The sequence below is a fragment of the Nonomuraea typhae genome, assembly GCF_009760925.1.
GTDB classification, from domain to species: domain Bacteria; phylum Actinomycetota; class Actinomycetes; order Streptosporangiales; family Streptosporangiaceae; genus Nonomuraea; species Nonomuraea typhae.
Genome location: NZ_VRLV01000003.1, coordinates 574,562 through 629,550, shown reverse-complemented (window position 1 = coordinate 629,550; position 54,989 = coordinate 574,562). Strand labels below are relative to the sequence as shown.

The following is a 54,989-nucleotide window of genomic DNA, read 5'->3' as shown; positions in this document are numbered from 1 at the left end:
GGTGCGTTCGTCCGGCGGCACCCAGTACCTCGCCTTCCGGCACCTGCTGCAGGACTACACCCTGGCCATGCCGCGCGGCGCCGCCGTCATCTACCCCAAGGACGCCTCGATGATCGTCGGCATGGCCGACGTCTTCCCCGGCGCCCGGGTCATCGAGGCCGGGGTGGGCTCCGGCGCGCTGACCTGCTTCCTGCTGCGCGCGGTCGGCCCCGAGGGGCACGTGACCTCCTACGAGCGCCGCCAGGAGTTCGCCGACGTGGCCCGCAAGAACGTGGAGAAGTTCTACGGCGGCGCCATGGACAGCTGGCGCCTGGTCGTGGGCGACCTCAACGAGTCGATCGACGAGATCGACGTCGACCGGGTCATCCTCGACATGCTGGCCCCCTGGGAGTGCGTGGACGCCGCCGCCAAGGCGCTCACCCCGGGTGGGGTCATCTGCTGTTACGTCGCGACGACGACCCAGATGTCCAAGACGGTGGAGACGATTCGGGATCACGGGAGTTTCACCGAGCCCCATGCGTGGGAGACCCTCCTTCGCGACTGGCATGTCGAGGGCCTGGCCGTACGACCTGATCATCGGATGATCGGCCACACGGGTTTCCTCGTCACCGCCCGCCGCATGGCCGACGGCGTCACCCCGCCGCCGCGCCGCAGACGACCGAAGGGGACGACCGAAGAACTATGACAATTTGGCCACGAGGGTGCGTTGGTGCGTGACACGGGAACAAGCAGCCGTGTTCATATGCTGGCAGGATTAAACGCACCATTGGGGATTATTCACCGAATACTGAATGTCACTCTACGAACACTGCCCGGCCAGGTTACGGAGGGGCCCGAGATAGGTAAGGTCCTTAGTAGTCGCCCTCGACTGGGAAGGAGGTGACGGGGCGTGGCAGCTCGCGATGATGCTGAGGCTCGAGCCGCGCAGCGCGAACGGGAGGTCGCTGATCTCACAACACAGGTCTCCTTCCTCCAAGAGGAGATCACCGCGCTGAGGCGGAAGCTGGCCGAGTCACCCCGTCAGGCCAGGGTCCTCGAAGAGCGTCTCCATGAGGCACAGGCGAATCTGGCGGCCGTGACCGGCCAGAACGAGCGCCTGGTGGCAACCCTCAAGGAGGCCAGGGACCAGATCGTCGCCCTCAAGGAAGAGGTGGACCGGCTGGCGCAACCGCCATCCGGCTTCGGCACCTTCCTGGAGGCCAGAGAAGACGGCACGATCGAGGTGTTCACCGGCGGACGCAAGCTCCGGGTGAACGTCAGCCCCGCCGTCGACGTGGACTCGCTGCGGCGTGGCCAGGAGGTCATGCTCAACGAGGCGCTCAACGTGGTCGAAGCACTCGGCTACGAAGAGGTCGGCGAGATCGTGATGCTCAAGGAACTACTCGACAACGGCAAGCGCGCCCTGGTCATCTCGCACGCCGACGAGGAACGCGTCGTGCGCCTGGCCGAGTCGCTGGTCGGCCAGCCCATCAGGGCCGGCGACTCGCTGCTGCTCGAGCCGCGCTCCGGCTACGTCTACGAGCGCATTCCCAAGTCCGAAGTCGAAGAGCTGGTGCTGGAGGAGGTGCCCGACATCTCCTACCACGAGATCGGCGGCCTCTCCCGGCAGATCGAGCAGATCAGGGACGCCATCGAGCTGCCCTACCTGCACGCCGACCTCTTCCGCGAGCACAAACTCCGCCCCCCGAAGGGCGTGCTGCTGTACGGCCCGCCCGGCTGCGGCAAGACGCTCATCGCCAAAGCGGTCGCCAACTCGCTGGCCAAGCAGGTCGCCGAGAAGACCGGCCAGGAGGGCAAGAGCTTCTTCCTCAACATCAAGGGCCCCGAGCTGCTCAACAAGTACGTCGGCGAGACCGAGCGGCACATCCGCCTGGTCTTCCAGCGGGCCCGTGAGAAGGCCTCCGAGGGCACCCCGGTGATCGTGTTCTTCGACGAGATGGACTCGATCTTCCGCACCCGCGGCTCGGGCGTCTCCTCCGACGTCGAGAACACCATCGTGCCCCAGCTGCTGTCGGAGATCGACGGCGTCGAGGGCCTGGAGAACGTCATCGTCATCGGCGCCTCCAACCGCGAGGACATGATCGACCCGGCGATCCTGCGGCCCGGCCGCCTGGACGTCAAGATCAAGATCGAGCGGCCGGACGCCGAGGCGGCGAAGGACATCTTCTCCAAGTACCTCGTCACCGACCTGCCCCTGCACGGCGAGGACCTCTCCGAGCACGGCGACTCGCGCGAGTCCACCATCGCGGGCATGATCCAGAGCGTCGTGGAGCGCATGTACACCGAGAGCGAGGAGAACCGCTTCCTCGAGGTGACCTACGCCAACGGCGACAAGGAGGTCCTGTACTTCAAGGACTTCAACTCCGGCGCGATGATCCAGAACATCGTCGACCGGGGCAAGAAGATGGCCATCAAGCAGTTCCTCGAGACCGGCCAGAAGGGCCTGCGCGTGCAGCACCTGCTGACCGCGTGCGTGGATGAGTTCTCCGAGAACGAGGACCTGCCCAACACCACCAACCCGGACGACTGGGCCCGCATCTCCGGAAAGAAGGGCGAGCGGATCGTGTACATCCGCACCCTGGTCTCCGGCAAGCAGGGCTCCGAGGCCGGCCGGTCCATCGACACCGTCGCCAACACCGGACAGTACCTGTAGATCCGTCCTCAAGGACCGCGCGGGCATCCGCCCCGCGCGGTCCTTGTCCGTCCCCGGGTCCTGCCCGGGTTCTGTCCGGGGTTCTGTCCGGGGTTCTGTCCGGGTTCGTACGGCGCGGCCCAGGTCACGCCACCCGCCGCACGGGGCTGGGGACACTCCAGGGAGACGGCCGTCCACCGGGGCGTGGCGGGCCGCCGACACGAGCGCGCCCCTGCCCGGCCGAGGGCTTTCCGGGCGGCCCTTTATTCCAGGACCGGCCCGTGAAGCCCTTGGCGATCACGGACCGTGAACCCCTAGCGCAGCGCCGGATCCAGCGAATTGAGCAGCTGGTTGGCGGCGGTGCGCAGGTAGGCGATGAACGAGCGCGCCGCCGGGTTCGGGTTCGTGGGCCGCCGGGCCACGCCGATGCGCCGGAACAGCCGCGGGTTGGCCAGCCGGCAGACCTGGACCCCGGTGACGCCCTGCAGCCCCAGGCTCGGCACCAGCGCCACCCCCAGACCCGCCCGCACCAGTCCGATCGTCACCTCGTAATGGTCGGACCGGCAGCGCACCTGCGGCGTGAACCCCTCCAGCGCGCTGGCCCGCTCCAGCGTCGAAACCGGGTGCTCGGCGCCGAACGTCGTGATCCAGTGCTCGCCGGCCAGGTCGGCCAGCCGTACCCGGGGGCGCAGCGCGGCCTGATGGCCGGCGGGCACCACGAGCAGCTGCGGCTCGTCGAACAGGTGCAGCACCTCCACCCCGTCCGGGCACTTCCACGGATCCAGCGCGTGCTCGAAGACGACCAGCACGTCTAGCGCGCCCCGCTCCAGGTCCGGCAGCAGCTCGTACGGCTGGCCCTCCACCAGGTCCAGCGCCACGCTCGGGTAGCGGGCGGCGAAGCGCGACAGCGCCAGCGGCAGCAGCCGGTAGCCGGCCGAGGCGAAGAAGCCGATGCGCAGTTGCCCGGCGTCCACCCGCGCCTGCGCCAGCAGGTCCTTCTCGGCGGCCTCCAGGATGTCGACGACCTCCTGCGCCCGCAGCGCCAGCCGCCGGCCCGCCTCGGTCAGGCGCAGGCTCTGCGCGTTGCGCTCGACCAGGCCGACGCCCGCCTCCTCCTCCAGCCGGGCGAGCTGGTGGGAGACGGCCGACGGCGAGACCTTCAGGGTGCGCGCGGCGCCGGCGATGCTGCCGCTGCGGAAGACCTCCAGCAGGACGCGCAGACGCTGGCTGCTCAGCACACGAACTCCCTCAAGGGCATGGACTCACCCTAAACACCGCAGGTCAACCGGCCACCAGCAGCCCCGCCCCGCGCACCGCGGCGGCCAGCGCGTCCTCGCTGCCCGGCGGCCCCGAGGCCAGCACCGCGTAGGCGCGCTCGCCCATCAGCCCCACGTCGGCGCGGACGCCGTCGTCGGTGCCGGTCTTGTTGGCCAGCCACGAGCCCTCCGGATCGTGGCGCACCAGCGCCGGGACCAGCGTGTGGTCGGTACTGGCCAGCATCCACTCGCGCAACTGCACCTGCCAGCCCGCGCTGCCCGCCACCAGCGCCGCCAGCCCGGCGAGCTCGGCCGCGGTGCCCACCGCGAACGTCGGCGGATGCCCCGGCCCGCGCGGCTCGCGGATGCGGTCCAGCAGCCGGGTACGGGTCAGCCCGAGCGCCGCCCCGGCGGCGTTGACCCGGTCCAGGCCCAGCGTGCGCAGCAGCGCGTTGGTCGCGGTGTTGTCGCTGACCGCCGCGGTCATCAGCGCCAGGTCGGCGACGCTCCACGTGCGGGCGCTCAGCCCCAGCAGCAGGCCGGAGCCGCCGCAGTAGTCGTCGTCGGCCAGCGGGACCGGCGCCGACGGATCCAGAATGCCGCCCTCGATGCTCATCGCCACCTCGGCCAGCAGCAGCAGCTTGCCCACGCTGGCCAGCGGCAGCTCGGCGTCCTCGTTGACGCCGAACGCGCCGCCGGGCCCGCGCACCGCCACGGCCAGCGTGCCCGGGCACTCGCCCGCCAGCGCGGCGAGCCGTTCGTCGCGGGTCACGGGGCGACGATCCGTCCCGGGCGGGCGCCGGTCGGCTCGCCGCCGGCCACCACCACCCGCCCGGCCACCACCACCGCCGCCAGCCCGTCCGGCGGCAGCAGCGGCTCGGCGTAGGTGGCCGCGTCCGCGATCCGCCCCGGGTCGAACACCACCAGGTCGGCGTGCGCGCCCTCGCGGACCACGCCCCGATCGGCCAGCCCGAACCGCGCCGCGGCCATCCCCGTCATCCTGTGCACCGCCGCCTCCAGCGACAACAGCTCCTCCTCACGCACATACCGCCCCAGCACCCGCGGGAACGTGCCCGCGATGCGCGGATGGGGCCGCCCCGGCTTCGGCACCCCGTCCGAGCCGATCATGGTGAACTCCGCCGCCAGCACCCGGCGCACGTCGTCCTCGCGCATCGAATGGCTGATGATCGTCACCTCGCCGTTCCCGGCCAGCAGCAGCTCGGCCGCCGCGTCCAGCGGGTCGCCGCCGAGCGAGTCGATCGTGCGGCCCTCCAGCTCCGGATGGCCGGGCGCCGAGGCGATCGAGATGCGGTCCCAGCCGCCGTTGCCGACGGTGTTCTCCCAGCCCGGCACGCCCTCGGCGATCGCCCGCCGCATGCCGGCCCGCTGCCCGGCCTCGCGCAGCCGCGCCAGCAGCGCCGGGATGCCGCCGTCGTTGGCCCACGGCGGGAACATCGCCGCCAGCGACGTGCTGCCCGCGGTGTAGGGGTAGACGTCGCAGGTGACGTCCATCCCGTCCGCGCGCAGCCGCGCGATCCGGGCCAGCGTCCTCTCGGTACGCCCCCAGGCGTGCCGGCCCGCGGTCTTGTGATGGGAGACGTGCAGCGCCGCCCCGCTCCTGCGGGCGATCTCCGCCGCCTCCTCCAGCGCCTCCTCCACCCGGGCCATCTCGTCACGCAGATGGGTCACGTACGGCCGGCCGTACCGTGCGGCGACCTTGGCCAGCGCCACCACCTCGTCGGTGCCGCCGTAGGTGCCCGGGGTGTAGATCAGCCCCGTGGACAGCCCGGCCGCGCCCGCCGCGAGCGCCTCGTCCAGCAGCCCGCACATCACCTCCAGCTCGTACGGCGAGGCCGCCCGGTCCGCATAGCCGACCACGCCGGCCCGCAGGGTCCCGTGGCCGACGAGGGAGGCGAGATGGTTGGCCCGCGGGGTCCCGGCATGGGCGGCGGCGAACCCCGCGAAGTCCGGAAATATGGGGACACGGCCGCCGAAGGAGGTGCGGCTGGACCGCGCCATCTCCGCCATCCGCCCGGGCAGCGCCGGGAACAGGCTGGAACCGCAGTTGCCGCAGATCTCCGTCGTCACCCCCATCCGCACCGGCGCCGCCGCCAGCTCGGCGAACTCCGGGCCGAGCAGGGAGGCGGCGTCGGAGTGGGTGTGCACGTCGATGAAACCCGGCGCCACCACGCACCCGGCCCCGTCCAGGACCACCCGCGCCCGCTCATCCGCGGGAAGGAGGCGACCCGGAAGGGGGTGACCTGGGAGATGGTGACCTGGGAGATGGTGACCCGGAAGGGGGTGACCCAGGTTCGGGCGGCCGGGAAGGGGGTCCGCGGGAAGGCGCCCCGCGCCGGCCGGGCTCGAGGGCGGCAGCAGCACCAGGCGGCCGTCGCGCGCGCCGACGTCGGCCGGGCGCAGCGGAACGCCGGTGCCGTCGGCCAGCAGCGCACCCGTGACCAGCAGATCCAGCATCACAGCACCTGCCCCAGGAACGCCCGGGTGCGCTCGTGCCGGGGCGCGGCCAGCACCTCGCGCGGCGGCCCCTCCTCCACGATCACCCCGTCGTCCACGAACACCAGATGGTCACCCGCCTCCCGCGCGAACCCCATCTCGTGCGTCACCACGATCATGGTCATCCCGCTCGCCGCCAGGTCCCGCATGACCGCCAGCACCTCCTGCACCAGCTCCGGATCCAGGGCGCTGGTCGGCTCGTCGAACAACATCACCTTCGGGCTCATCGCCAGGCTCCGGGCGATCGCCACCCGCTGCTGCTGCCCGCCCGACAACTGGGCCGGATAATGCCCGGCCCGATCGGCCAGCCCCACCCGCTCCAGCAGCTCACGGCCCCGCCGTACCGCCTGCGCGCGCGGCACCCCGCGCACCGTGCACGGCCCCTCCACGACGTTCTCCAGCGCCGTCATGTGCGGAAACAGATGGAAACGCTGAAACACCATGCCGACCTTCTGCCGCTGCCGGCACAACTCCTCCGGCCGCAGATGGTGCAGCCGCCCGCGATGCTCCCGGTAGCCGACCAGCTCGCCGTCCACCCAGACGCGGCCCGCGTCGATCGTCTCCAGCCGGTTCACGCAGCGCAGCAACGTCGACTTGCCCGAACCCGACGGGCCCACGACACACACCACCCCGCCCTCCGGCACCTCCAGGCTGACGTCCCGGAGCACCTCCAGCCCGCCGTACCTCTTCCGGACCGACTCCAGCCTCACCATGCTCACCGCGCATACCCCCTGCTGAAGCGCTTCTCCAGGACGTGCTGGCCCGCGGTGGCGAGGCTGGTCAGCAGCAGATACCACAACGACGCCACCACCAGCAGCGCGATCACCTCGAAGTTCTCCAGGTAGATGCGCTGCGCCACGGTCAGCAACTCGGCCCCGGCGATCACCGACACCATCGACGTCGTCTTCAGCATCGAGATGAACTGGTTGCCCGTCGGCGGAATGATCACCCGCATGGCCTGCGGCAGCACCACCCGGCGCAGAATCTGTCCGTGCGACATGCCGAGCGCCTCGGCCGCCTCCCGCTGGCCCGGATCCACCGAGCGGATGCCCGCCCGGACGATCTCCGCCATGTACGCGCCCTCGTTGATCGTCAGCCCGAGCGCCGCCGCCACGAACGGCGTGATCAGCTGATGCGCCGGCCACTCCACCAGCATCGGCCCGCCGAACGGCACCCCGATCCCGATCACCGGGAAGACCAGCCCGATGTTGAACCAGAAGATCAGCTGCACCAGCAGGGGAGTGCCGCGGAAGAACCACGTGTACAGGCCCGCCGCGCCGCGCAGCACCGGGCTGTCCGACAACTGCATCACCGCCGCCGCCACCCCCAGCGCCACGCCCACGCCCATCGACAGCACCGTCAGCGCCACCGTCACCAGCAGCCCGCCCAGGATCCGGCCGTCGAACAGGAACGCCGCGATCACATCCCAGTGCAGGTTCTCGTTGACGACCACCGTGTAGACCAGCCACACCAGGACCAGCCCGGCCAGCGCGGCGGCCGCGATCCGGCCCGGCCGCCGCGGCGTGACCGCCTCGACCTTCACGGCGCGCCCGCGTTGATCGTCACCTTCGCCACCGCGTTCGGGCCGGTGCCGTACTTGTCGAGGATCGCCCGGTAGGAGCCGTCGCCGACCATCTCCTGCAACGCCTTGGCGACCGCGTCACGCAGCCCCGCGTTCCGCTTGCCGACCGCGATGCCCCACGGGCCCGCGTCATACTGCTCCGGCAGCACCTCGTACTTGCCGGTCTCCTTCGCGTACATGTACGCCACCGGCGAATCCACGATCGTCGCCACCGTCCGGCCCGAGTCGATCGTCAGCAGGCCCGTCGGCGCGTCCGCGCTCTGCAGGATCTCCATCTTGGCCGCGCACTTGTCGTTCTGCCGCTGCCCGATGTCCAGGTTCGACGAGCCCTTGGCCAGCACGACCTTCCTGCCGCACAGATCGGCCAGGGACTTGATGCCCTCCGGGTTGCCCTTCTTGACCAGCACCGAACCGCCGGCGTTGAAGTAGTCGACGAAATCGACCACCTTCCGGCGCTGCTCGGTGTCGCTCATCGACGACATCACCAGATCCCAGCGGCCGCCCTGCAGCCCCGGCAGCAGGCCGTCGAACGAGGCGTTCGTCACCGTCGTCCGCAGCCCGAGCCGCTCGCCGATCGCGACCGCCAGATCCGGGTCCACGCCCGTCAGCTCCTGCGTGCCCGGCTTGTACATCTCCATCGGCGGATAACCCTCCGCCGTCGCCACGCGCAGCACGCCGGCCGCGCGGACGCTCTCCGGCACCAGTTCCTTGGCGCTCCTGCCGCCCTCCGCCGTACCTTGGGGGCCCGCCGTACCTTGGGGCGCCGCCGTACCGGAACCCGACCGGCCGCAGCCCACGCCCAGCGCACACACCGCGACCAGCGCGATGACCAGGTGTTTTCGCATGGCCGACATCGTTGGCGAGCCTCCGCGTCGTTCCCAAGGCAGGTGAACGCTTCCGCCCCTGAGCATCGAAACCGCTGAGGCTCGCCCCCGCGCACCCGGCACGCTTCCTACGCTGAGCCGCCATGAGCATCGACAGCGTGTGGCCCGCCACGGCGGCATGGCCCGAAGGCGTGCTGCACCTCGGCGGCCTCGCCGTCACCGACCTGGCCCGCGAGCACGGCACCCCCGCCTACATCCTCGACGAAGCCGACTTCCACGCCCGCGCCCGCGCCTGGCGCGACGCCCTGCCCGACGGCGACGTCCACTACGGCGGCAAGGCGTTCCTGTGCCCGGAAGTCGTGCGCTGGCTCGGCCCCCTCGGCCTCAACCTCGACGTGTGCACCGGCGGCGAACTCGCCGTCGCCCAGGCCGGCGGCATGCCACCCGCCCGCGTCGTCTTCCACGGCAACAACAAATCCGTCGCCGAACTACGCCGCGCCGTCGCCTGGGGCATCGGCTGCGTTGTCCTCGACGCCTTCACCGAGCTCGACCGCCTGGCCGCCGTCGCCGCCGAGCACGGCCGCGTCCAGGACGTCATGATCCGCGTCACCCCCGGCGTCGACGCCCGCACCCACAAATCCATCGCCACCGGCGGCGACGACTCCAAATTCGGCTTCTCCCTGGCCGCCGGAGACGCCGCCCGCGCCGTCGAACGCGTCCGCGCCCGGCCCTCCCTGCGCCTGCGCGGCCTGCACTCCCACATCGGCTCCCAGATCCTCACCCTGGACGGCTTCGCCGAAGCCGCCCACCGCATGGCCGCGTTCGCCCGCCCCCTCGGCATCGAACGCCTCGACCTCGGCGGCGGCCTCGGCATCGCCTACCGCCCCGGCGACCCCCAGCCCCCCACGCCCTCCGAACTCGTGGCCGTCCTCCAGAAGGAAACCGGCGACCTGCACCTGTCCGTCGAACCCGGCCGCTCCATCGCCGGCCCCTCCACCGTCGCCCTCTACACGGTCGGCACCGTCAAAGGCCCCTACGTCAGCGTCGACGGCGGCATGAGCGACAACCCCCGTCCCGCGATGTACGGCGCCGCCTACACCACCCGGCTCGCCTCCCGCCCCTCCGCCGCCGCGCCCCGCGCCGCCACGGTCGTCGGCAAACACTGCGAAAGCGGCGACATCCTCGTCCGCGACGCCGACCTGCCCGCCGACCTGGCGCCCGGCGACATCCTCGCCGTCCCCGCCAGCGGCGCCTACCAGCGGTCGATGGCCGGAAACTACAACCACGTGCCCAGGCCGCCGGTCATCGCCGTACGGGACGGAGCCGCCCGCGTCGTCGTCCGCCGCGAAACCGAGGACGACCTTCTCCGCCTCTACGCGTGATGCTGCTGAGACTCCTGGGGCTTTTGATACCAAAAGGGAACCAAGTGATGCCCAAGACACGTCAAAGCGGGCGTGCATCGACGGGCGCCGGAGCGGCTTGCTGAACTAGATCTGCTGCGGTTCGTCGCGGCGCTGGCCGTCGTGGCCTTCCACTACCTGGTCGCGTTCAAATCGGTCTGGGGCGAACAGCCCGCGGAACTCTTCCCCGCGGTGGCGCCCCTGGCCGGGCTGGGCATCCTCGGCGTCGAACTGTTTTTCATGATCAGCGGCTTCGTCATCCTCATGAGCGCCTGGGGACGCGGCCTGGGAGCCTTCGCCCGCTCCCGCTTCGTCCGCCTCTACCCCGCCTACTGGCTCAGCCTCGCCGTCGCCTTCGGCCTCTACGGCGTCCTGGCGCTCAAAGGCCCCGACCCGAAGCTCACCGGCGCCGAGTACGCCCTCAACGCCACCATGTTCCAGCGCCTGTTCAAAGGCATCGACGCCATCGGCGTCTACTGGTCGCTCTGGGCCGAGCTGCGCTTCTACCTGATCATGGTCGTGATGATCCTCATCGGCATCACCCACAACCGCATCCTCATCCTCGGCGGCGTCTGGCTGACCGCCGCCACCGGAGCCCTGTTCCTCGACAACCCCGTCGTCAACGAGATCGTCATGCCCGCCTACGCCCCCTACTTCGTGGCCGGCATGTCCCTCTACCTCATCCACCGGCGCGGCTCCGCCTGGCTGCCCTGGCTCTACGTCGCCGCCGGATACGCCCTCGCGCTCAACGCCGCCCTCGAACGGGTCGAGCGCCGCGTCAAAGCCGCCGGACAGGCCGCCATGCCCGTCACCGACCTCGGCGTCATCCTCACCGTCACCGCGATCTTCGTGGTCATGGCCCTGGTCGCCATCGGCCTGCTGCGCACGCGCCCCAACCGGCTCCTCACCGCGCTCGGCGGCACCACCTACCCGCTCTACCTCTTCCACTCGGCCGCCGCCGTCGTCCTCGTGCCGCTGCTCACCCGCGGCCTGCCGCCCTGGCTCACCGCCCTGCTCACCACGCTCGCCGCGATCCTGGTGTCCTATCTCGTCTACGCCTGCGTCGAACGCCCGATCCAGCGACTCCTCAGACCACGCAGGCCATCACGAACCCCGGCAACCGATCCCTCACAGGCAGAAAAGGCGTCGGTGCCATAACTCTGTGGCCTCGGGGCACTGTGAAGGGCATAGGCTCGGGCATATAAACGGCGGATAGCGATTTGGCCGGACGACGAGAGGTGCGCATGACGGTGCGTCGGGTGATGGGCATCGAGACCGAGTACGGCATTTCCGTGCCAGGTCAGCCAGGCGCCAACGCCATGGTGACCTCCTCACAGGTCGTGAACGCCTACCTGGCCGCCTCCGCGGCCCGGGCGCGACGCGCCAGATGGGACTTCGAGGAGGAGAACCCGCTGCGCGACGCACGCGGCTTCGACCTCGCCCGCGAAGTGGCCGACCCGAGCCAGCTCACCGACGAGGACCTCGGGCTGGCCAACGTCATCCTCACCAACGGCGCCCGCCTCTACGTCGACCACGCCCACCCCGAATACTCCACGCCCGAGTGCACCAACCCCCGCGCCGCCGTCATCTGGGACAAGGCCGGCGAACGCGTCATGTACGACGCCGCCACCCGGGCCTCGGCGATCCCGACGAACGCCCCCATCCAGCTCTACAAGAACAACACCGACGCCAAGGGCGCCTCCTACGGCTGCCACGAGAACTACCTCATGCGCCGGGCCACGCCGTTCGCCGACATCGTCAGGCACCTGACCCCGTTCTTCGTCTCCCGCCAGGTGGTGACCGGCGCCGGCAAGGTCGGCATCGGGCAGGACTCGCGGGGCGAGGGCTTCCAGATCTCCCAGCGGGCCGACTTCTTCGAAGTCGAGGTGGGGCTGGAGACGACGCTCAAGCGGCCCATCATCAACACCCGGGACGAACCGCACGCCGACCCGGAGAAGTACCGGCGCCTCCACGTCATCATCGGCGACGCCAACATGTCGGAAATATCGACATACCTGAAGCTGGGGTCCACGGCCCTCGTCCTCGCCATGATCGAAGACGGCTTCCTCAGCCGCGACCTCGCCGTCGAAAACCCCGTCCAAGCCCTCCGCGCCGTCTCCCACGACCCCACCTGCCGCTACGAAATCGCCATGCGCGACGGCCGCAAACTCACCGCCATCCAGCTCCAGATGGAATACCTCGAGCAAGCCCGCAAGTACGTCGAAGAACGCGGCACCGCCCAAGAGGAAATGAACAAAGACATCCTCGACCGCTGGGAATCCGTCCTCACCCGCCTCGCCGACGACCCCATGCAGCTCTCCCGCGAACTCGACTGGGTCGCCAAACTCGAACTCCTCGAGGGCTACCGCACCCGCGACGGCCTCGCCTGGTCCCACCCCCGCCTGCAACTCGTCGACCTCCAATACTCCGACATCCGCCCCGACCGCGGCCTCTACAACCGGCTCGTCGCCCGCGGCCGCATGCAGCGCCTCGTCACCGAGGAAGAAGTCCAGCGCGCCGTCGAAAACCCGCCCAACGACACCCGCGCCTACTTCCGCGGCCGCTGCCTGCGCCAATACAGCGAATCCGTCGCCGCCGCCTCCTGGGACTCCGTCATCTTCGACATCCCCGGCCGCGAATCACTCCAGCGCGTCCCCACCCTCGAACCCCTCCGCGGCACAAAAGCCCACGTAGGCGAACTCTTCGACCGCTGCCGCACCGCCGCCGACCTCGTAGCCGCCCTCACGGGCGGCGACTGACACCACCGCCGCCTGGACGCTCGGGGCCGGGCTCTCACGACGGGCGAGGTCCGGGTACGGGGAGCCGCGAGCCTGGGTTTCAGGGCGCCGGAGAGGCCGGAGGCGTGAACCTGAGGCTCGGAGGCCGCCTCCACCAGGCTGTGGCGCGTGTCCATGCTCTGGGCCTGGACACAGACAGACCGGAAGCCGGGATACGCGTGCAGGCGGGGCCCGCGGGGTCCGGACACACGTCCAGGTGGACTCGCGGGGGCATGCGACCGCAGCCGGGCTCACACGAAGACAACAGGCCCACGCCGGCAGGACCCCGCGACCGGCCACGTTCACGCCTGCCGTACCCCAGGAACGGAGAACTCCGGAACAGGCGATCTCCCCCGCGCGGGGGAGCGGCATCGCCGCCGCGAGGGAGGGGGCCCCACCCCACGCGGCGACAGACTGCTGCCATGACCCGCGCACTCGCCCTCCTCTGGCCACCCCTCTACGCCGCCCTCCAGCTCTTCTGGACCCTCGGCACCACCCCCGGCTGGGCCCGCGGAACCGACCTCGTGCTACCCCCGTGGATCGTGATCCCCCTGTGCGCCGCCACCCCCCTGATCGTGGCCGCGTCGTGGGCCACCGGCGGAACCGTCCTCCTCGTGGCAGCCGCCTGGGCCGTCACGGCCCTGCTGGGCGGAGCCGCCGCCATGCTGCTCCTGGACCTCGTCGGCGTCATCCTGCCCGGACTCGGGATCCCCACCGACCCCCTCGGCGCCCTCAGCCGGATCGGCTGCCTCGGCGTCGCGATCCTGGCGGGCGCCACGGCCCTGCGCTTCCAGCGGCGCGTGCGTGGCTGCACCCGCTGCAGCCGGATCCCGGCCCTCCTCCACACCCCCGCCTGGGCCTACACCGCCGCCTACGTCGCCATCGCCGGGTTCGCCGTCCGGGCGGTCGCCCAGTTCACGCTGATCGACGCCGTTCCCTACGATGGCGGGCTGCAACTGGCGATCTTCGAGATCGGGTTCGTGCTCGCGGGAGTGCTGCTGCCACTGGCGCTGGTGCACGGGTTCGGGAGGATCTGGCCGAGGTGGGTGCCGCCGCTGGCCGGGCGGCGGGTGCCGCGGTGGCTGGTGCTGGGGGCCGGGGTGCTGGTCTCGGTGGCCTTGTGTGGATATTTCGGGATGGGGTTGGTGCAGCTGACTCTTGAGACGGTTCGCGGGATTGCCCAGGAGGTTGCGTTTATGTGGGTGGCTGTGCCGGGGTATGTCGTCTGGGGTTTGGGAGTGGCCGGGGCCACCTGGCACTACTACCGGCGGACCAAGCGCGGGTGCGTCGTGTGTGGTGTCTGAGGTTTCGCCAGGTCAGCTCGAGGGCCGAGGGCGTGGGGTGGACCGGCCGCGCAGCGGAGGCAGGGTTACGTAGGGTGGGAGCCAGAGGGGCCCGGAGCCGGCTGGTGAAGATCGCGGGGTGATCCACGCGAAATGTCGCCCGGTTCGGGGAAGATATGGCTTAGAGGCAATCCCCCACACGGAGGTTACGACATGGCGACGAAGGACACCGGCGGCCAGAAGCAGGCCGGGCGGCGTGAGAGCGAGGTCGAGGAGACCGAGGCCTCGGCGTCCGCGGACGTTCAGGAGCGGCAGGAGAAGCTCACGGACGACGTCGACGCAATTCTGGACGAAATAGACGAAGTTCTCGAAGAGAACGCAGAGGAGTTCGTGCGCAGCTACGTACAAAAGGGCGGAGAGTAGGGCAAAGCGGACATTTGAAAGGGGTGAAAACGGGTGGAAACGCCCTCGGGGGTTAAGCATTGCCCGGATTGTGGAGAAGACAAAGAGGTCTCTCAGTTCGGGAAGAACAAGCGCATGGCCGATGGGCTGGCGCGGTATTGCCGGGCTTGCTTTCGGGTGCGGTCCACCGCGAGTTATCGGAAGCGGAAGGCTGAGGAAGGGAAAGTCGTTCGGGACAAGGTTGAGGTGCCTGACGGGTTCAAGCGTTGTCCTCGCTGTGCCGAAATAAAACCCACGGATGAATTTGGGCGAAATCGCGCCGAACGTAGTGGGCTGACTGCCTACTGCAAGCCTTGCCACAACCGCGCGATGCGTGAGGTGCGCATTCGGACTCACGGCAGCACACGTAACTACCATCTCAAGCGCCGCTACGGCATCACCGAAGACGACTTCGAGCGCATGCTCGCCCACCAGGGCGGGCTCTGCGCCATCTGCCAGGCCGTTCCCGGCACGTTCGTCGACCACTCCCACGCCACCGGCGACGTTCGCGGCATCCTCTGTTTCAACTGCAACAACGGCCTGGGGCACTTCGCTGACGACTATGTCCTCATGGAAGCGGCCGCCCTCTACCTGGAGGGCCATGTGCTCTGGCCCGACTACGTCGTCCTTCCCGAGCGGCGGGCGGCCCCGGTGGCGCCGACCCGCTCCTCCCACCTGTCCCAGCGGTATCGCCTCACGCATGAGCAGGCCGAGGGTGTGATCGCCGCCCAGCATGGCTTGTGCGTGGTCTGCTGGGATCGGCCGCCGGAGCATATCGATCACTGTCATCGGACGGGTGATGTCAGGTTCGCGCTGTGTTTGCCGTGTAATACGGGGATCGGGCAGTTCCGGGATGATGCGGTGACCGTCTGGCGGGCGGTGTCGTATCTGGAGCCTGCGGAGGTGTGTGAGCCGGTCTCGGTGGAGGAGATGGCGGAGCTCATGCGCTTGGACGATGAGCGGTGGTTCGCGTTCCTGTCGCGGGCTGTCCCGGTGTGAGGACGCGCTCACCGGTTGGCGTATTCCACTCCCACGCCGAGTAGCCGTACCGCCCGGTCGAGGGTGAAGCGTTCCAGTGCTGCCAGGGCGGCCGCCTGGATGGGTTCGGGGTCGGTGGTGGGTGTGTCGAGTTTGGTCTGCCGGGTCTGGGTGATGAAGGGCGCGAACCTCACCTTGACGGTCACCCGGATGACGAGGCGTCGTTCGCCGGCCGCTTCTCCGGCCAGTTGGCGGGCGAAGGCGGCGACGTGTTCCCGGATGGCGGTGGCGTCGGTGAGGTTGGTGGTGAAGGTGGTTTCGTGGCTGTGGCCGCGTGGCACCCAGGGTGTGTCGGTGACGGTGGTTTCGCCTTTGCCGAGGGCGAGGTAGCGCAGCCAGGGTCCGTTGGTGGGGCCGAAGCGGCGGGCGAGTTCGCGGGGGTCGGCGGCGGCGAGGTCGGCGACGGTGTGGAGTCCCATGTCGGCGAGTTTGGTGGTGGTTTTGGCGCCGATTCCCCAGAGGGCTGAGGTGGGGCGGGGTCCCATGACGGCGGGCCATTGGTCGCTGGTGAGCTGGGAGATTCCGGCGGGTTTCTGGAATTGGGCGGCGAGTTTGGCCTGGTGTTTGTTGTCGCCGATGCCGATGGAGCAGGTGAGGCCGGTTTCGTCGAGGACGGCTTTCTGGAGGGTGCGGGCGAGTTCGAAGGGGTTGTCGGTGCGGGCGCCGATGAAGGCTTCGTCGAGGCCCCAGATTTCGAGGGTGACGGGGAAGCGGCGCAGGGTGTCCATGACGTGGGCGGAGGCGGCTTCGTAGGCGGGCATGTCGCTGGGGAGGAAGACGGCGTCGGGGCTTTTGCGCAGGGCGGTGCGCATGGGCATGCCGGAGTGGACGCCGTGTTCGCGGGCGGCGTAGGAGGCGGTGGCGACGACGGTGCGGGGGATGGTGGGGTCGCCGTTGCCGCCGACGATGACGGGGCGGTCGCGGAGTTCGGGGTGGCGGAGGATCTCGACGGAGGCCATGAAGGAGTCGAGGTCGAGGTGGAGGATCCAGTCCTTGGTGGACATGGTTTCCAGTATTGCCCACGGGTACGGCGGGGCCGTACGGGCTGCAAACGGTTGTCGTGAACGCCGGGAGGGGCCTGGCCGGCATTCCGGTCACGCCCTGAGCCCCGGGTGCGGATGCGCCACTTCCTGTGGCGGGCGTGGCGCGTCCGTCCTCTTGACCGCGTCTCGAATACCCGTTAAACAAAGGAGAAACCACATGAAACGGCGGTAAATCAACATCATGTATGCCGAGGAGCGTCAGCAAGACATCCTGCGCCGGGCGCGTGAGGCCGGGCGGGTGGATGTGGCGCGGCTGGCCGAGGAACTCGAGGTCACCACGGAGACGATCCGCCGGGACCTGACCGTGCTGGAGCGGGCGGGCGTGCTGCGGCGGGTGCATGGTGGGGCGATCCCGGTGGAGCGGCTGGGCTTCGAGCCGGGCCTGGCCGCCCGTGACGAGGTCATGACCGCGGAGAAGGAGCGCATCGCCAAGGCCGCCCTCGCCGAGCTGCCCGAGGACGGCTCGGTGATCATCGACGCGGGCACGACCACGGGCCGGCTGGTCCGGGTGCTGCCCGCCGACCGCGAGCTGACCGTCATCGTGAACTCGCCGCCGCTGGCCACCGCGCTGGCCACCCGGTCGAACCTGACCGTGATCATGCTCGGCGGCCGGGTGCGCGGGCGGACGCTGGCCACGGTCGACGACCTGGCGCTGCGGCCGCTGCGGCAACTGCACGCGGACGTGGCGTTCATGGCCGCCAACGGCTGCTCGGCCGCCCACGGCCTGACCACGCCGGACCCGGCCGAGGCGGCGATCAAGCGGGCCATGATCGAGGCGGCCGAGCGCAGCGTGCTGCTGGCCGACCACACGAAGTTCACCGTCACCCACCTGGCCAGGTTCGCGACGCTCGACGAGATCGACGTGCTCGTCACCGACACCGGCCTGGACCCGGCCCTGGCCGCGCAGCTGGCCGCCGCGGGTCCCGAGGTGATCCGGGCGTGATCGTCACCCTCACCCTGAACCCCAGCCTGGACCGCACGGTCGAGGTCCCCGCCCTGGAGCGCGGCGCCGTCATCCGCTCCACCGCCGCCCACGTGGAGCCCGGCGGCAAGGGCGTGAACGTCTCTCGCGCGCTGCTGGCCAACGGCGTGCCCTCGTGCGCGGTGGTGCCCTACGGGGGCGAGGAGGGCAGGCAGCTCGTCGGCCTGCTGTCGCGGGCGGGCCTGGACATGGTGACGGTCGCGGTGGCCGGTTCGACCCGCTCCAACATCACGCTGGCCGAGCCGGGCGGCACGATCACCAAGGTCAACGAGCCGGGGACGGCGCTGAGCCCGCACGAGCTGGAGCGCCTGGCCCGCGCGGTGCTCGACGCGGCGCGGCCCGGTGACTGGGTGGTCGTCTCCGGCAGCCTGCCGCCGCGCATGCGCGCGGAGGTCTGCGCGGAGCTGTGCCGGCTCTTCGTCGCCGAGGGGCTGCGGGTCGCGGTCGACACCAGCGGGCCCGCCCTCACCGCGGCGCTGGCCGCCGGCCCCCATCTGGTCAAGCCCAACCGGGACGAGCTCGCCGAGGCCACCGGGATCCGGCCGGTCCGGCTCGGGGACGCGATCGAGGCGGCGGAGAAGATGCGCGCCGCGGGCGCCCGCGCGGTCCTGGCCAGCCTCGGCGCCGACGGGGCGCTGCTGGTCGAGGGCGGGGGAGTCTGGTACGGCACGGCCCCGGCCACGCCCCGCAGCCCGGTCGGCGCGGGGGACGCGATGGCGGCCGGGTTCCTGGCGGCCGGCGCGCGCGGGCCCGAGGCGCTGGCCGTGGCCGTGGCCTGGGGAGCCGCGGCCGCAACGCTGCCGGGCAGCCGGATGCCGGGCCCGGCGGATCTGAACCACGAGCTGGTCCGGGTGGGCGCGCCCGACCCGGATCGGCTGCTCCACCCCTGACATCCCCCCGAAGGAGCGCACGTCCATGGCCGACACCTACACACCCCCGGTCACCGGGACCGGAGTCAAGGCCGCCATCCAGCGTGCCGGCGGCTACCTCGCCGGCATGATCATGCCGAACATCGGTGCGTTCATCGCCTGGGGCCTGATCACGGCGTTGTTCATCCCGACCGGCTGGCTGCCGAACGAGGGCCTGGCCAAGCTCGTCGGGCCCATCATCACGAGCCTGCTGCCGATCCTCATCGGCTACACCGGCGGCCGCATGGTCCACGGCCAGCGCGGCGCGGTGGTGGGCGCGGTCGCCACGATGGGCGTGGTGGTCGGCGCGGACATCCCGATGTTCCTCGGCGCGATGATCATCGGCCCGCTGGCCGCGCTCATCCTGAAATATGTCGACAAAGTCACCGAGGAGCGGACCAAAGCCGGCTTCGAGATGCTGGTCGACAACTTCACCGCCGGCATCGTCGGCGGCGCCATGGCCGTCGCGGGCGCGCTGGCCATCGGGCCCGTCGTCCGCGTCGTCACCCAGGCCGCCGGGGACGCGGTCAACTGGCTGGTCGTCAGCAACCTGCTGCCGCTGGCCTCGGTGCTCATCGAACCGGCCAAGGTGCTGTTCCTCAACAACGCCATCAACCACGGCGTCCTCGGCCCGCTGGGCGTCGTGCAGGCCAAGGAGGCCGGCAGGTCGATCCTGTTCATGCTGGAGAGCAACCCGGGCCCCGGGCTCGGGCTGCTGGTGGCCTACCTGCTGTTCGGGCCGCGGACCCTGCGGCCGAGCACCCCGGCGGCGATGATCATCCACTTCTTCGGCGGCATCCACGAGATCTACTTCCCGTATGTGCTGATGAAGCCGCGGATGATCCTCGCGGTCATCGCGGGCGGGGCGGCCGGGGTGTTCACGTTCATCGCGACCGGCGCCGGACTGGTGGCCACGCCCTCGCCGGGCAGCATCTTCGCCTACGTGGCCGTCACGCCCCGGGGCGCCTGGTTCGGCGTCATGCTCGGCGTGGTGATCGCCGCCGTGGTCTCCTTCGCCGTCGCCGCCCTGCTGCTCGGCTTCGGGCGGGGCGAGAAGACCCCCGGCGCCGGTCAGGCGGCGGCGCCGGCCGTACCCGAGCCAGAGCCCGAGCCCGCCGGGGACGGGCAGGACCTTCCGAGAAAGGCCGGATCATGACCGTCATCGACAGCAAGGACATCCGCAAGGTCGTCGTGGCCTGCGACGCGGGCATGGGCAGCAGCGTCATGCTCGCCACCACCCTGCGCAAGCAGCTCAAGGGCGCCGGCGTCGAGGTGGCGCACACGCCCGTCAACGAGATCCCGGACGACGCCGACGTGGTCGTCACCCACGCCGGACTGGCCGCCCGCGCGCAGGCGGGCGCGCCGGGCAAGGTGGTCATCGCCTTCCAGGTCTTCCTGGGCGACCCGGCCGTGACCAGGCTCGTGGACACCATCAAGAAGGGCGGCGTCGTCGGTGCGTGAGGTGCTCGAGGCGCGGGCCGTGCTGCTGAACGAGCGCGCGGCCACCCGGGAGGAGGCCGTCGAGCGCTGCGGCCGCCTGCTGGTGGAGGTGGGTGCGGCGGCCGAGCCGTACATCGGCGCGATGCTGGAGCGCGAGCGCTCGATCTCCACCTACGTCGGGGAGGGCGTGGCCATCCCGCACGGGCTGTCGCGTGAGCACGTGCTGCGCGACGCCATCTGCTACGTGCGCTTCCCCGATGGGCTCGACTGGGACGGCGAACGGGTCAGCGTGTGCGTCGGCATCGCCGCCCGCGGCGACGGTCACGTGGCGCTGCTGGCCGAGCTGGCCGAGATTCTGCTGGACCCGGACCGGGCCCGCGCCCTGCGCGAGGCCGCGGACGCCGAGAGTGTGCTCAAGGAGCTGTCGTGAAAGTCGCCCGATTCCACGCCCCCGGCGACATCCGGGTCGAAGAGGCGCCGATGCCGGAAGGTGACCTGATCATCCGGGTGCGCAACTGCTCGACCTGCGGCACCGACAACAAGATCTACCGGCACGGCCACCACCACCTGCGGCCGCCGCGGGTCATGGGGCACGAGATCGCCGGCGAGGTGGCCGGCACCGGCGAGCGCGTGCAGGTCATCGCGGCGATCCCGTGCGGGCGCTGCGCCGAGTGCCGGCGCGGGCGCATGACCGTCTGCCCGCGGCAGGAGTCGATGGGCTACCACTACGACGGCGGTTTCGCCGAGTACATGGCGGTCCCGGACAAGGTGCCGGCCGTCGGCGGCGTCAACCGCATCCCCGGCGGCGTCTCCTTCGCCGAGGCGTCGCTGACCGAGCCGCTGGCCTGCGTCCTCAACGGGCAGGACCTGGCGGGCGTCGGCGCGGGCGACGACGTCGTGGTGATGGGCGCGGGTCCCATCGGCTGCCTGCACGTACGGCTGGCGCGGGCGCGCGGCGCGGCACGGGTGTTCCTCGTGGACGTCAACGCGGAACGGCTGGCCATGGCCGCCGGCCTCGTGCACCCGGACGCCGCGGTGGACGCCGCCGTGGACGCCGACGCCGTCGAGCGGGTGCTCAAGCTCACCGGCGGGCGCGGCGCCGACGTCGTGATCACCGCGGCCGCCTCGGGCGCCGCCCAGGAGCAGGCCGTGCGCATGGCGGCCAGGAGCGGGCGCATCAGCCTGTTCGGCGGCCTGCCCAAGGACGACCCGATCGTCCGCCTCGACGCCAACCTCATCCACTACCGGGAGCTGACCGTCGTCGGCGCCAACGGCTCCTCCCCGGCGCACAACACCGCCGCGCTGGAGCTGATCGCCTCCGGGGCGGTGCCCGTCGCCGACCTCATCACCCACCGGCTGCCGCTGGAGCGCGTCCTGGACGCCATCGACCTGGTCGCCCGCGGCGCCGCCATCAAGGTCACCCTCGAGGAGGGCTCCGATGCCTGAGCGCAGCGTCGCCGTCGCCTCGCGCGCCGGACTGCACGCCCGACCGGCCAAGGTGTTCGTGCAGGAGGCGATCCGGCTCGGGGTGCCGGTGCGGATCCGGGTGGCCGGCGGCAAGGAGGTGCCGGCCGCCAGCATGCTGGGCGTGCTGTCGCTGGGGGCGGTGCACGGGACGGTGGTGACGCTGTCGTCCGACGACGAGGCGGCCCTGGAGGTCCTGGCGGCGCTGCTGGCCCGGGACCTCGACGATGAGTGAGCCGCTGACCGGCCTCGGGGTCAGCCCCGGGCGCGTCGCCGGGCCCGTCGCCCGCATGGCGGCGCCGCCCGCGCTGCCTCCGCCTCCCGGATTCGCCGTCGGGGCCGGAGCGGTGGCCCTGGCCGTGACGGCGCTGGAGGCGGTGGCCGCCGACCTGCGCCGCCGGGCCGCCCTGATGGCGGGGGAGGCGGCCGAGGTCCTGGAGGCGCAGGCGATGATGGCCGCCGACCCGATGCTGCGCGAGGAGGCCGAACGCCTGGCCGCCGGAAACCCCGGCGCGGGCGTCGGTGATGGTCCGGGTGTCGGCGGTGTGGTCTGTGGCCGGGGCGGGCCGGGTGACGGGCCGGAGCCGGTTTCCGGGGCCGCGGTGTGGGCGGCGCATGCGCTGGACCGGGCCTTCGCCCGGCACCGGGCGGCGCTGGCGGAGCTGGGCGGGTACTTCGCCGAGCGTGCCGCCGACCTGGACGACCTGCGCAACCGCGCCGTCGCCGCCGCGCTCGGGCGGCCGATGCCCGGGATCCCGGCGCCGGGGCGGCCGTTCGTGCTGGTGGCCGAGGACCTGTCCCCGGCCGACACCGTCACGCTGGGCCCGGACGTGCTGGCCGTCGTCACCGAGCGCGGCGGCCCGACCAGCCACACGGCCATCCTGGCCAGGGCCCGCGCCCTGCCCGCGGTGGTGGCCTGCGCGGGCGCGACGGCGCTGGCCGACGGCGAGCTGGTCGCGGTGGACGGTACGGCCGGCCGGGTGACCCCGGGGCTGAGCGAGGAGGAGGCCGAGACCCTGCGGCGCGGCCACGACGCCTACCGCGAGCGCCTGCGCTCGGGCGGCGGCAGGGGCCGCACCGCCGACGGCCACGCCGTCCCGCTCCTGCTCAACATCGGCTCCGCCGCCGACGTCCGGGACGAGGACTGGACCTCGGCCGAAGGGGTGGGCCTGTTCCGGACCGAGCTGCTCTTCCTCGACCGGCACGCCGCCCCGGCGCCGCGGGAGCAGCACGCCGCCTACGCCGAGGTGTTCGCCCGCTGCCCCAAGGTCGTCGTGCGCACCCTGGACGCCGGCACCGACAAGCCGCTGCCGTTCCTGGGCCTGGACGCCGAGCCGAACCCGGCCCTCGGCATCCGCGGCCTGCGCGTGGACCGGGTACGGCCGGCAGTACTGGATGAGCAGCTCGCGGCGATCGCGAGCGCCGCCGAGCGGGCGCGGGCCGAGGTGTGGGTGATGGCGCCCATGGTGGCCACGTGGCAGGAGGCGGCGGCGTTCGCGCGGCGGGCCAGGGCCGCGGGGCTGCGGCGGGTCGGGGCGATGGTCGAGGTGCCGGCGGCGGCGCTGGTGGCCGACCGGCTGCTGGAACACCTGGACTTCCTCAGCGTCGGCACCAACGACCTGGGCCAGTACGCCTTCGCGGCCGACCGGCAGCATCCGCGCCTGGCCGACCTACTGGACCCGCGTCAGCCCGCGCTGCTGCGGCTGGTGGCCGAGTGCGCGCGGGCGGGGCTGGCGGCGGGCAAGCCGGTCGGGGTGTGCGGCGAGGCGGCGGGCGATCCGGCGGTGGCGCCGCTGCTGGTGGGCCTGGGGGTGAGCAGTCTGTCGATGTCGGCGGCGTGTGTGCCGGCGGTGCGTGAGGCGCTGGCCGGGCTCACACGGGAACGATGCCGGCGGGCTGCCGAGCGGGCCATGGATCCTCGCTGAAGGCGGCGGCCGAGCAAGGGGTGATCGTCTGGTCGCATTCGCCGCAGACGCACGTCTTGATGGCGACGCTGAGCAGGCTGAGCAGCAGGTCGGTGTCGAGGGCGGTGCCGAGGCGGATGCCGATCCAGTCCTCGCTGCGTCCCAGGATGACGCAGTTGGTTCCGGCCAGCGCGGGATAGAGCCGGTAGATGGTGGGGCGGGTCAGGCACAGCTCGGCGTCGTCACCGGCGTGCAGGTGCAGGATCTCGTTGTTGCCGACGGCCACGCCGACACCGGCTCTGCAGGAGGGGAGGGTGGTCTGGAGATCCGGCCACTCCCGCAGCAGGGTCAGCACCCGGGCGGCCTGGGAGCCAAGGGCGATGCCGCGTGCTCGCATATGACCATCGTCGTCCCCACCGCACGCCGCGTACAGGCGGTTGCGCGGTTGGTATCCCCAAATCGTTATGGAACGAGGCGGCGGGCGATGCCGGTGAGGGTGGTGAGCTGTTCGGGGGTGAGCGCCCCGGTGAAGTGGCGGCGGATCGCGGCCAGGTGGACCGGGGCCGCCTCCCGCTGGGCGAGCCGCCCGTCGGCGGTCAGCAGGACGTCCTCGCCGCGGCCGTCGAGCTCGCACTTCTCGCGGGCGACGAGGCCGCGCTGCTCCATCCGGCCGAGCTGGCGCGACAGGCGGCCGTGCGCCCAGTGCAGGTGCGCGGTGAGGTCGCGCACCCGGATGCAGTGCTCGCCGTCCTCCAGCGCGGCGAGCGCCTCCAGCACGTCGTAGTCGGCCATGGACAGCCCGCAGGCGCGCTCCAGGTCGCGGGCGATCTCGGCGTCCACGTGCAGGCGCAGGCGGTGGTAGGCGGTCCAGGCGTCGAGGGCGTGCTGGTCGGTGCTCACGCCCGCCATGCTACGCGATGTTCGTGACATGTAACGGAGATGGTCACGTCATGAGCGCGCCGTCCCGGTAGACGAGCGATCGGGCCGGTACGGCCCAGCGGCGCGCGCCCAGCCGCGGCTCGCCGCCCTCGGGCACCACCGCCTGCACGAGCTGGTCGCCGGATTCCAGCGTGACCAGGGCGCCGGTGCCCAGGTTCTCCACCACCGCCACGGTGCCCGGGATGCCGTCGGGGCGTTCGGTCTCCGACAGGCTCATGTATTCGGGCCGCACGCCGTACACGATCTCGTCGCCCTCGCCGAGCCCGGCCGGGGCGGCGCGCACGGCGCCGGCCACGTGCAGCGCCCCGTTCACGCTCGTGCCGCGCAGCAGGTTCATGGGGGTCGAGCCGATGAAGGCGGCGACGAACGTGGTGGCCGGGCGCTGGAAGATCTCGGCCGGGGTGCCGATCTGGACCATCCGGCCGGCCGACATGACCGCGATGCGGTCGGCCAGCGCCAGCGCCTCGGCCTGGTCGTGGGTGACGAAGACGGTCGTGACGGCCAGCTCGCGCTGCAGCCGCTTGAGGAAGGTGCGCGCCTCCAGGCGCAGGCGGGCGTCGAGGTTGGACAGCGGCTCGTCGAACAGGAACGCCGACGGGCGGCAGGCGATGGCGCGGGCCAGCGCCACCCGCTGCTGCTGGCCGCCGGACAGTTGGCCGGGGCGGCGCCCCAGCAGCTCCGACAGCGACAGCCGCGCGGCGACCTCCTCCGCCCGGCCCGCCCGCTCGGCCCGGGAGACCTTCCTGATGCGCAGCGGGTAGGCGATGTTGTCGCGCACGCTCATGTGCGGGAAGATCGCGTAGTCCTGGAAGACCATGGCGACGTCCCGGCGGCCGGGCGGCAGCGCGGTGACGTCGCGGCCGTTGATGGCGATCGTGCCGGAGCCCGGCGTCTCCAGGCCCGCGATCGCGCGCAGCAGGGTCGTCTTGCCGCAGCCCGAGGGACCCAGCAGGGCGAAGAACTCGCCGCCGGCGATCGTGAGGTCCACGGCGTCGAGTGCCCGCACGCCGCCGGGGAAGACCTTCGTCAGCCCGTTCATCGTGATCACGGCATCGACTCCGTCGACGCCGTGATCAGGATGCTGCGTCTCATGATGACCTCGACAGGCTCGGTCATGCCTTGATCCCTCCGTGGAAGCGGAAGCCGTAGCGGTGGGAGACGAACAGGTACATGGCGACGACCGGCAGCGAGTACAGCAGCGAGAACGTCGAGATGAGCGCCAGCCTGGGCGAGCCGCCCTCGGTGTAGAGGGTGTAGAGGATCACCGAGCCCGGCGCCTTCTCCGGATCGCGCAGCAGGATGAACTGGAACAGGAACCCGCCCCACACCCCGGCCAGCGCCCACACCGCGATGGTCGCCAGGCCGGGCCGTACCAGCGGGATGGTGACGTGCCGCAGGATCTGCAGCGGCGAGGCGCCGAAGACCCGCGCCGACTCCTCGTAGGAGGTCGGCGTGGCGTCCATGAAGTCCTTCAGGATGAAGATCGCCGCCGGGAGCAGCCCGCCCGAGACGACCAGGATCACGCCCAGATGGGTGTCGACGAGGTTGAGCCGGGTCGCCAGCTCGAAGATCGGGACCATCGCCGCCGTGCCCGTCACCACCGACGACAGCAGCAGGAGCAGGTAGAGCAGCACGTCGCGGCCGGGCACCCGCACCCGCGACAGCGCGTAGGCGGCCAGCGCCGCCAGCACCACCACGAGTACGGCGGCGCCGCCCCCCTGGATGATCGAGTTGACGATGGAGCCCAGCGCGTAGGGGTTGTCCAGGATGGCGGCGAAGTTGGCCAGCGTGAACTCCGGCACCGACGTGGTGATCGTCGGGGAGGCGTCGAACGGCGCCGACGCCAGCCACAGCATCGGCAGCGCGAACAACGCCAGCGTGACGGCGATGAAGACGGTGGCGGCCAGGCGGCCGACGGTGTGCCGGATCATCGCGGCCGTCCGCGCAGCAGCCGCAGGTAGGCCAGGGCGAAGACGAGGTTGATGAGCAGGATGAGGAAGGAGACGGCCGCGCCCGCGCCGAGCTCGCCGCCGCGCAGCGCCACGTTGTAGACGTAGATCGGCAGGATCTCCGAGCGGCCCTCGGGCCCGCCGCCGGTCAGCACGAACGGCGTGAAGTCGTTGAACGTCCACAGGCTGATCAGCAGCAGGTTCGTCAGCACGTGCCGCCTGATGTGCGGCAAGACGACGTCCCGTAGCTGCTGCACGACGCCCGCGCCGGCCAGGCGGGCGGTCTCCAGGTGCGAGGGCGGCACGGTCTCCAGCGCCGCCGCGTACAGCATCATCGAGAACGCCGTGCCCCGCCAGGTGTTGAAGACGATGATCGACAGCAGCGGGTGGTCCAGCAGCCAGGCCGTCCCGGGCGTGCCCAGCAGCGCGTTGAGGGTGCCGCCGTCGCGGTCGAGCAGCGCGAACCACAGGAACCCCACCACCGTCGAGGGCAGGATCCACGACAGCAGCACCGTGCCCTCCACCAGGCGGCGCAGCGGCCCGGTCCGGGTGCGCAGCACCCAGGCGAGCGCGAAGCCCAGCCCCGCCTGGCCCACGACGGCCGAGCCGCCCACGTAGGCGACCGTCAGCCACAGCGAGGTCTGGAAGCGCGGGTCGCCCAGCGCCGCCGCGTAGTTCTCCAGGCCGACCACCCGCGGCTCGGCCGCCTCGAGGCCGGTCAGCCGGTAGTCGGTCAGGCCCAGGTAGATCGTCCAGAGGGCGGGGAAGACGAGGAAGACCACGACGAGCACGAGCGCGGGCAGCATGAACGCGGTGGCCCTGGCCCGCCCGAGCCCGGCGGCGTCTGTGCTCATCCGGCGATGTTGGCCGCGCCGCCGACCAGGCGCTCCAGCTTGGTCTGGTAGCCCGTCGCCGCCTGCTCCGGCGTCCCGCCCGACACCACCGCCGCGGTGGCCTCCTGAAGCGCCGCCGACACCTGCGGATAGACCGCCAGCGGTGGCCGGTAGGCGGTGATCGGCAGCACCTCCTCCGCGACGAACTTGAGCATCGGGTCGGCCGTCAGCACCTCGGCGTTGACGTCGTCCCGGGAGCTGATGCGCACCTGCCCGGCCAGCTGCGCCTTGGTCGCCTCGGCCGAGTGCATGAACGCCAGCAGTTGCCAGGCCAGCGCCGGGCTCTTCGAGGCGGGGTTGAGCACGCGCACGGCGCCGCCGGACATGGAGACGAAGTCCTGGCCGCGGATGCCCGCGCCCGGCCGCTTGGCCGGGATCTTGGCGTACCCGACGACCGCGTCCCGGGCGGCCATGGGCGCCACCCCGGCCTTCGGCTCGACGACCGAGCGCCAGAAGTAGTCGCTCTCCGCCAGAATGGCGATCTTGCCCTCGGCGAACCGGGCGAAGGACTTGTCGCGTCCCTTGGCCTCCTGCTGCAGCTTCGGATCGCCCAGCCCCTCGGCGTAGACCTGCCGGTAGAAGCCGAGCACGTCCTTCATCGCCGTGGAGGCGCCCGCCCACTTGCCGCCGGAGTACACCTCGGCGCCGGCCCCGGCCAGCAGCGGCAGCGCGCCCTGCATGGTCGTGGCCTCGCCCATCGCGCTGCCGGCGTTGATCTGGATCGGCACCGGCACGCCCGCCGCCTTCAGCTTCGTCCCGGCGTCGAGGATCTCCTGCCAGCTCACCGGCTGCCACGCCTCCGGCAGCCCGGCCTTCCTGAACAGCTCCTTGTTGTAGAACAGCACCCGGCCGTCGGTGCCCTGCGGCAGCGCATACCTCTTGCCGTCGAAGATGCCGAGGCCCTGCACCGCCTGCGGGATCTGCGACCAGCCCTCCCAGCCGTCCACCGACGGGCCGCCGACCTCCGCCAGCGGCCTGATGTAGCCGGCCTGCGCGAACTCGCCCACCCAGATGCCGTCCACGTCGATGACGTCCGCGCCCCGCTTCGCCTTCAGGTCGAGGGCGACCTTCTGCTTGTACTGCTCGTCGTCCACGCCGCTCGGCTGGAAGAGCACCTTGACGTTCTGATGCCGCTGCTCGAACTGCGGGATCACCCAGCTCCTGATCCAGTCCGCGCTCTCCGCGTTCTTCCCGCCGGAGATCGCGTTGGCCGCGATCGTGAGCGTCACGCTGCCGGGGCTCGACGGCTGTCCGGTGCCGCACGCGGCGAGGGCCAGGAGGAGGGCGGCGCCGAGAAGCACAGGTCGCATGTCGGCCTCCACTTGCGGACGTGCAGACATACCGACAATCGCACGACCGCACCCGGGCGTAAAGAAACGATCTGATGAACGGTTCGCCCTGAGCTGATCGTGGGAAGTGCAAGGGGCAACCCAACATGAGTAGGGTCTGGCCTAGAGGTATTGACGTTTTGGGAGGGAGTCGCGTGGCATCGCACAGGGATCTGCCCGCCGGCTTGGTCGATCGGCTTTTCCAGAACTCAGGGAATTCGTCGTTCACCGAGTTCGTCAGCTCGTACGCGCCGGAATTGCTGCCGGTGCGCGACGAGATCCTGGCCACCCCGATCGGCGACCAGGTTCCGCACGCCACGACGATCGTGGCGGCCACGTTCGCGGGCGGAGTGGCCATGGCCGGCGACCGGCGCGCCACCTCGGGCAACATGATCTCGCAGCGGGACGTGCAGAAGGTCTTCCGCACCGACGACTACTCCGTCATGGGCATCGCGGGCACCGCCAGCACCGGCATCGAGATGGCCCGGCTCTACCGCGTGGAGCTGGAGCACTACGAGAAGATGGAAGGCCGCACGCTGTCGGTCAACGGCAAGGCCAACCGGCTGGCCACCATGATCCGCGGCAATCTCGGCATGGCCATGCAGGGCCTGGTGGTGGTGCCGTTGTTCGCCGCCTACGACCCCGACGACGACGAGGGCCGCATCTTCAGCTACGACGTGGCCGGCGGGCCGTACGAGCGGGAGCGCTTCGACGCGATCGGCTCCGGCTCCATCTTCGCCCGCGGCTCGCTCAAGAAGCTCTACCGCGACGGCGCCGGCGCCGACGACACCGCGATAACGCTCATCCAGGCGCTCTACGACGCGGCCGACGACGACTCGGCGACCGGCGGTCCCGACGTGACCCGCAAGATCTGGCCCATCGTGTCCTTGATCGACGCCGACGGGTTCCGCCGACTCACCGACGAGGAGGTCTCCGGCTACGTCGAGCAGATGCTCGAAGCCCGGATGATCGCCCCCGACGGCCCCATCGCCCCGCTGCGCTAGAAAGGAACACCTGCGGTGTCCATGCCTTTTGGATATGCCTCCCCTGAGCAGATCATGCGGGACAAGGCGGACTACGCGCGCAAGGGCATCGCGCGAGGCCGCTCGGTCGTGGTGCTGCAGTACCAGGACGGCATCCTGTTCGTCGCGCCCAACCCGTCGCGGGCGCTGCACAAGATCAGCGAGATCTACGACCGCATCGGTTTCGCCGCGGTGGGCCGCTACAACGAGTTCGAGGAGCTGCGCCTCGGCGGCATCCGCTACGCCGACATCAACGGCTACACCTACGACCGCTCCGACGTCACCGGCCGCGGCCTGGCCAACCTGTACGCCTCCAACCTCGGCCGCATCTTCACCGAGTCGATCAAGTCGCTCGAGGTCGAGGTGGTCGTGGCCGAGGTCGGCGACCAGCCCGACGGGGACGCCATCTACCGGCTCACCTTCGACGGCTCGGTCTTCGACGAGCACGGCTTCACGGTCATGGGCGGTCAGGCCGAGGCCGTGGCCGGGCGGCTGAAGGAGCGCTACCGCGAGGCGATGCCGCTGGCCGACGCGCTCGAGGTGGCGCTGGTGGCGCTGACCGAGCCGGGCGGCGAGCGGCCGCCGGTGGCCCAGCTCGAGGTGGCCGTGCTCGACCGCAACCGGGAGAACCGCAAGTTCCTGCGGCTGACCGGGACCCGCCTGGAGCGCATCCTCCCGGCCGCGCCGCCGGCCGCCGAAACGCCCGCCTCCTCCGAAGCCGGGCAGGCATCGGAGCCGGGTGACGCGCCCACCGGACCGCCCACCGGGCCCGACGGGGACGTCGACGACGGCTCGTCGCCGCTGTAACGCCGCGCCTGCGGGGCGCCGTGGCCGGCTTCCGGCCACGGCGCCCCTGTGTTTCCGGTCACCCACCGCGAACTTTTCGGCCGCAACCGTGGTCGAAGATCTCGTGAAGACTTTGACCCGAATCCTTCTGGCCGGTGCCGCTACGGGCGCCGTGGCCTTGTCCTTCGCCGGCAGCGCTCAGGCCGGTTCGACCTACACGCCGGCCCTTGCGGCGTCCTTTGCGGCCACGCCCACGTTCAAGGCGCCCGAGATCTTCGGGACCACGTTCCAGAAGGATCCCGGGCACGACTTCACCAAGGGCGTCCACTCGCGCCGCGACGGCATCCTGCGCGGCTGGATCACCCACATCAGGGGCGGCAAGGCGGAATACGAGCCGATCAAGTGGAAGAAGGACAAGCACACCGAGGGCTACTTCGTCGGCCCGCCCGAGGGTGACGTGACCGCCTACGCCTCGCCGATCGCGAAGAACGTGGTGTTCCTGTCGGCGTTCGGCTGCAAGCCGAGCTCGGCCGCCATGACCGTGGACCGGCGCACCGGCCTCGGCAACAAGAAGTGCTCGCGCGCGGCGCTGATCAAGCGGTTCAAGACGACCGAGCGCCCGTCGCTGATCACCGTCTACAAGGGGAAGATCGTCCGGGTGCAGGAGATTTACACCCCGTAGCCAGTCTGCGGATATTACGTTGGGCCCCGCGGCGGTAAGTGGTGATTGATAGCCGATCATCGCTGGAGGTGCCGGGTGCGGGTGATCATCGCGACCGTGATCGGGCTCGCCGTCGCCGTGCCGGCCGCGGGGGTGGCTCCGGCGCACGCGGATGACGGGCTGGCGATCTGGCCGTCCGAGGTACGGGCCGGGGGATGGCTGACGGTGCGGCTGCGCTGCGGCCCGGACACCGAGACGGGGCGGATCGACGGGCCCGCCTCGTTCGGCGAGATCCCGATCGACGGCTTCGCCGGCGGCCGCTGGGAGGACGACGTGCGCGTCCCGGCCGGCACCCCGCGCGGCCGGCAGCCGGTCTACGGATACTGCGACGGCGAGGCGAGCGGCCAGGACGTCCTCCTGGTGGTCGGCGGGCGCCCGCACGGGGGCGCCCACACGGGGTACGGCGGGGCCGCCCGCCTGTCAGGCGGCGTGGACGTGACGGTGAGCGAGCCCACCACGGGGGAGGGCTCGCTCACCTGGCTGCCGGGCGCCGCGGGATTGTCCCTGGCCGTGGTGGGCGCCGCCGTCTGGACCCGGCGCGGCACCCTGGGACGGCGCGGCACCCCGGGGAGATGGAAGTGGCGGCGGCCGGGCGGAGGCGGCTGACGTGCGGGCAGGCGTCCCGCTGATCCCGCCGGCCGGGGCGGTGCGCCGCCCTCTACGGGCCACGCGGACTCCCCGACCGGACCGGCCGTCTTCCACGGCGTCGCCGGGCTCGAACCCGGCGCGCTGATCAAGGTCGTCCGCGCCGACCGGCGCACGGCCACGTTCCGGGTCGGCTTGGTGGAGACGTTCCCCAAGCGGGAGTTCCCCGCCGACCGCGTCTACGCCGGCACCGGCCCGGCCCAGCTCCGCCTCATCACCTGCGGCGGGGCGTTCGACCCGGTCACCCGGGAGTACGCGGACAACGTGGTGGTGTTCGCCGTGCTGGCCGGCCGTACCGATAAATAAGGTGCGACCGCAACAGGACACCCGATAAGGTCACCGACATGCACTATTACTTCTTCCTCTAAGAGGGGACGGCGCCGAGCCCCCGACTACGCCCGATGCAGGCCCACGATGCGGCCCCGGGCGCGGCGAGGCGCATCCGCCGTCCGTTTCTTTGCGGGGTTTCCACCCCGCCTCTTGGAGGAAGCGTGTCTACCGCTCTTTCCCTGCCCGCCCGCGCACGTGCTCACCTGGCCGCGACCGAGGTCCGCGTCGTCCGCGGCGGCCGGCAGGTGCTCAACGGCGTCACCGTGACCGTCTCCCCTGGCGACCGCCTGGGCGTGGTCGGCGAGAACGGCCGGGGCAAGACCACCCTGCTGCAGGTGCTGGCCGGCGCCCTGGTCCCGGACTCCGGCGAGGTCACCCGCGTCGGCACGGCCGGTGTGGCCGACCAGGAGATGCCCGTCGGTGACGACCGGACCGTCGGCGACCTCATCGACGTCGAACTGGCCGGGGTCCGGCGGGTCCTGGCCGCCTTCGAGGAGGCCACGGCCGCCCTGGCCGAGGGACGGCCCGGCGCCGAGGAGGACTACGCCCGCGCGCTGGCCGACGCCGAATCGCTGGACGCCTGGGAGGCCGACCGGCGCGTCGACGTCTCGCTGGCCGCGCTCGGCGCCGTGGACGACCGCACCCGCCCGCTGGCCGGCCTGTCGGTCGGGCAGCGTTACCGCATCAGGCTGGCCTGCCTGCTCGGGGCCGGGCACGACCTGCTGCTGCTCGACGAGCCGACCAACCATCTCGACGCCGCCGGGCTGGCGTACCTGACCGCCAGGCTGCGCGAGCACCCGGGCGCGGTGGTGCTGGTCAGCCACGACCGGGCGCTGCTGGACGACGTCGTGACGACCGTGCTCGACCTCGACCCGACCCGCGACGGCCTGCCCCGTACCTACGGCGGCGGCTACGCCGGCTACCGCGAGGGCCGCCTGGCCGAGCGTGAACGCTGGGAGTCCGACTACCGCGACCAGCAGAGCGAACGCCGCCGCCTGGCCGACGACCTGTCGGCCGCGCAGAACCGGCTGCAGTCCGGCTGGCGCCCCGACAAGGGCACCGGCAAGCACACCCGCGCGACCCGGGCGCCCGCCCTGGTCCGGGCCGTGCACCGGCGCCAGGAAGCGCTGGAGGCCCAGGTGCTGGACGTGCCCAAGCCGCCGATGCGCTTCCAGGCGCCGCCGCTGCCCGCGCCGACCGGAGTGACGCTGCTGCGCGCCGACGGCGTCGAGGTACGCGACCGGTTGCGCACGCCGCAGTCGCTGCACCTGCGCGCCGGCGAGAGGCTCGTGGTGACCGGTCCCAACGGCGCCGGGAAATCGACGCTGCTGGCCGTACTCGCCGGGGCGCTCGAGCCCGACGCCGGGAGCGTGCAGCGCGGCGGGCGGATCGGGGTGCTGTGGCAGGAGTCGCCGCCGCCGTCGCACCGGCCCGCCTACGAGGTGTTCGAGGCCGCGACCGCACGCCCGGTCAGCCGGGGCGTGCTGGCCGAGCCGGACCGGGTGGGACTGTCCCAGCTCGGCCTGCTGCCCGCCGAGGCCGCGCACAAGCCGGTGCGCGAGCTGTCGATCGGCCAGCAGCGCCGCCTGGACCTGGCCATGCTGCTGGCCGCCCGCCCGCAGGTGGTGATCCTGGACGAGCCGACCAACCACCTGTCGATGGCGCTGGTGGAGGAGCTGACCGAGGCCCTGCGCGCCACGCAGGCGGCCGTCGTGCTGGCCACCCACGATCGCCAGCTCCTGCGCGACCTGTCCGATTGGCCGCGCCTGTCCCTATAGGCGGTGGTTGCGGTCCATGGTGAGCGCGGCGGTCGCGGTCCCTCTGGTACGGCGGAGCCGCGCCCACCCCCACCCGCCGCACGTGGCCGGCCCCCGTCCAGGGGGACGGCCGGCCGGCGTGCGGGGCGGGCCGCCGTGACGAGCGCCCCGCCGGCCGGTTACCTGCGTCTCCACCCCTCTGACCGCCTCCACGGCCGGGCTGGGTCAGGTGTGCAGGGACTGGAAGACCTGGTGCAGCTTTGCCTTGTTCTCGAAGCCGATGCCCGGCAGGTCCGGCAGCCGGATGCGCCCGTTCTCCACGACGGCGTCGTCGGCGAAGCCGCCCGTGGGTTCGAACTCGCCCGGGTAGGACTCGTTCCCGCCGAGCTTGAGCGCGGCCGAGATGTGCAGGGCGAACTGGTGCCCGCCGTGCGGGATGCAGCGCCGGGGCGACCAGCCGCGCCGGCGCAGCATGGCGTGGATGCGCAGGTACTCGGCCAGGCCGTAGCTCAGCACCGGGTCGATCTGGATGATGTCGCGGTCGGGGCGCATGCCCGCGTAGCGCAGCAGGTTGCGGGCGTCTTGGAGGGAGAACAGGTTCTCGCCGGTGGCCAGCGGCCCCGGGTAGTGCTCGGCCAGGGTGGCGTGCAGGGCGTGGTCGAGCGGGTCGCCGGGTTCCTCGTACCAGGCCAGGCCGTAGGGCTCCAGGGCCTTGCCGTACGCCAGCGCGGTGGCGAGGTCGAAGCGGCCGTTGGCGTCCACGGCCAGGCGGGAGCCGTCCACGACGTCGAGGACGGCCTCGACGCGGCGCAGGTCCTCTGTCAGCGACGCGCCGCCGATCTTCATCTTGACGGTGGTGTAGCCGAGGCCGAGGAAGCGCCGCATCTCCTCCTGGAGGTCCTTGAGCGTCTTGCCGGGGGCGTAGTAGCCGCCCGCGGCGTAGACGAAGACGGACTCGTCCGGCTCGCCGAGGGCGTGACGGTCGGACAGCCACCGGTAGAGAGGCTTGTCCTCGATCTTGGCGGCCAGGTCGTGCAGCGCCATGTCCAGGACGCCGATCGCGACGGAGCGTTCGCCGTGGCCGCCGGGCTTCTCGCCGCTGGTCATGACCGGCAGCGCCTTGACCGGGTCGAAGGTGACGCCGTCGCCGGTCAGCAGGTCGTCGGGGTCGGCTTCCAGGAGGCGGGGGGCGATGCGGCGGCGGATGATGTCGCCGGCGCTGTAGCGGCCGTTGGAGCTGAAGCCGTAGCCGGTCAGCGGGCGGCCGTCGCGCATGACGTCGCTGACGATCGCCACGATGGAGCAGTCCATGCGGCTGAAGTCGATGTAGGCGTTGGCGATGGACGAGCTGATCGGGATGGTTCCCTCATGAATGCCGATGATCTGCGGCATGGACCTTCTCCTTGCTCGGGTAGCCGATGGTCTGCTCGAACTTGTCCCGGTCGAGGCCGCCCTCCTCCCAGCGGGCCACGACCACCGCGGCCACGGCGTTGCCGAGCACGTTCGTGACGGCCCTGATCAGGGAGAGGAAGCGGTCGACCGACAGCACCAGGGCCAGGCCGGCGATGGGCACCAGCCGCACGGCCGCCACGGTGTTGGCCAGCGTCACGAACGCCGACCCGGTCACCCCGGCGGTGCCCTTGGACAGCACCAGGAAGACCAGGAACAGCAGGAGCTGGTCGCCGAAGCTGAGCGGCACGCCGTACACCTGGCCGATGAAGACGACGCAGATGGGGATGACCACGGCCACGCCGTCGAGGTTGAAGGAGTAGCCGGTCGGGACGACCAGCCCCACGACCGAGCGCTTGCAGCCGAACTCCTCCAGGCGGGCCATGAGCTGCGGCATGACCGACTCGGACGACGAGGTCCCCAGCACGATGTAGAGCTCGCGGCGCAGGGCGCGGACCAGGCGCAGGTAGGAGAAGCCGGCCATGCGGCACACGGGGACCAGGACGACCAGCATGAAGACGGCCAGCGCGAGGACGGAGACGCCGACGAGCTTCATGAGCGCGGTCAGGGTCTCGGGCCCGTACTTGCCGACGGTGTAGGCGACGGCGCCGAAGGTGCCGATCGGCGCCAGGTACATGATGAAGCGGATCATGCTGAAGAACACCTCGGCCAGGCGCGTGCAGCCGCGGGCGATGGGCTCGCCGACCTCCTGCGGCAGGGCCAGCAGGGCCACGGCGAACAGCACGGCGAAGATCAGCACCTGGAGGACCTCGCCGGTGGCGAAGGAGCCGACGGCGTTGTCGGGGATCATGTGGGTGATCCACTCGGCGAAGGTGCGCTCGGTGCCGCCCTTGACGTAGTCCGTCACGTCCTCCGAGGCGCCGGCGGGTGGGGCGACCCCGGCGCCGGGCTGCAGGAGGTTGACGGCGGCCAGCCCGATGAGCATGCCGATGGTGGTGACGATCTCGAAGTAGATGATCGCCTTCAGCGCGATCCTGCCGACGGACTTCAGGTTGCCGGCCGAGACGATGCCGCTGACCACGACCAGGAACACCACGGGCGCGATGACCAGCTTGATGAGCGCGATGAAGGTGTCGGCCAGGGGCTTGAGCTGGGCGCCGACGTCCGGCCACACCAGCCCGAACACCGCGGCGGCGATGGCCGCGACCAGCACCTGCATGCTGGTGTTGCGTGCTAATGCCCGCATGGCTACCTCACCAGGGTGTCGTGGAGCGCCCCGCGATCGACGTCGAGGCCGAGCCCCGGCTTGCCGGAGATCGAGATCTTCCCCGCCTCGGGCGCGGGGGAGCCGGGGAACAGCTGCTGCCCGACCTGGCCCATGCCGATGTGCCATTCGAGGATCCAGCCGTTCATCAGCCCCGCGAGGGTGTGCATGCTGAACAGCGGCCAGCCGCCGCCGTGCGCGATCGGCAGGTTGTAGATCTGGGCCAGGTGGGCGGCCTTGCGGGCCTCGGTGAAGCCGCCGCAGTAGCAGGGGTTGGGCTGGAGGATGTCCACGGCCCGCCGTTCGACCAGCTCGCGCAGGCGCCAGCGATGGCCTTCCATCTGCCCGGCGGCCAGCGGGATCGAGGTGTGCTCGCGCAGGTCGGCCATGGCGCGGGCGTCGTTCTGGTGCAGCGGCTCCTCGAACCAGGTCAGATGGCAGTCCTCGACCGCGCGGGCCAGGTACTTGGCGTCGGTGGGGGTGAACAGGTAGTTGGCGTCGATCATGAGGTCGATGTCGCCGCCCACCGCCTCGCGCACGGCGCGGATGCGCCGGGCGTCCTCGCGCCAGCCGCCCTTGTCCACGGCGACGACCATCTTCAGCGCGGTGAAGCCGGCCGCCACCTGCAGGCGGGCGGCCTCGGCCAGCTGGTCCTTGTCGTACTGCGGGAAGCCGAACGTCACGTAGACCGGCAGCTGGGTGCGGGCGCCGCCGAGCAGGGAGGCGACCGGGCGGCCCTCGTGCTTGCCGGCGATGTCCCACAGGGCGATGTCCAGCAGGGACAGGGCGCTGGAGACCACGCCGGTCATCGTGCGCGGGTTGAGCTTCTGCCAGACGCGCTGGTGGACGGCTTCGATGTCGCGCGGGTCGAGGTCGAGTACGGCGGGCAGGAAGTGGTGCTCGAGGGCGGCGACGACGGACCTGGCCAGGAAGTGGCCGGTGATCGACACGCCGGTCAGGCCCTCGTCGGTCTCGACCTCGCAGAAGACGAACTCCTTCTGCTCGGCCCTGCCGTATCCGGCGACCCTGCCCTCCAGCAGCGGCACTTCGATGGAGGTGGTGTGCACGCTGGCCCGGATGTCCTTGATCTTCATCTTGCTCCCTCGTTCCGGGGGTGGTTGGGAGGAGCTTCTCTCTCAGAATCGTCAACTGTCAACGATTTGCAATTTGCGGGAAGGTAGGGTAGTGAAGATCCAGTGGGCGATTACACCGACGCGCTCCGGCGCCGCGTGGCCGAGCGCCAGGCCACCTCCCTTCCCCAGCTGATCGTCGAAGAGCTGGAAAACATGATCATCAACGGCGTGCTCAAAGGCGGCGACCGGATCAACGAGTCGGCGCTGGCCATGCGGCTCGGCGTCAGCCGGGGGCCGGTCCGCGAGGCGTGCCGGCAGCTCGAGCGCAGCCGGCTGGCCGAGTTCCGCGCCAACCGCGGCATGTTCGTCAGAGAGATCTCGGTCGAGCAGGCGGCCCAGCTCTACGACATCCGGGCGAGCCTGTTCGGGCTGGCCGGTCGGCTGGCCGCCGAGCGGGCCGGCCAGGGCGACGTGGCCGAGCTGCTGGAGGTGGTCGAGCGGCTGCGGGGGTGCGCCGACATGGATCACTACTATCCGCTGAACGTCGATCTGCACCGGCGGATTGTCGCCTTGTCGGGAAATCCTCGGCTTGTTGAGCTTTATGACGATATTTCGAAGGAATTGCACCTGTTTCGTCGCCATGGCCTGGAGCCTGCGGCGGCCAGGGAGCTCTCCAACGCGCAGCACCGGGAGATCATCGAGCGCATCTCCGCCGGTGACGCCGCCACGGCCGGCCGGCTGATGGAGGAGCACATCCTGGCCGGCAAGGGCCGCATGCTGGGGGGCGGCGCCGCCGTACCCCACAAAGAGTGATTTATCGGCACATGCGGCGCGCGTGGCGCAAAAACGGCTGGGAAGATCCCTCCCGCTCGCCGATCCGTGGGCATAGTGTGAGGTGATGGATCGTCGCATCTTCGGGCTCGAAAATGAGTACGGCGTGACCTGCACGTTCAGGGGCCAGCGCAGGCTGTCCCCGGACGAGGTCGCCCGTTACCTGTTCCGCCGAGTCGTGTCCTGGGGCCGATCGAGCAACGTCTTCCTCCGTAACGGCGCCCGCCTGTATCTGGACGTGGGCAGCCATCCCGAGTACGCCACCCCCGAGTGCGACAACGTCGTCGAACTCGTCACCCACGACAAGGCCGGCGAGCGCATCCTCGAAGGGCTCCTCGTCGACGCCGAGAAACGCCTGCGCGAGGAGGGCATCGCCGGCGACATCTACCTGTTCAAGAACAACACCGACTCCGCCGGCAACTCCTACGGCTGCCACGAGAACTACCTCGTCGGCCGGCACGGCGAGTTCGGCCGCCTGGCCGACGTGCTCATCCCGTTCCTGGTGACCCGGCAGATCATCTGCGGCGCCGGCAAGGTGCTGCAGACCCCGCGCGGCGCCGTCTACTGCGTCTCGCAGCGCGCCGAGCACATCTGGGAGGGCGTCTCCAGCGCCACCACCCGCAGCCGGCCCATCATCAACACCCGCGACGAGCCCCACGCCGACGCCGAGCGTTTCCGCCGCCTGCACGTCATCGTCGGCGACTCGAACATGAGCGAGGCCACGATGCTGCTCAAGGTCGGCGCGACCGACCTGGTGCTGCGCATGATCGAGGCGGGCACGGTGATGCGCGACCTGTCGCTGGAGAACCCGATCCGGGCCATCCGCGAGGTCTCCCACGACATGACCGGCCGCCGGCGGGTACGGCTGGCCAACGGGCGGGAGGCCTCCTCCCTGGAGATCCAGCAGGAATACCTCTCCAAGGCCAAGGACTTCGTCGACCGGCGCGGCGGCGACCCCATCTCCCGGCGGGTGCTGGAGCTGTGGGAGCGCACCCTGCGCGCGGTGGAGACCGGCAACCTCGACCTGGTCAGCCGCGAGATCGACTGGGTGACCAAATACCAGCTCATCGAGCGCTACCGCAAGAAGTACGACCTGCCGCTGTCCTCACCGCGCGTGGCCCAGCTCGACCTGGCCTACCACGACGTGCACCGCAAACGCGGCCTGTTCTACCTGCTGCAAAAGCGCGGCGCGGTGGAACGGGTGACGTCCGACATCCGGATTTTCGAGGCCAAGTCGGTGCCGCCGCAGACCACCCGGGCGCGGCTGCGGGGCGAGTTCATCCGCAAGGCCCAGGAGAAGCGCCGCGACTTCACCGTCGACTGGGTGCACCTCAAACTCAACGACCAGGCGCAGCGCACCGTGCTGTGCAAAGACCCGTTCCGCAGCGTGGACGAGAGGGTGGACAAGCTCATCGCCGGAATGTAGAGGTGCGTTTACCTCGGGCCTACATCGAACTCGGATAGTGTGACGCGAACCTGCCGTCTGTCCCCGAGGATTGTCCATGCGACGCCGCTTGGCCGTACTGGCCGCCGTGCCCTTGATCTTCACCGCCGCCGCCTGCGGGTCCGCCGACAGCGGCGGCGGAACCACATCGGCTGCCGCGTCGTCGGGGGTGAAGGTCGCCGGTGCCGTGAACGCCAAGCCGACCGTGACCTTCCCCTCCGGCACGCCCGCCAAGAAGTCGTCCTTCGAGGTGATCAGCGAGGGCACCGGCCCCGCGGTCAAGAGCGGCGACAAGCTGATGGTCAACCTCACCGTCTACGACTGGGACGGCAAGTCGAACGCCTTCCAGGGCTCGTCCTACGACACCAAGAAGCCGGAGACGATCGCGGTCGACCAGACGCTGCCCAAGGTCCTGCAGGACGGCTTCGTCAAGGTCAAGCACGGCGGCCGCCTGATGGCCGTGATGGCCGACGAGAACAACCCGCCGTCGCAGGTGACCAAGGTCTTCGTCATGGACGTGGTCGGCAGCCCGCCCGCCGCCCTCAAGGCCGCCACCGGCAAGGAGACCGGCGAGACGCTCAAGGGCGTGAAGGTCGTCAACCCGGGCGGCGACAAGGCGCCCACGCTGACCACCAAGACCGACGAGAAGGCGCCCAAGGACCTCGTGGTCAAGACCCTGATCAAGGGCACCGGCAAGCCGGTCGAGGCCACCCAGACGCTCGACGTGCACTACACGGGCAAGATCTGGGGGACCGACAAGGAGTTCGACTCCAGCTGGGCGAGCGGCCAGCCGGCGAACTTCCCGCTGAGCGGGGTCATCCAGGGCTGGCAGAAGGGGCTGACGGGGGTGCCGGTCGGCAGCCGCGTGGTGATGAGCATCCCGCCGGCGATGGGCTACGGGGCGCAGGAGCAGAAGGGCATCCCGGCCAACAGCACGCTCGTGTTCGTGGTGGACGTGCTCTCGGCGTACTGACGCAGGGATCCGGCGGCGCGGTGACATCTCGTGGCCCGGGGCCACGAGATGTCGCTGTGGAGGGACGCCGATGCGGCGGCCGACGGTGTTCGCGCCGGCCTCCTCCCTCGTGCTGACCGCTGTGCTGTCCGCCTGCTCGGCGCCGCGGGACCTCGCCCTGAAGCCGGCGGCCCGTTCGGCGCGCGCCGGCGATCGTCTTCCCCCCGCAGGCCGCCGGAAGGGCTCCAGGTCGGCCGGCTCGCCGAGGGCAGGGCTCCCGGCTGCAGGCGGCGACGTGGCGGTCGTCCACTACTGGACAAGGCGTGGCGCGGGCGGACGGTCGGCAGCCGGGTGTCCCGCCCGGGATCGGGCCCGCCGGCACCCTGGCGTTCGTGGTGGACGTCCTCGCGGCGCACCGGCCGGGAACTTAGACTCACGGCGTGAACGACGACCTCGACGCCCTGGCCCAGCTGCAGGATCCCGTACGGCGGGCGTTGTACGACTACGTGGTGGCCGCGGGCGGCGGGGTCGGCAGGGGGCCGGCGGCGGAGGCGGTCGGGGTGTCGCGGACGCTGGCCGCCCACCACCTGGACAAGCTTGTCGAAGCCGGGCTGCTGACGGCCGGGCTGCGGGCCCAGGAGAAGAAGGGGCCGGGCAGCGGGCGGCCGGCCAAGGTGTATGCGCGGGCCAAGACCGAGCGGGCGGTGAGCCTGCCGCCGCGCGACTACGGGGTGATGGCCTCCCTGCTGGCCGAGGTCGTGGACGTGCTCGGCGCCGGGGAGCGGGCCGAGCGGGCCGCCCGGCGGGCGGGGGAGCGGCTGGGGCGGCTGCACCGGGACGAGCCGGTGGACGGCGTGCTGCGCGAACGCGGCTACGAGCCCTACGCCGAGGACGACGTCCTGCGGATGCGCAACTGCCCCTTCCACGCTCTGTCGGAGGAGCAGCCGGTGCTGGTGTGCGCCATGAACCTGGCGCTGTGCCGGGGAGTGCTGGCGGGCATGGGCGCCGAGCCGGGCCGCGCCGCCCTCGATCCCCGGCCGGGGGAGTGCTGCGTGACCGTGGCTCTCGACCTCGGGGAACCTTCTAAAACAAATGAAGATTGACATAGAAGGCCGGGCATGGTGAGGTAAGACCCATGCACCTGGCACAGATGAACGTCGCCCAGCTCCTGGCCCCCGCCGACGACCCCCGCATCGCCGACTTCATTGACGGCCTGGAGCCCATCAACGCCCTGGCCGACGCCGCCCCCGGATTCGTCTGGCGGATGCAGGCCAACGAGGACGACCCCCGGGAACTGCTGAGCTACGAGCACGACGACTTCCTGGCCACCACCCTGTCGGTCTGGGAGTCCCGGGAAGCCCTGTGGAACTTCGTCTACCGCTCGGCCCACCTGGACTATCTGCGCCGCCGCCGGGAGTGGTTCCACCACATCGCCGAGCCGTACAGCGTGATGTGGTGGATCCCGGAGGGACACCGGCCGACGACGGCGGAGGGGTTTGCGCGCCTGGAGGTCCTCCGGGCCCAGGGGCCCGGCCCGGAGGCGTTCACCTTCAAGGACTTCTACGACGCCGCCGAGGCCACCCCGATGCCCAGGCACATCTCGTCCTGGGTGCCTTCGCCCCAGACCACGTAGCGGGGCGGCAGGTTTCTCAGCAGGGGCAGCTGGGCGCGCAGGGACGCGTCATGGGTGCAGGTGACCCGGATGGTGTCGCCCTTCTTCACCGTCACCGGCTTGGGCAGCGGCTGCAGCGCCTGGTTGTCGAAGTTGTAGTCGGGCACTTCCAGGAGCGTCTGCGCCTTGGCCTTCCCGGGGTTGAGCTCGACCTTGATGGCCCGCCCCAGCAGGTGCATGTGGCCGGCCAGCGCGTGCAGGGTGAAGGTGCCGGGGGAGCGCACGTCGCAGTGCTGGGTGGGGCCGGGCCTGGCCTTGCCGCCGGAGCAGGCCTGGAGAAGGTTGCCCACCTCGGTGGCCGACTCGTCGCCGAAGCGCTTGCCCACGTCGGCCACGGCCGCGCCGCGCTCGCACAGCGGGCCCTTCTCCCGGCCGGTGCAGGGAAGCTCGATGGGGGCGGCGAACAACGTCGTCATCAGCGGGGTGCGGGCGTCGGAGGACACGCGCAGCCGGACGCTCGACTGGTCGCTGCCCGCCGGCTTGCCGTCCAGGGCGAGCGTGCTGTAGTGGACCTGCATGACCAGGGCACTGCCCTTGGGCATCGAGTAGCCGAGCTTCGGATCCAGCAGGACCTCGTCGGCGCCGGGCGCCCAGTGGCCGATCCAGGCCGCCTCGCCGATGCCGGAGTCGCCGAAGCACGTCCAGCCCTCGCCGGGATCCTTGGCGTCGGTCTCGCGCACCTGCGCGATCTGGCCCGGCCCCACCTGGAACAGGATCGCGTGGTGGACCACGTCGGTGTTCTGCGCCGTGAACTGGGTGCCGGTCAGGAAGGCGTCGGCCTCGCCCAGGCCGGGGTCGACGAGGAAGCAGCGGTAGACGTCGGTGCCGCCGTTGGGCGGCACCGGCGTGTAGGCCGCGGGCATCTTGGCGGTCACGAACCGCTCGCCCTCACGCAACGGGGCGGCCGGAGCCGGAGTGGACGAGCCGTGCAGCCCGTGCCCGGCCGGGGAGTCCGTCGCCGACGGCGGCGGCGACGGAGCGGCGGTGGTGCCTGATCCCCGGGCCGGGCCACTCCCACAGGCCGCGAGCAGCATGGCCGCCGCGGCCAGGACGACGCCCGCCCCGATGCGTGTCCTTTTCATGACCCCACGGTCTCGCGCGCAGGCGGTGACCGTCATCACACTCAGGTCTGAACCGTCTCCACCTATGGTCGGAACTCGCGTCTACCCCTGAAGGACCTCATGACTACGCCAAAAGGCGCGCCGCGTGCCGGCCCGCCGCCGCTGACGTGAGGAAATAGGCCGGATCCTCCTCCAGGCCGCGGCCCATCGTCGACAGTTTCACCGGCGCCTCGCCCAGCGCCTCGCGCAGACCGTCCACCGCCACCGGAACCAGTTCGTGGCGTACGGCCAGCGGCGCCGCCTGCTCCTTGACCCGCTCGCCGAACGCCCCGGGCAACTCGGGCACCGGAACCTGCGCGGGCGCCAGCGCCACCCGTCCGTAGGCGGTCAGCGAGTGGTGGGAGACGCCTATGTGCCGCTCGCGTTTGTCGCCCTCGCTGACCCGCAGCGCCGCCACCGGCCGCCCCTCCAGCGCCGCCGCCGCGTTGACCGCCTCGCCCGCCGACACGCCGGAGAACCCCCACCGGGTGCCCGTGCCCAGGTTGCCGGGCCCCTGGGTGACGATCGCCACCTCGGCCCCCAGGACGTGCCGGGCCGCCAGCAGCCCCGTGTGCGTCGTCACCGCCTCCACGTCGCCGCCGAACGCCTGCCCGACCGTCACCACCCCGGCCAGCCAGCCGATCTCCCGCAGCCGGGCGCACGACATCGAGAACCAGGCCGGCAGCGCCCCGCCGTCCTGCATCACGTAGACGGCCCGGGTGCCCGCGCGGCCCGCGTACAGCCCGCACAGGATCGGCGTCAGCGCCGAGTGCAGGTCGGCCGCCACGACCGGCATGCCGTCCAGCGAGTCGGCCTCCCGCAGAAGCTCGTGATACGGCGAGTCCTGCTCGTCGGCGCCCAGCACCGTGGCCTGCAGCGGGGTGTAGCGCGCCTTCACGAGGTGACCCGGGCCCGAGGGATCTTCCGGCAATTTGTTCGGGAGGGCCACCACCATGGCGTAACCTCCCGTACCGAGACCCATCGCGAGTGCCGTCGTGTTGAGCAGCACCTCGTCGCCGGGTTCCGGGTGGCCCACCAGGGGAGGGTAGGCCAGCGCCCGGACCTCACCCTCGGGAACGGCGACGTCGAGCTCCACCGCCCCCGGCCACTCGCGCCGGATCCGCGTCACCTCGCCCTTGCGCCATCTGATCACCAGGGCAGGGTAGCGTCGAACACAAGAGGAGTGAGGCAGATGTCGCGCCGTAAGACAGAGCGGTTGCTCAACCTCGTGATCTGCCTGCTCGCCACGCGCCGCCCGCTGTCGGCCGAGCAGATCCGCCAAGCCGTACCCGGATACGACCGCGACGGGGACGAAGCCTTCCAGCGCATGTTCGAGCGGGACAAGAACGAGCTGCGCGAGATCGGCATCCCCATCGACGTCGTGCGCGACCCCTGGGAGGACGAGCCCGGCTACCGCATCGAGCGCCAGTCCTACGAGCTGCCCGAGATCACCCTCGAGCCCGACGAGGCCGCCGTGCTGGGCCTGGCCGCCCAGGTGTGGCAGCGGGCCAGCCTGGCCGAGGCCGCCTCGGGGGCGCTGCTGAAGCTGCGCGCCGGCGGCGTGGCCACCGACGAGACCGTCGGCGGAGCCCTCGAGCTGCGCGTCGACACCCGCGACCCGGCCTTCCCCGCTCTGTGGGAGGCCGTGCGCGACCGGCGGGTGGTCCGCTTCGACTACCGCAGCGCCGGCAGCGAGAACGTGCGCACCAGGACCGTCGAGCCGTGGGGCGTGGTCAGCAGGCGCGGCCGCTGGTACCTCGCCGGCTTCGACCGCGACCGCGACGCGCCGCGCGCCTTCCGCGTCAGCCGCGTCATGGGGCAGGTCGCCGCCGTCGGGCGCGCGGGCGTGGTCGAGGTCCCGGCCGGGGTGGACCTCCGGGAGATGATCGGGTTCCCGGGGGAGGAGGCCGAGGAGCGCGTGGCCCTCGTCCGGGTACGGCAGGGCGCGGGAGAGGGCCTGCGCCAGCTCGCCACGCTCACCCGGGCGGCGGAGGACGGATGGGACGAGGTGGAGCTGCGCTTCACCGACCCCGAGCGGCTGGCGGGGTGGATCGCCAGCATGGGGTCCGACGTGGTGCTGCTGGACCCGCCGGACGCCCGCGAGGCCGTGATCAGGCGGCTCAAGGGGGCGATGGCGTGAGCGGTGGTCTGACGCCTGCCCGGCTCGCGCCGGGCATGATGGTCACCCCGGCAAGCGGGGACCGGCGGCGCAGGGCCGTACCGGGCGGTGGTCGTGAGGAAGGGGGCTAGGGCGTGAGCGGAAGCGCTGATCGGCTGCCGAGGCTGCTGGCGCTCGTGCCGTACCTGATGTCGCATCCGGGCGCGCAGGTCGGCGAGGTGGCCGAGGTCTTCGGTCTCAGCGAGAAGCAGCTCATCGACGACCTGCAACTGGTCTGGATGTGCGGGCTGCCCGGCCACACCCCGGGCGACCTCATCGACGTCTCCTGGGACGGCGGCGAGATCGTCATCGACAACGCCGACACCATCGCCCGGCCGCTGCGGTTGGGCATCGACGAGGCCAGCGCCCTGCTGGTGGCGCTGCGGATGCTCGGGGCGATGCCGGAGTTCGCCGAGGTGCCGGGCGACGCGCTGCCGCGGGTGGTGGCCAAGCTGGAGCGGGCCGCGGGCGAGGGCGCGGCGGCGGTGAGCAGCCAGGTCGCGGTGGACGTCGACGCGGCCCCCGACGCGCTGCCGCGGGTGCGTGACGCGCTGACCAGGAAGCGCCGGCTGTCGCTGCGCTACTACGTGCCGGGCCGCGACGAGGTGACGCCGCGCGAGGTCGATCCCACCCGGGTGATGGTGGTCGACGGCCGCACGTACATGGAGGGCTGGTGTTACCGCGCCGAGGCGATGCGGCTGTTCCGGCTGGATCGGGTGGTCGGCGTGGACGTCCTCGACGTGCCCGCCGACCCGCCCGCCGACGCCGAGCCCATCGACGTCACCCAGGGCGTCTTCCGCCCCTCGCCCACCGACGAGCTGGTCGAGCTCGAGGTCGGCGCGGCCGGGCGGTGGGTGGCCGAGTACTACCCGGTCGAGGCGGTCACCGAGCTGGGCGAGGGCAGGCTGCGCATCGCGCTGCGCGCCCGCGACGAGGACTGGGTGCTCAAGCTGGCGCTGCGCCTGGGCGACTCCGGCCGCGTCACCGCCCCCGAGGCGATGGCCCAGCGGGTGCGCGCGGAGGCCGAACGCACCCTGGCCCTGTACGCTCACCAGACATGACGTGGATCATCGTGGCGGTCGCGCTGGGGGTGGCCGGCCTCGCGGTGCTGGCGGTCGCCGGGGCGAAAGTCCTGGCCGCGGCACGTGGGCTGAGCAGGGAGCTGTCCGACGCCCACGCCCGGATTTCGCCCGCCGGAGCACGGCTGCACGGTCAAATCGGGATGAACAAGGCCGGGGAGGGATGAGTCTGGGCCCTGGGCAGCGTACGATCGTGGCTGAGACAGCCTCTCATTCTCACTAAGGAAGTCGTCATGCCCTTCGGACCTGAGTGGATCGTCATCATCGTGGTGCTTCTGCTGCTCTTCGGCGGCAAGAAGTTGCCCGACCTCGCTCGCGGTGTGGGCCGATCCTTGCGCATCTTCAAGGCTGAGACCAGCAGCCTCCGCAAGGACGACGACGACGAGAACAAGACCACGGTGGTGCAGGGGCAGACGGTGCCCCAGGGCCAGGCTCAGCCGCAGCCCGCGTCGCCCACCCCGCAGCAGATCCCGCCGGCGTCTCCCCCGCTGGCGCCAGAAGAGCAGGCTCGCCGCCTCGAAGAGGAGGCCGCCCGGCTGCGTGCGAGCGCCCAGGCGGACAAGCAGGCCTGATCCCCCTCCCAGGACAAGGACCCTAGATGGCGCTGCTCAAACGGACGAGGCCCGGGGGCGCGGAAACACCTCCCGACCCCGAGGGGCGTATGCCGCTCATGGATCACCTCCGTGAGCTGCGCAACCGCGTCGTCATCTCCGTACTGGCCCTTGCGGTGGCGACGGTCGTCGGGTTGATCTTCTTCGACCCGGTGTGGAAGTTCATGTCCGAGCCGTACTGCTCGCTCGAGGCATCCAAGGCCGTGCGGCCCGAGTGCACCTTCGCGGTGCGGGGCGTCTTCGAGTCGTTCTTCGTCAACCTCAAGGTCGCGGCGCTGGTCGGCGTGGTCGCCTCGTCTCCGGTGTGGCTGTTCCAGGTGTGGCGGTTCGTCACCCCGGCCCTGTACCGGAACGAGAAGAAGCACACCGTCGTCTTCATGTCGATCGCGATCCCGCTGTTCATCGGCGGCGCCGCCTTCGCCTACTTCCTGATGGACACCGGCCTCGGTTTCCTGCTGAGCTTCATGCCCGCCAGCGCGGTGCCGCTCATCGAGATGGACGAGTACCTCAGCTACTGGGTGATCATGCTGCTGGTGTTCGGCATCTCGTTCGAGGTGCCGCTGCTCATGGTCTTCCTGAACATCATCGGCGTGCTGCCGCGGTCGACGCTGGCCAAGCACCGCCGCATGATCATCTTCTTGCTGTTCGTGTTCAGCGCCGTCATCACGCCCGGCGGCGACATCTTCACGATGCTCGCGCTGAGCGTGCCCATGGTGGTCCTGTTCGGGGTGGCTGAGCTGGTGATGTACATCCGCGAGAGGCGCCTGCCGGCGGAGGATGAGTACACCGGCCTGGACGACGACCAGGAGTCCCCGCTCGACCTGCAAACCTCGGCCGACCTGGACACGCCGGTCGACCTGGAGACCGGCCCCGACTCCCGGTGACCGCCCGCCCCCTTGGCCGCGGCATGGGTGGTGTCCGGGCGGTGCGTCTGTCCGCCCGGGCGACGGTGCTGCATCGGTGACGGGTGAAGGGCCACGCCCCGGGGTGAGGCGGGCCCCCACCGAGGGCCCCTAGTGCGGGCAGTGGCAGCCGTGGCACAGCAGCACGCTCAAGGTGCTGCTGTCGCCGCAGAGGGTGAAGCTGATGCTGCTGTTGCCGGCCACCGCCCTCTCGGCGTCGGCGTCCGGGTTCGTGAGCCGTTGCAGGTCGAGCACGTGAGTCATGCCGATCGTGTCCTTTCTGAGCCGGTGAGGAAGGGCAGAACGGGCGTGCCGTCGAAGGCCGCGCTCAGCGCGGCCAGGATTCCCGCGCTGCCGGTGGCCAGGTCCATGGACAGCCGCATCAGCTGGTCGCCGGGGAAGGCGGCATGCCCCCGGTAGGCCAGCAGATGCCACGACAGGCGGCGCAGGTGCAGGTCGAGGAGCTCCGGGTCACGCGGATGGGCCAGGAAGGCGATGAATCCGGCCCTGCCGTTCATCAGGCCGGAGCCGATGACGAACTCGGCCCGGGCCGCGCGCCGGATCGCGGCCAGGGCGCCGGCGAAGGCCGCGTCCTCCCGGTGGCGCAGGTACTCGGCCAGGACCGTGCCGATGCCCACGCTGCCGGTGGCCAGGTACGGCATCATGCGCCAGCCCTCGTCGACCTGCAGGCTGCCGTCGGGCAGCGTGGCGCAGACGGCGAGGTCCGCACGCAGGGCGGTGGCGGCGTGGCCGAGGAAGACCGGGTCGCCGGTGGCCTCGAACAGCCGCACGTGCAGCAGCGCCTGCCCCGACGGGCCGTAGAGGAGGCCGGGGCGGTAGCGCGCGCTCTCCCACCGCCGGGCCAGTTCCAGACCCGCCGCGACGGCCCGCTCGCGCAGCGACTCGTCCCCGGTACGGCCGGCGAAGTGCAGCAGGTTGAGCCCGGCCCCGGCCAGGCCGTCGTACAGGCCGGCCGGCAGCAGGTCCAGGGAGACGTCCTTCACCTTGCCCAGCACGGCCAGCGCGTCGTCCCGCCTGCCCAGTTCCTCCAGGGTGTAGGCGATGCCGTGCAGGCCGTCGTAGAGGCCGAGGCAACTGTGGTGGCGGCGCTGCCGTACCCCTTCCAGCAGCCACTCCTCGTGCTCGGGCAGGCGCTCGTGGCCGGTCAGGCGCAGCGCGTGCAGGACTCCGGCGGCGCCGTGGGCCAGGCCGAGGCCGTTGGCGGAGAACTGCTCGATGTCGCCGGGGAAGAGCCGGTCGGTGCGCTCGGGGGTGGCCGAGGCGAGGATGGCCCGGCTCAGGGAGGCGCGCAGCGCGGGCCAGTCGAGCGTGCCGGTTTCCGGGGGCGCGGCCAGGTGCGGGTGGTGTTGTCCCGTGCTCAGCTCGCGCACCGGCTCGTCCAGCAGCGCGCGGTCGAGGCCGAACCGCTCCGCGGCGGCGTCCGCCAGCACGGCGGCCTTGCCGGGGGCCAGCGGGAGCAGGGCCGTCAGCGGCAGGAACATGCTCAGATACAGGCACGCCACCGCGTACCGGTCGGCGTCCGCCCCGCCGCGGCCGTCCGGGGCCGCGTACCCGGGTGCGCCCAGGACGGCCGTCGTCCTGTCCCCGGCGAGCGAGGCGACCTCCAGGTCGACGAACCTGATCTGACCGTCCGGCCGCACCAGGATGTTGCGCGGATGCAGGTCGCCGATGGCCACGCCGTACCCGTGCAGGGCGCGGATCGCGGCCGAGACCCGCGCCAGCACGCCGAGCGCCCAGCGGGCGTATGCGGCCACCTCGTGCCCGGCCGGGTCGGCGTGGATCAGGGGATAGGTGCGGGTCATCACGCTGAGCAGGGATTCGCCCTCGATGTACTCCTCGACCAGGAACTCGTGCTCCCAGCACGTGAGGTAGTCATACAACTCGGGCACGGTGCCGGTGCCGCGCAGCCGGTCCAGGAAGGCACGCTCGTGGCGCAGGCGTTGCACGGCGTCGCGCCCGGCGGCGTCCAGACCGGCGAACGGGCGGGCCTCCTTCACCACCACACGCCGGCCGGACCGCAGGTCCTCGGCCAGGTAGACGCCGCCGCCGTTGGAGAAGTGCAGCGGCCGTTCGATGCGGAAGGGGAGCTCGTGCGGGGTGTCGGGCTCGCGGCGGGCCTTCACGCTGGGTTCCAGGAAGGCCGGGACCTCCACCCAGTCCGGTACGGCGAAGCCGGGTTCGCGCCGGTCGGGCACCAGGAGGCCGTCCGGGGTCTCGATGGCCGGCACCCGTTCGCCGCGCTCGTCGAAGCAGTGGCGTTCGGTGAAGCCGCCGTAGCGCACGTACAGAGGGCCGTCCTGCCAGCGGACGTCGGAGAGGATGTAGGGGCCCTTCACGCCGTGGAGCTCGGCGGCCAGGCGGGTCAGGGCCGGTTCCAGCTCGGAGTCCGCCGGGTAGACGGTGATGAGTTTGCCGCTGCCGCCGCGTTCGGCGTTCTTGCCGTTGCGCACGTGGAAGCCGGAGTGGTCGGTCAGGAACTTGAAGGCGATCGTGCGGGGGACGCAGTAGTCCCAGACGGCGTCCACGGCCTTGCCGGCGCTGTCCGCGGTGGCCGAGACGTGGATCTTCCAGCCCTGCCGCGGGAGCGCCCGGCCGGAGGGGGTCAGGGCGGTCCACACGTCGCGGCGCTCCCGGTGCCACCCGGCGGGGACCGGGCGGTCCGGGGCGTAGCGGTGGTGCGCCAGGGGTGAGCGGGACGGCAGGTCGTAGAAGACCGGATCCGTGAAGGAGAACTGTTCGTAGCGCACGATCGCCTCCCGGGGAAGCCCGTCCTCCATCAGACTCCGGCGATCCCGCCCTGTAAACCCGGCAGTTCTGGGTCTACCCGAGTCTGGCCGTGGCCTCGCGCAGGCCGTCTCCGGTCAGGCCGGGCAGCGCCGCCCGCCGTCCCGTGGACAGAAGGAGCAGGCCGGCGACGGGCCCGCGGATGGTGAGCGGCCCGTCGCCCGCGCTCCAGGCGGCGTCGGTGGCGCTCAGGCGGAGGCCGGTGAAGCGCTTGCGGGTGCCGTAGAAGACGCTGCTCCACACGTGGTGCAGCGCGGGCAGCGCCCGGTCGAGGGGCATGGGGTGGTCCCGGCCCAGGGGGCGGGCGATGTCCTGGGCGTGCACCAGGATGTCGGTCAGCGGATCCAGCGCGCCGCTCATCGGGAAGCGGCGCGGCCGGCCGGCGGTCTCCCGGAACTGGGCCACGAGCTCGGCCGGGGAGTACTTCCGGGCGCGCTCTCTGGCCATGTCGCCGGTGACCCGGTCGAAGTCGCCGCGGGCCCGTAGCACGCGCAGTGCCGTACGGGTGAACTCGCGGTCGGCGAGCGTGAGATGGGCGACCACGTCGCGCACGCTCCAGCCCGGGCACAGCGACGGCGCCGCCCACTCGTCGCGGGTGAGCGTGCCGAGGAGGCCGGCCAGGCTGAGTCGTTCGGCTTCCACGTCGGGAACCATGGCTACACGGGGCATGATGCGTCTCCGGATGAGGTTAGGAAGCGGCTTTGATCAGGGGTGGTGCGACTGTGGCCACGAGGAGCGCCAGCGCCGCCGGGATCAGCAGGGCGAGGGGGAGCGTGGCCGTGGTCGCGACGTAGCCGATGAGGGCGGGCCCGATCAGGCCGCCGCCGTAGCTGACGGTCGTGACCGCGGACAGGCGGCGGGCGGCCCCGTCTGAGGCGCCCAGGAGACTCGCCACGATCGGCCACACCACGGCCATGCCGGCGCCGGCCAGCGCCCAGCCGGCCACGGCGCAGGCCACCGCCGCGCTCGCCCCGTTCGCCGCGTTCGCCGCGTTCGCCGCGGGCAGGAAGCCCGACAGGAGGACGAGGGCGTAGCCCGCGGTGGCGGTCGTGCCGGCCAGCAGGATGGTGGTGACGACGCCGAGCGCGGTCCGTACGGCGTCGCCGACGAAGCGCACCGCCGTCATCGCCACGAAGAAGACGGTGTACACCAGCGACCCGGTGGCCGGGTCGGCGCCCAGGACGCGGGTCGCGTGCACCCCGGCCCAGTCGGTGGCGGCGCCCTCGGTGACGAAGGCCGCCGCGCCGATCACCCCCAGCATCACCATGACCCACGGCCGCCCCACCCGCGGGCCGTCCCGGCCCTTCCGGTCGGATTGGCCAGGAAGATCGTGGTGGCCGGTCTGGCCGGTCTGGCCGGTCTGGCCGGTCTGGCTGGGTTGGCCGGGCTGGCTGGGTTGGCCGGGCTGGGCGGCGTGGGCGGCGTGGGGGACATATCCGGATCGGTGGGGGTTTCCGGGTGGGGTGGGTTTGCCGGCGGCCAAGGCGAGGGCCATGGCGAGGGCCAAGGTGGCGGCGCCCGCGGCCATGAGCAGGCGCACGTCCGCGCCGGCGCGCAACGACGCCGTGATGGCCGCGCCGCCCGCCACCGCCCCGAGCGTCCACGTGCCGTGCACCGTCGCCATGACCGGCCGGCCCAGCGCCCGTTCGGCGGCCGCCGCCTGGACGCTCAGGGCCACGTTGAGCAGCCCGAACAGAACCCCCAGCACCACGGCGGCGGCCACCAGCGCCTCCGGTCCGGTGGCCAGCGCCGGGCCCGCCAGGGCCAGGGCCGCCGCCGGAGCGCAGGCCCGCAGCAGGCGCTGCCCGCCCCACCGGTCGGCCAGCCACCCGGCCACCGGCATGGCCACGAGCGCGCCGGCGGCCAGGGCCATGAGCAGCCCGCCGAGTCGCCCCGGCCCGAGTTCCAGGCGCGCGTCGGTGGCGGGGAGCGTGGCGCCCCAGACCGCGTTCACGACGCCGGTCAGCCCGTAGGCAAGCATGATCGTTCCTCGTCCGGCCATGCCCCGATCCTGGTGGCGGCCCCGGCCCGGGGTCCAACACCTGTTCGAACGCGATTCACGCGTCGGCTGTGTTAATCGGGTAGGAAGAGGGTGTGCCAGACGACGTGGAAATCCGGCTCCTTCGCCACTACGTGACCGTCGCCGACGAGCTTCACTTCAGCCGCGCCGCCCAGCGCCTGTTCGTGGCGCAGCAGGCGCTCAGCCGCGACGTCCGGCGGCTGGAGGACCGGGTCGGCCGCCGCCTGCTGGAACGCACGACCCGCAAGGTCACGCTCACCCCGGAGGGCAGGCTCCTGCTGACCCGGGCACGGGAGATCCTCGCGCTGTACGACACGACGATGCTGGAGCTGCGCGGCCAGCCCCGGTCGCTGACCGTCGACGTCGTGGGCGCCGGCCTCACCCCGGCGCTGGTCCTGGCCGCCGCCCGCGGGCACGCGCCCGGCGTGGAGTTCTTCGCCCGCTTCCACACCGGCACGGAGACGGCCGCCTCGCTGCTCCTGGACGGCCGCCTGGACGTGACGTTCGGCCGCAGCCCCGGCCTCCTCGACGGCGTACGGCAGCGCCCGGTCCGCCACGAGCGGGTCGCGGTCCTGGTCCCCGAGCGGCACCGGCTCGCCGGGCTGCCCGCCGTACCTCTGGAGTCGTTGCGGGACACGAGCCCGTGCATCCGCGCGGGCGACCACGCCACGCCCGGGTGGGAACACGCGGTGCTGCAGCTTCTCGCGCCCTTCGGCGTCGACCCCGGCCTGGCCCATCCGCACGTGCGGGGCGGCGACGAGCTCGCCCAGCACATCCGCGACCGCGACGCCCCCATCCTCACCCTGGCCACCCAGCCGGCCATCCCCGGCGCGGTGCTGCGGCCCCTCGTGGACCCGGTCGCGATCTTCCCCTGGGTGATGATCTGGCGCACGGACGGCGAGCACCCCGGGCTGCGCGCCCTGCACCGGGCCCTGGACGATCTGGCCGAGGCCGGCGACTGGCTCACGGCGCCCGCCGGGGCCTGGTTCCCCGAACCGGAGGCGAGCCAGTCCGCCTAGCCTTCGGGAGCGGGCGGGATGCGGGCGGCGATCTGCTCGCGGGCGTGCTCGCACTCGGCGAAGCTGTGCGGGCAGGCCAGCGCGTGCTCGATGAGGGTCTTGGCCGCCTGCGCCTGCGCGATGCGATGTTCCAGCTCCCGCACGTGCTCCTGAAGGAGCGGGCGGTGCCGCATCGGGTTGTGTGGCGCCGACAGCAGCATCCGCAGCTGCCCCAGCGTGAACCCGGCCTCCTTGCCCATGAGGATGACCGCCACCCGCTCGAGGTCGGTCTGCTCGTAGGTGCGCTGGCCGCCCGTCTGCCGCGCGGGTTCCAGCAGGCCCATGGTCTCCCAATGCCGCAGCACGTGGGTGGCCAGGCCGAACCGCTCGGCCAGTTCCCCGATGGTGATCCGCTCGCGTGACTTCATGTTCACATTAACCTGCACGGCGGCGGGCGCGCTCAAGCGATCCGCCGCGATCCCCGCCCCGGCTCTCTCCGCCCCCGTGCGAGGGAGCCGGGGCGGGGACTCAGGCGCCGCCCCAGCCGACCCCGTCGGAAAAGGTGTGCATGTGTCGCCCTCCTTCATGAGAGATGCCGGACGGAGTCGATCCTTCCTCTGAGCCGGGTAGTTTGGCGGGCGCCGGTGTTGCGCAAGAAAGGCAGCAACATCCGCAATGGCCCGGGCATCCGTAGGAGGCAGGCGTGGCGCGCGGAGGACGGAAGGACCGCCCCATCGACCGGACGGCGGGACCGGTGGCCGAGCTGATCGACGACCTCCGGCGGCTGCGCGGGCAGCTGTCGCTGGAAGAGG

The 54,989-nt window shown here is 71.6% G+C and carries 56 protein-coding genes and 1 pseudogene (2 of these 57 running past the window's edge); 34 read left to right on the top strand and 23 right to left on the bottom strand.

The genetic code is table 11. From position 1 onward, the window contains the following. Together FVE25_RS15045 and arc are read left to right on the top strand one after the other, a co-directional pair. Positions 1–685, top strand: the 3' portion of a protein-coding gene (locus tag FVE25_RS15045) for a tRNA (adenine-N1)-methyltransferase (RefSeq protein ID WP_157247404.1). The gene continues 164 nt to the left of window position 1, outside the view; the window shows 685 of its 849 coding nt (coding positions 165–849); the start codon falls outside the window, past its left edge; the stop codon is at positions 683–685. 204 nt (positions 686–889) lie between these two features. After that, positions 890–2,653, top strand: coding sequence for a proteasome ATPase (gene arc, locus FVE25_RS15040; RefSeq protein WP_157247402.1), 1,764 nt, complete (start codon positions 890–892; stop codon positions 2,651–2,653). A gap of 293 nt (positions 2,654–2,946) precedes the next feature. On the opposite strand, the gene FVE25_RS15035 is transcribed toward arc, so the two are convergent. From FVE25_RS15035 to FVE25_RS15010, 6 genes are read right to left on the bottom strand one after another with little or no spacing between them, the layout of a single operon-like run. After that, the gene (locus FVE25_RS15035; protein WP_157247400.1) at positions 2,947–3,870 is read right to left on the bottom strand and encodes a LysR family transcriptional regulator; all 924 of its coding nucleotides are present in this window, start codon (positions 3,868–3,870) and stop codon (positions 2,947–2,949) included. A gap of 43 nt (positions 3,871–3,913) precedes the next feature. Then, on the bottom strand, positions 3,914–4,660 hold the full coding sequence (locus FVE25_RS15030) for a serine hydrolase (RefSeq protein ID WP_157247398.1): 747 nt from the start codon (positions 4,658–4,660) through the stop codon (positions 3,914–3,916). Continuing rightward, the gene (locus FVE25_RS15025; protein WP_246267032.1) at positions 4,657–6,363 is read right to left on the bottom strand and encodes an N-acyl-D-amino-acid deacylase family protein; all 1,707 of its coding nucleotides are present in this window, start codon (positions 6,361–6,363) and stop codon (positions 4,657–4,659) included. The genes FVE25_RS15030 and FVE25_RS15025 overlap by 4 nt, the downstream gene beginning before the upstream one ends. Beyond that, positions 6,363–7,115, bottom strand: coding sequence for an amino acid ABC transporter ATP-binding protein (locus tag FVE25_RS15020; RefSeq protein WP_157247711.1), 753 nt, complete (start codon positions 7,113–7,115; stop codon positions 6,363–6,365). Before FVE25_RS15020 ends, FVE25_RS15025 begins: the two co-directional genes overlap by 1 nt. 2 nt (positions 7,116–7,117) lie before the next feature. Next, entirely contained in the window at positions 7,118–7,945 is an 828-nt protein-coding gene (locus FVE25_RS15015; protein WP_157247396.1) for an amino acid ABC transporter permease, read from the bottom strand. Then, on the bottom strand, positions 7,942–8,829 hold the full coding sequence (locus FVE25_RS15010; protein WP_157247394.1) for an ABC transporter substrate-binding protein: 888 nt from the start codon (positions 8,827–8,829) through the stop codon (positions 7,942–7,944). Before FVE25_RS15010 ends, FVE25_RS15015 begins: the two co-directional genes overlap by 4 nt. 122 nt (positions 8,830–8,951) lie before the next feature. On the opposite strand from FVE25_RS15010, the gene lysA reads away from it, so the two are divergent. The 6 genes from lysA (at position 8,952) to FVE25_RS14980 (ending at position 15,708) form a co-directional block, all read left to right on the top strand. Then, positions 8,952–10,190: a diaminopimelate decarboxylase gene (lysA, locus tag FVE25_RS15005; RefSeq protein ID WP_157247392.1), complete on the top strand. Its 1,239-nt coding sequence runs from the start codon at positions 8,952–8,954 to the stop codon at positions 10,188–10,190. 72 nt (positions 10,191–10,262) lie between these two features. After that, the gene (locus FVE25_RS15000; protein WP_157247389.1) at positions 10,263–11,366 is read left to right on the top strand and encodes an acyltransferase family protein; all 1,104 of its coding nucleotides are present in this window, start codon (positions 10,263–10,265) and stop codon (positions 11,364–11,366) included. Positions 11,367–11,452: 86 nt separating this feature from the next. Next, positions 11,453–12,967, top strand: coding sequence for a depupylase/deamidase Dop (gene dop / locus FVE25_RS14995; protein WP_157247387.1), 1,515 nt, complete (start codon positions 11,453–11,455; stop codon positions 12,965–12,967). 440 nt (positions 12,968–13,407) lie between these two features. Continuing rightward, a complete protein-coding gene (locus tag FVE25_RS14990; protein WP_157247385.1) occupies positions 13,408–14,289 on the top strand; it encodes a hypothetical protein in 882 nt (293 codons plus the stop codon). 192 nt (positions 14,290–14,481) lie between these two features. Next, positions 14,482–14,691, top strand: coding sequence for a ubiquitin-like protein Pup (locus FVE25_RS14985; protein WP_157247383.1), 210 nt, complete (start codon positions 14,482–14,484; stop codon positions 14,689–14,691). A gap of 348 nt (positions 14,692–15,039) precedes the next feature. Then, positions 15,040–15,708: an endonuclease domain-containing protein gene (locus FVE25_RS14980; protein ID WP_181019593.1), complete on the top strand. Its 669-nt coding sequence runs from the start codon at positions 15,040–15,042 to the stop codon at positions 15,706–15,708. An 8-nt stretch (positions 15,709–15,716) separates the two neighbouring features. On the opposite strand, the gene FVE25_RS14975 is transcribed toward FVE25_RS14980, so the two are convergent. Then, the gene (locus tag FVE25_RS14975) at positions 15,717–16,751 is read right to left on the bottom strand and encodes a DNA polymerase IV (RefSeq protein WP_157247378.1); all 1,035 of its coding nucleotides are present in this window, start codon (positions 16,749–16,751) and stop codon (positions 15,717–15,719) included. Positions 16,752–16,971: 220 nt separating this feature from the next. Between FVE25_RS14975 and FVE25_RS14970 the strand changes: the two genes are divergently transcribed. Genes FVE25_RS14970 through FVE25_RS14935 form a run of 8 tightly spaced genes read left to right on the top strand, consistent with a single transcriptional unit; the run spans position 16,972 to position 23,509 of the window. Further along, positions 16,972–17,733, top strand: a complete 762-nt coding sequence (locus FVE25_RS14970) for a DeoR/GlpR family DNA-binding transcription regulator (RefSeq protein WP_157247376.1) — start codon at positions 16,972–16,974, stop codon at positions 17,731–17,733. After that, complete coding sequence (pfkB, locus tag FVE25_RS14965; protein WP_157247374.1) at positions 17,730–18,662, top strand: 1-phosphofructokinase; 933 nt, start codon at positions 17,730–17,732, stop codon at positions 18,660–18,662. The genes FVE25_RS14970 and pfkB overlap by 4 nt, the downstream gene beginning before the upstream one ends. Before the next feature lie 25 nt (positions 18,663–18,687). Beyond that, positions 18,688–19,836, top strand: a complete 1,149-nt coding sequence (gene mtlA, locus FVE25_RS14960) for a mannitol-specific PTS transporter subunit IIC (RefSeq protein WP_157247372.1) — start codon at positions 18,688–18,690, stop codon at positions 19,834–19,836. Next, a complete protein-coding gene (locus FVE25_RS14955) occupies positions 19,833–20,141 on the top strand; it encodes a PTS sugar transporter subunit IIBC family protein (protein ID WP_157247370.1) in 309 nt (102 codons plus the stop codon). The genes mtlA and FVE25_RS14955 overlap by 4 nt, the downstream gene beginning before the upstream one ends. Further along, positions 20,134–20,550: a PTS mannitol transporter subunit IIA gene (locus tag FVE25_RS14950; RefSeq protein ID WP_157247368.1), complete on the top strand. Its 417-nt coding sequence runs from the start codon at positions 20,134–20,136 to the stop codon at positions 20,548–20,550. The genes FVE25_RS14955 and FVE25_RS14950 overlap by 8 nt, the downstream gene beginning before the upstream one ends. Then, positions 20,547–21,566 carry a zinc-binding dehydrogenase gene (locus FVE25_RS14945; RefSeq protein WP_157247366.1) on the top strand — a complete coding sequence of 340 codons (1,020 nt, stop codon included), beginning with the start codon at positions 20,547–20,549 and terminating at the stop codon, positions 21,564–21,566. The genes FVE25_RS14950 and FVE25_RS14945 overlap by 4 nt, the downstream gene beginning before the upstream one ends. Beyond that, entirely contained in the window at positions 21,559–21,819 is a 261-nt protein-coding gene (locus FVE25_RS14940) for an HPr family phosphocarrier protein (RefSeq protein ID WP_157247364.1), read from the top strand. Before FVE25_RS14945 ends, FVE25_RS14940 begins: the two co-directional genes overlap by 8 nt. After that, the gene (locus FVE25_RS14935; RefSeq protein WP_157247362.1) at positions 21,812–23,509 is read left to right on the top strand and encodes a putative PEP-binding protein; all 1,698 of its coding nucleotides are present in this window, start codon (positions 21,812–21,814) and stop codon (positions 23,507–23,509) included. Before FVE25_RS14940 ends, FVE25_RS14935 begins: the two co-directional genes overlap by 8 nt. Here the strand turns inward: FVE25_RS14935 and FVE25_RS14930 are convergent. The 6 genes from FVE25_RS14930 to FVE25_RS14905 all read right to left on the bottom strand — a co-directional run bounded on the left by FVE25_RS14930 (position 23,457) and on the right by FVE25_RS14905 (position 28,579). After that, on the bottom strand, positions 23,457–23,885 hold the full coding sequence (locus tag FVE25_RS14930; protein WP_157247361.1) for a luciferase domain-containing protein: 429 nt from the start codon (positions 23,883–23,885) through the stop codon (positions 23,457–23,459). The two genes, FVE25_RS14935 and FVE25_RS14930, sit on opposite strands and share 53 nt — an antisense overlap. A 65-nt stretch (positions 23,886–23,950) precedes the next feature. Continuing rightward, positions 23,951–24,388, bottom strand: coding sequence for a MarR family winged helix-turn-helix transcriptional regulator (locus tag FVE25_RS14925; RefSeq protein ID WP_246267031.1), 438 nt, complete (start codon positions 24,386–24,388; stop codon positions 23,951–23,953). Between the two features lie 43 nt (positions 24,389–24,431). Then, complete coding sequence (locus tag FVE25_RS14920; protein WP_157247710.1) at positions 24,432–25,466, bottom strand: ABC transporter ATP-binding protein; 1,035 nt, start codon at positions 25,464–25,466, stop codon at positions 24,432–24,434. A gap of 73 nt (positions 25,467–25,539) precedes the next feature. Continuing rightward, the gene (locus FVE25_RS14915; RefSeq protein WP_157247357.1) at positions 25,540–26,358 is read right to left on the bottom strand and encodes a carbohydrate ABC transporter permease; all 819 of its coding nucleotides are present in this window, start codon (positions 26,356–26,358) and stop codon (positions 25,540–25,542) included. Then, complete coding sequence (locus FVE25_RS14910; protein ID WP_157247355.1) at positions 26,355–27,230, bottom strand: carbohydrate ABC transporter permease; 876 nt, start codon at positions 27,228–27,230, stop codon at positions 26,355–26,357. The genes FVE25_RS14915 and FVE25_RS14910 overlap by 4 nt, the downstream gene beginning before the upstream one ends. After that, entirely contained in the window at positions 27,227–28,579 is a 1,353-nt protein-coding gene (locus FVE25_RS14905) for an extracellular solute-binding protein (protein ID WP_157247353.1), read from the bottom strand. Before FVE25_RS14905 ends, FVE25_RS14910 begins: the two co-directional genes overlap by 4 nt. Positions 28,580–28,752: 173 nt before the next feature. Between FVE25_RS14905 and prcB the strand changes: the two genes are divergently transcribed. From prcB to FVE25_RS14875, 6 genes and pseudogenes are all read left to right on the top strand, one after another. Further along, positions 28,753–29,601 carry a proteasome subunit beta gene (gene prcB, locus FVE25_RS14900; RefSeq protein ID WP_157247351.1) on the top strand — a complete coding sequence of 283 codons (849 nt, stop codon included), beginning with the start codon at positions 28,753–28,755 and terminating at the stop codon, positions 29,599–29,601. Positions 29,602–29,622: 21 nt separating this feature from the next. Next, a complete protein-coding gene (gene prcA / locus FVE25_RS14895) occupies positions 29,623–30,426 on the top strand; it encodes a proteasome subunit alpha (RefSeq protein WP_157247349.1) in 804 nt (267 codons plus the stop codon). Positions 30,427–30,529: 103 nt separating this feature from the next. After that, entirely contained in the window at positions 30,530–31,087 is a 558-nt protein-coding gene (locus FVE25_RS14890; RefSeq protein WP_425489489.1) for a hypothetical protein, read from the top strand. Between the two features lie 75 nt (positions 31,088–31,162). Further along, positions 31,163–31,732 (top strand): hypothetical protein, encoded by a 570-nt coding sequence (locus FVE25_RS14885; protein WP_157247345.1) that lies wholly within the window; start codon positions 31,163–31,165, stop codon positions 31,730–31,732. Between the two features lie 54 nt (positions 31,733–31,786). Then, positions 31,787–32,077, top strand: a pseudogene (locus FVE25_RS14880) (sortase domain-containing protein); the annotation flags it as partial. Between the two features lie 185 nt (positions 32,078–32,262). Beyond that, positions 32,263–33,879, top strand: a complete 1,617-nt coding sequence (locus FVE25_RS14875) for an ABC-F family ATP-binding cassette domain-containing protein (protein ID WP_246267030.1) — start codon at positions 32,263–32,265, stop codon at positions 33,877–33,879. 204 nt (positions 33,880–34,083) lie between these two features. Here the strand turns inward: FVE25_RS14875 and FVE25_RS14870 are convergent, their stop codons facing one another. The 3 genes from FVE25_RS14870 to FVE25_RS14860 are packed head-to-tail and all read right to left on the bottom strand — an operon-like array spanning position 34,084 to position 37,626. After that, entirely contained in the window at positions 34,084–35,250 is a 1,167-nt protein-coding gene (locus tag FVE25_RS14870) for a mandelate racemase/muconate lactonizing enzyme family protein (protein WP_157247341.1), read from the bottom strand. Further along, positions 35,225–36,514 carry a cation:dicarboxylate symporter family transporter gene (locus tag FVE25_RS14865; protein WP_157247339.1) on the bottom strand — a complete coding sequence of 430 codons (1,290 nt, stop codon included), beginning with the start codon at positions 36,512–36,514 and terminating at the stop codon, positions 35,225–35,227. The genes FVE25_RS14870 and FVE25_RS14865 overlap by 26 nt, the downstream gene beginning before the upstream one ends. 2 nt (positions 36,515–36,516) lie before the next feature. Beyond that, positions 36,517–37,626, bottom strand: coding sequence for a mandelate racemase/muconate lactonizing enzyme family protein (locus FVE25_RS14860; RefSeq protein WP_157247337.1), 1,110 nt, complete (start codon positions 37,624–37,626; stop codon positions 36,517–36,519). Positions 37,627–37,728: 102 nt separating this feature from the next. Between FVE25_RS14860 and FVE25_RS14855 the strand changes: the two genes are divergently transcribed. The 5 genes from FVE25_RS14855 (at position 37,729) to FVE25_RS14835 (ending at position 42,465) form a co-directional block, all read left to right on the top strand. Continuing rightward, positions 37,729–38,418 carry a GntR family transcriptional regulator gene (locus tag FVE25_RS14855; RefSeq protein ID WP_219825502.1) on the top strand — a complete coding sequence of 230 codons (690 nt, stop codon included), beginning with the start codon at positions 37,729–37,731 and terminating at the stop codon, positions 38,416–38,418. Between the two features lie 85 nt (positions 38,419–38,503). Continuing rightward, complete coding sequence (gene pafA / locus FVE25_RS14850) at positions 38,504–39,862, top strand: Pup--protein ligase (RefSeq protein ID WP_157247335.1); 1,359 nt, start codon at positions 38,504–38,506, stop codon at positions 39,860–39,862. Positions 39,863–39,938: 76 nt separating this feature from the next. Further along, complete coding sequence (locus FVE25_RS14845) at positions 39,939–40,853, top strand: FKBP-type peptidyl-prolyl cis-trans isomerase (protein WP_157247333.1); 915 nt, start codon at positions 39,939–39,941, stop codon at positions 40,851–40,853. Positions 40,854–41,272: 419 nt separating this feature from the next. Next, positions 41,273–41,935: a helix-turn-helix transcriptional regulator gene (locus FVE25_RS14840; protein WP_219825501.1), complete on the top strand. Its 663-nt coding sequence runs from the start codon at positions 41,273–41,275 to the stop codon at positions 41,933–41,935. A gap of 32 nt (positions 41,936–41,967) precedes the next feature. After that, the gene (locus FVE25_RS14835; RefSeq protein WP_157247331.1) at positions 41,968–42,465 is read left to right on the top strand and encodes a DUF3291 domain-containing protein; all 498 of its coding nucleotides are present in this window, start codon (positions 41,968–41,970) and stop codon (positions 42,463–42,465) included. On the opposite strand, the gene FVE25_RS14830 is transcribed toward FVE25_RS14835, so the two are convergent. After that, complete coding sequence (locus FVE25_RS14830; RefSeq protein WP_246267028.1) at positions 42,393–43,586, bottom strand: monooxygenase; 1,194 nt, start codon at positions 43,584–43,586, stop codon at positions 42,393–42,395. The two genes, FVE25_RS14835 and FVE25_RS14830, sit on opposite strands and share 73 nt — an antisense overlap. A 103-nt stretch (positions 43,587–43,689) precedes the next feature. Beyond that, a complete protein-coding gene (locus FVE25_RS14825; protein ID WP_157247329.1) occupies positions 43,690–44,757 on the bottom strand; it encodes a DUF3866 family protein in 1,068 nt (355 codons plus the stop codon). A 39-nt stretch (positions 44,758–44,796) separates the two neighbouring features. On the opposite strand from FVE25_RS14825, the gene FVE25_RS14820 reads away from it, so the two are divergent. The 5 genes from FVE25_RS14820 to tatC all read left to right on the top strand — a co-directional run bounded on the left by FVE25_RS14820 (position 44,797) and on the right by tatC (position 48,336). Next, positions 44,797–45,744: a helix-turn-helix transcriptional regulator gene (locus FVE25_RS14820; protein WP_157247327.1), complete on the top strand. Its 948-nt coding sequence runs from the start codon at positions 44,797–44,799 to the stop codon at positions 45,742–45,744. 113 nt (positions 45,745–45,857) lie between these two features. Beyond that, a complete protein-coding gene (locus FVE25_RS14815) occupies positions 45,858–46,823 on the top strand; it encodes a helix-turn-helix transcriptional regulator (RefSeq protein WP_246267026.1) in 966 nt (321 codons plus the stop codon). Then, entirely contained in the window at positions 46,820–47,008 is a 189-nt protein-coding gene (locus FVE25_RS14810; RefSeq protein ID WP_157247325.1) for a hypothetical protein, read from the top strand. Before FVE25_RS14815 ends, FVE25_RS14810 begins: the two co-directional genes overlap by 4 nt. 66 nt (positions 47,009–47,074) lie before the next feature. After that, positions 47,075–47,413, top strand: a complete 339-nt coding sequence (gene tatA / locus FVE25_RS14805) for a Sec-independent protein translocase subunit TatA (protein ID WP_157247323.1) — start codon at positions 47,075–47,077, stop codon at positions 47,411–47,413. Positions 47,414–47,511: 98 nt separating this feature from the next. Next, positions 47,512–48,336, top strand: a complete 825-nt coding sequence (gene tatC, locus FVE25_RS14800) for a twin-arginine translocase subunit TatC (protein ID WP_343046140.1) — start codon at positions 47,512–47,514, stop codon at positions 48,334–48,336. A gap of 129 nt (positions 48,337–48,465) precedes the next feature. Here the strand turns inward: tatC and FVE25_RS14795 are convergent, their stop codons facing one another. From FVE25_RS14795 to FVE25_RS14780, 4 genes are read right to left on the bottom strand one after another with little or no spacing between them, the layout of a single operon-like run. Beyond that, the gene (locus FVE25_RS14795) at positions 48,466–48,618 is read right to left on the bottom strand and encodes a class III lanthipeptide (protein ID WP_157247321.1); all 153 of its coding nucleotides are present in this window, start codon (positions 48,616–48,618) and stop codon (positions 48,466–48,468) included. Continuing rightward, positions 48,615–51,152 carry a class III lanthionine synthetase LanKC gene (gene lanKC / locus FVE25_RS14790; protein ID WP_157247319.1) on the bottom strand — a complete coding sequence of 846 codons (2,538 nt, stop codon included), beginning with the start codon at positions 51,150–51,152 and terminating at the stop codon, positions 48,615–48,617. The genes FVE25_RS14795 and lanKC overlap by 4 nt, the downstream gene beginning before the upstream one ends. 43 nt (positions 51,153–51,195) lie before the next feature. After that, on the bottom strand, positions 51,196–51,801 hold the full coding sequence (locus FVE25_RS14785) for a maleylpyruvate isomerase family mycothiol-dependent enzyme (protein ID WP_219825500.1): 606 nt from the start codon (positions 51,799–51,801) through the stop codon (positions 51,196–51,198). Positions 51,802–51,847: 46 nt separating this feature from the next. Continuing rightward, positions 51,848–53,161 carry an MFS transporter gene (locus tag FVE25_RS14780; RefSeq protein WP_157247315.1) on the bottom strand — a complete coding sequence of 438 codons (1,314 nt, stop codon included), beginning with the start codon at positions 53,159–53,161 and terminating at the stop codon, positions 51,848–51,850. Between the two features lie 104 nt (positions 53,162–53,265). Here FVE25_RS14780 and FVE25_RS14775 point away from each other — a divergent pair, with 104 nt between their 5' ends. Continuing rightward, positions 53,266–54,198 carry a LysR family transcriptional regulator gene (locus tag FVE25_RS14775; protein ID WP_219825499.1) on the top strand — a complete coding sequence of 311 codons (933 nt, stop codon included), beginning with the start codon at positions 53,266–53,268 and terminating at the stop codon, positions 54,196–54,198. Here FVE25_RS14775 and FVE25_RS14770 read toward each other — a convergent pair. After that, the gene (locus FVE25_RS14770; RefSeq protein WP_157247311.1) at positions 54,195–54,605 is read right to left on the bottom strand and encodes a MerR family transcriptional regulator; all 411 of its coding nucleotides are present in this window, start codon (positions 54,603–54,605) and stop codon (positions 54,195–54,197) included. The two genes, FVE25_RS14775 and FVE25_RS14770, sit on opposite strands and share 4 nt — an antisense overlap. A gap of 275 nt (positions 54,606–54,880) precedes the next feature. On the opposite strand from FVE25_RS14770, the gene FVE25_RS14765 reads away from it, so the two are divergent. Next, positions 54,881–54,989: the beginning of a helix-turn-helix domain-containing protein gene (locus FVE25_RS14765; protein WP_157247309.1), read on the top strand. 644 nt of this gene lie beyond the right edge of the window; the window shows 109 of its 753 coding nt (coding positions 1–109); the start codon lies at positions 54,881–54,883; its stop codon lies beyond the right edge, outside the window.

What these genes read in the sequence shown, in the direction of transcription:
- FVE25_RS15025 (WP_246267032.1), bottom strand. Translation starts at nt 6,363, where the DNA reads ATGCTGGATCTGCTGGTCACGGGTGCGCTGCTGGCCGACGGCACCGGC.
- FVE25_RS15020 (WP_157247711.1), bottom strand. Translation starts at nt 7,115, where the DNA reads ATGGTGAGGCTGGAGTCGGTCCGGAAGAGGTACGGCGGGCTGGAGGTG.
- FVE25_RS15010 (WP_157247394.1), bottom strand. Translation starts at nt 8,829, where the DNA reads ATGCGAAAACACCTGGTCATCGCGCTGGTCGCGGTGTGTGCGCTGGGC.
- lysA (WP_157247392.1), top strand. Translation starts at nt 8,952, where the DNA reads ATGAGCATCGACAGCGTGTGGCCCGCCACGGCGGCATGGCCCGAAGGC.
- dop (WP_157247387.1), top strand. Translation starts at nt 11,453, where the DNA reads ATGACGGTGCGTCGGGTGATGGGCATCGAGACCGAGTACGGCATTTCC.
- FVE25_RS14990 (WP_157247385.1), top strand. Translation starts at nt 13,408, where the DNA reads ATGACCCGCGCACTCGCCCTCCTCTGGCCACCCCTCTACGCCGCCCTC.
- FVE25_RS14985 (WP_157247383.1), top strand. Translation starts at nt 14,482, where the DNA reads ATGGCGACGAAGGACACCGGCGGCCAGAAGCAGGCCGGGCGGCGTGAG.
- FVE25_RS14980 (WP_181019593.1), top strand. Translation starts at nt 15,040, where the DNA reads ATGCGTGAGGTGCGCATTCGGACTCACGGCAGCACACGTAACTACCAT.
- FVE25_RS14975 (WP_157247378.1), bottom strand. Translation starts at nt 16,751, where the DNA reads ATGTCCACCAAGGACTGGATCCTCCACCTCGACCTCGACTCCTTCATG.
- FVE25_RS14970 (WP_157247376.1), top strand. Translation starts at nt 16,972, where the DNA reads ATGTATGCCGAGGAGCGTCAGCAAGACATCCTGCGCCGGGCGCGTGAG.
- mtlA (WP_157247372.1), top strand. Translation starts at nt 18,688, where the DNA reads ATGGCCGACACCTACACACCCCCGGTCACCGGGACCGGAGTCAAGGCC.
- FVE25_RS14955 (WP_157247370.1), top strand. Translation starts at nt 19,833, where the DNA reads ATGACCGTCATCGACAGCAAGGACATCCGCAAGGTCGTCGTGGCCTGC.
- FVE25_RS14940 (WP_157247364.1), top strand. Translation starts at nt 21,559, where the DNA reads ATGCCTGAGCGCAGCGTCGCCGTCGCCTCGCGCGCCGGACTGCACGCC.
- FVE25_RS14935 (WP_157247362.1), top strand. Translation starts at nt 21,812, where the DNA reads ATGAGTGAGCCGCTGACCGGCCTCGGGGTCAGCCCCGGGCGCGTCGCC.
- FVE25_RS14930 (WP_157247361.1), bottom strand. Translation starts at nt 23,885, where the DNA reads ATGCGAGCACGCGGCATCGCCCTTGGCTCCCAGGCCGCCCGGGTGCTG.
- FVE25_RS14920 (WP_157247710.1), bottom strand. Translation starts at nt 25,466, where the DNA reads ATGAACGGGCTGACGAAGGTCTTCCCCGGCGGCGTGCGGGCACTCGAC.
- FVE25_RS14915 (WP_157247357.1), bottom strand. Translation starts at nt 26,358, where the DNA reads ATGATCCGGCACACCGTCGGCCGCCTGGCCGCCACCGTCTTCATCGCC.
- FVE25_RS14910 (WP_157247355.1), bottom strand. Translation starts at nt 27,230, where the DNA reads ATGAGCACAGACGCCGCCGGGCTCGGGCGGGCCAGGGCCACCGCGTTC.
- FVE25_RS14905 (WP_157247353.1), bottom strand. Translation starts at nt 28,579, where the DNA reads ATGCGACCTGTGCTTCTCGGCGCCGCCCTCCTCCTGGCCCTCGCCGCG.
- prcA (WP_157247349.1), top strand. Translation starts at nt 29,623, where the DNA reads ATGCCTTTTGGATATGCCTCCCCTGAGCAGATCATGCGGGACAAGGCG.
- FVE25_RS14870 (WP_157247341.1), bottom strand. Translation starts at nt 35,250, where the DNA reads ATGCCGCAGATCATCGGCATTCATGAGGGAACCATCCCGATCAGCTCG.
- FVE25_RS14865 (WP_157247339.1), bottom strand. Translation starts at nt 36,514, where the DNA reads ATGCGGGCATTAGCACGCAACACCAGCATGCAGGTGCTGGTCGCGGCC.
- FVE25_RS14860 (WP_157247337.1), bottom strand. Translation starts at nt 37,626, where the DNA reads ATGAAGATCAAGGACATCCGGGCCAGCGTGCACACCACCTCCATCGAA.
- pafA (WP_157247335.1), top strand. Translation starts at nt 38,504, where the DNA reads ATGGATCGTCGCATCTTCGGGCTCGAAAATGAGTACGGCGTGACCTGC.
- FVE25_RS14845 (WP_157247333.1), top strand. Translation starts at nt 39,939, where the DNA reads ATGCGACGCCGCTTGGCCGTACTGGCCGCCGTGCCCTTGATCTTCACC.
- FVE25_RS14835 (WP_157247331.1), top strand. Translation starts at nt 41,968, where the DNA reads ATGCACCTGGCACAGATGAACGTCGCCCAGCTCCTGGCCCCCGCCGAC.
- FVE25_RS14830 (WP_246267028.1), bottom strand. Translation starts at nt 43,586, where the DNA reads ATGAAAAGGACACGCATCGGGGCGGGCGTCGTCCTGGCCGCGGCGGCC.
- FVE25_RS14820 (WP_157247327.1), top strand. Translation starts at nt 44,797, where the DNA reads ATGTCGCGCCGTAAGACAGAGCGGTTGCTCAACCTCGTGATCTGCCTG.
- FVE25_RS14810 (WP_157247325.1), top strand. Translation starts at nt 46,820, where the DNA reads ATGACGTGGATCATCGTGGCGGTCGCGCTGGGGGTGGCCGGCCTCGCG.
- tatA (WP_157247323.1), top strand. Translation starts at nt 47,075, where the DNA reads ATGCCCTTCGGACCTGAGTGGATCGTCATCATCGTGGTGCTTCTGCTG.
- tatC (WP_343046140.1), top strand. Translation starts at nt 47,512, where the DNA reads ATGGATCACCTCCGTGAGCTGCGCAACCGCGTCGTCATCTCCGTACTG.
- FVE25_RS14795 (WP_157247321.1), bottom strand. Translation starts at nt 48,618, where the DNA reads ATGACTCACGTGCTCGACCTGCAACGGCTCACGAACCCGGACGCCGAC.
- lanKC (WP_157247319.1), bottom strand. Translation starts at nt 51,152, where the DNA reads ATGGAGGACGGGCTTCCCCGGGAGGCGATCGTGCGCTACGAACAGTTC.
- FVE25_RS14780 (WP_157247315.1), bottom strand. Translation starts at nt 53,161, where the DNA reads ATGGCCGGACGAGGAACGATCATGCTTGCCTACGGGCTGACCGGCGTC.
- FVE25_RS14770 (WP_157247311.1), bottom strand. Translation starts at nt 54,605, where the DNA reads ATGAAGTCACGCGAGCGGATCACCATCGGGGAACTGGCCGAGCGGTTC.